Raw genomic sequence first — 57,671 nt, 5'->3', positions numbered from 1 at the left:
TAGCGGGTCACGCTTATGGCCTTTATCTCGCGCACTGCACCCAAAGCAATTTTTAGCATTATTAAACGAAAATACCTTATTACAAGAAACTATTAACCGTCTTGATAATAGGCAATGCTTAAACCCCTTGATTATCTGTAATAACGAACACCGTTTTATTGTTGCAGAGCAGTTACGAGCTAACAATACCGCTGCAGGTGACATTATCCTTGAGCCGATGGGTAAGAACACCGCCCCTGCGATTACACTGGCTGCATTGGCAGCTGTCGCTAAAGATGATGACCCATTATTACTGGTATTAGCCGCTGACCACGTGATTAAAGATGTTGCCGCATTCCAACAAGCGGTGCTTGATGCCAAAGTCTTTGCTGCGCAAGATAAACTTGTGACTTTTGGTATCGTGCCAACACATGCTGAAACGGGTTATGGCTATATTAAACAAGGTGCTAAACATACAGACAATGAAGCGACTGGCTTTGACGTAGACAGCTTTGTAGAAAAACCAAATCTAGCAACAGCAGAAACCTACCTCGATTCAGGTGAATATCTGTGGAATAGCGGTATGTTCATGTTTAAAGCCTCACGCTATCTTGAAGAGCTGGCTAAATTCTCACCTGATATGTTAGCTATATGCACAAAAGCCTACGAGTATAAAACACAAGACTTAGACTTTACCCGTATTAGTGCTGATATCTTTGCCCAATGCCCTGAAGACTCGATTGATTACGCGGTGATGGAACCTCTTTGTAAAGCTGAAGGCTCTGATGCTATCGTCGTGCCAATGAATGCTGGTTGGAGTGATGTCGGTTCATTCTCATCATTATGGGAAGTGAGCGAAAAAGACGAGAATGGTAACGTTAATCACGGTGATATCATCTCGCACAATACCACTAACTCATACATTAATGCCGGTCACAAGTTAGTAACAACGGTTGGTGTTGATAACTTAGTGATTGTTGAAACTAAAGACGCGTTATTAGTGGCCTGCAAAGACCAAGTTCAAGATGTGAAAACCATCGTTGAAAAGTTAAAAGCAGATGACCGTTACGAATATAAACATCAACGTGAAGTGTTCCGTCCTTGGGGTAAATATGACTCCCTTGATTTTGGTGAGCGAGATCAAGTAAAACGTATTACGGTTAATCCGGGTGCTAAATTATCGATTCAAATGCATCACCACAGAGCAGAACATTGGATTGTAGTATCGGGCACTGCAAGCGTCACCAATGGTGAGCGAACTTTCTTAGTGACAGAGAATGAATCGACGTATATTCCATTAGGGCAAATTCACGCATTAGAAAACCCTGGTGTATTACCGCTGGAATTGATTGAAGTGCAAACGGGTTCATACCTTGGTGAAGATGATATTGTCCGTTTTGATGATAAATATGGTCGTGTTTAAGTTAAGGTAAACTTAGCTCTAGGAAATAGTAAATGAAAGTTTCGATTATCACAGCAACTTATAATAGTGTTGCAACAATTAAAGATACCTTACAGTCATTAAATAATCAAAGTTATGAGAATATTGAATACATTATTATTGATGGTGCTTCAAGCGATAATACGCTGGAAGTTATTAAGCAACAATGCCCGCGCGTAACAACAATTATTAGTGAGCCAGATAAGGGTATTTATGATGCGTTGAATAAAGGCATTAAAGCGGCTACGGGTGATATTATCGGGTATCTTCATTCTGACGATCTATTTGCTTATCCTGACGCAGTTAAAGATATTGTTGCTAAGTTTGAAAATTCAAATTGTGATGCCGTTTATGGCGATCTTCAATATGTATCGAAAGACAATATTGATAATGTTATTCGTTTATGGAAATCAGGAACTTACGCTAAAGAAAAATTAAAAAATGGTTGGATGCCGCCTCATCCAACATTTTACATGAAGCGTGAATTCTATAATAAATTTGGCGTATTTGATTTGAAGTTCAAGATCGCTGCTGATTATGATTCACTACTACGTTATCTTTGGGCTAATGATGTAACACTTTCATATTTACCTAAGGTGGTAATGAAAATGCGTGTTGGCGGTGCAAGTAATCGAAGTCTCAAAAATATAATCCAAAAAACCAAAGAAGATATTCATGCATTAAAAAATAGCGGACTTTTTTGGCCTCAAGCTGTGCTATTTAAAAACTTATCAAAAATACCGCAATTCTTCATTAAAAAATAAGATCTTATTATGACAAAATTAACAGCATTTAAAGCCTATGACATTCGTGGTCAATTAGGTACAGAACTAAATGTTGACATTGCATACCGTATTGGTCGTGCTTTTGGTCAACACTTGTTTTCAAAAAAAGAGTCTGCAGCAACTCCAACTGAACGAAAAACCGCCGTTGTTGGTGGTGATGTACGCCTCACATCAGAAGAGCTAAAACTCGCATTAGCTAGTGGTTTAATGGACGCGGGTGTCGATGTTATCGATATAGGTATGACTGGCACTGAAGAAATATATTTTGCGACAAAATCCCTTGGTATTGATGGCGGTGTTGAAGTTACAGCAAGTCATAATCCAATGGATTACAACGGTATGAAATTGGTACGTGAGGACTCAAAACCAATCAGTGGTGATACCGGCCTGCGTGAAATTCAAGCGTTAGCTGAAGCAAACAATTTTGCCGATGTTGTTGCAAGCAAGCGTGGCACGTTAACGCAGCAATCAACATTAACAGCTTATGTTGATCACCTAATGACATACATCACGCCTGCTAACATTAAGCCTATTAAATTAGTGGTTAACTCAGGTAATGGTGCCGCGGGCCATGTTATAGATGAACTAGAACAGCGTTTTCAGGTGCTAAATGTACCTGTTGAATTTATCAAAGTTCATCACGAAGCGGATGGTAATTTCCCTAATGGTATCCCAAACCCATTGTTACATGATTGCCGTGCGGATACCGCGAATGCGGTTATGGAGCATAAAGCGGATATGGGTATCGCATGGGATGGTGACTTTGACCGCTGTTTCTTGTTTGATGAAAATGGCGAATTTATCGAAGGTTACTACATAGTCGGCTTATTAGCTGAGGCGTTTTTACAAAAAGACGCTTCACAAGGAAAAAGTGGCGCTAAAATCATTCACGATCCTCGTTTAAGCTGGAATACCATTAATATCGTTGAAGCGAACGGCGGAGTACCAATTATGTCTAAGACGGGTCATGCTTTCATTAAAGAACGTATGCGCAAAGAAGATGCGGTATACGGTGGTGAAATGAGTGCCCATCACTATTTCCGTGACTTTGCTTATTGCGATTCAGGCATGATCCCTTGGTTACTTGTTACAGAATTACTGTCAGTAAAAAACATGAAACTGTCAGACACCGTGAAAGCGCGTATTGAAGCCTACCCATCATCGGGTGAAATCAATTCGAAGCTTACTAATCCCGTTGAAGCGATTGCCAGAGTGCGTATGCAATACGAAGTTGAAGCATTAGTTGTGGATGAAACGGATGGTATAAGCCTAGAGTTTGCTGACTGGCGTTTTAACTTACGTTCATCAAATACTGAACCTGTGGTTCGTTTGAATGTTGAATCTCGTCAAAATATTCCATTGATGGAAGAAAAAACTGCTGAAATCTTAGTGTTATTACGTCAATAAATTATCAGACAGCGTTATATTGAATAAGTGTATTCATTTTTATGAGTGCATTTTTATTGGAATTATAAAATGAAAATTGCTATTGTTGGAACTGGCTATGTCGGTCTGTCAAACGCAATGCTTCTTGCGCAACACAATGAAGTAATTGCGATTGATATCATCGAAGAAAAAATAAATCAATTAAACAAAGGTATCTCATCAATTGCAGATACTGAAATTGAAGATTTTTTACAAAATAAAGAATTAAACTTTATTGCTACATTAAATAAAGTATTAGCTTATAAAAATGCTGATTTTGTCATTATCGCAACACCAACAGATTATGACAGTGTTAATAACTACTTTAATACCTCGTCTGTTGAAGCTGTTATAAAAGATGTAATGGAAATCAATCCTACAGCTGTCATGGTAATTAAATCAACAGTACCTGTGGGTTATACTAAGCGTATAAAGCAGAAGTTATGCTGTAGCAATATTATCTTTTCTCCAGAATTCTTACGTGAAGGTAAAGCGTTATACGATAACTTACATCCTTCACGTATTATTGTGGGTGAAAAATCGGAACGTGCGCAAGTATTCGCTAATTTATTAGCACAAGGTGCGGTTAAAGAAAACATCGATATTTTATTTACAGATTCAACAGAAGCTGAAGCGGTAAAGCTATTTTCAAATACTTATCTTGCCATGCGTGTATCTTATTTTAATGAACTCGATACGTATGCCGAAACGCATGGCTTGAATGCTCGTCAAATTATTGAAGGTGTTGGGTTAGACCCTCGTATTGGCAGTCATTACAATAACCCATCATTTGGTTATGGTGGCTATTGCTTACCAAAAGACACCAAACAATTACGAGCCAACTTCGAAGATGTACCTAACTCGTTAATTAGCTCTATTGTTGATTCGAATACTGTGCGTAAAGACCATATCGCATTTTCTATTATCAATAGACAGCCAAAAGTAGTGGGTATCTATCGTCTGATCATGAAAACGGGTTCTGATAATTTCCGTGCATCGTCTATTCAAGGCATCATGAAGCGTATTAAAGCTAAAGGTATTGAAGTTGTTATTTATGAGCCAGTGTTAGTAGAAGAGACCTTCTTCAACTCTCGTGTAATAACTGACTTCGAAGAATTTAAGCATATGTCTGATGTGATAGTGTCGAACCGTATGGAAGATGCGTTAATATCAGTTGTAGGTAAGGTTTATACTCGCGATTTATTTGGTTCTGATTAATTATCTTTAGTGCTCTTTTTAAGTAAGTTTATTTTTATGTTTCGACAAAGCATTAAAGAACCACTTTAGTGCTTTATTATTTTTGTCATTCTACCATCTTGCATCTTTTTTTAATTTTTTAAGGTTATCACCATGAAATATTTAGTTACTGGCGTTGCTGGTTTTATTGGTTCGCAAGTGGTTGCTCGTTTGTGTGCTTTAGGTCATCAAGTCATCGGTATTGATAACCTGAATGATTATTACGATGTTAATTTGAAACTAGCGCGTTTAGACGAAATCAATCCACTAACAACATTTCAATTTATCGAAATGGAGGTATTGCTACATTATTTAAAGAGCAACAATTTGATAAAGTTATACACTTAGCCGCACAAGCAGGTGTTCGTTATTCTATCGATAACCCGATGGCATACGCAGATTCTAATCTTATTGGTCATCTAACTATTTTAGAAGGCTGTCGTCATAATAAAGTCAAACACCTTGTCTACGCATCATCTAGCTCTGTTTACGGCTTAAACAGCAAAACACCGTTTGAAACCAGTGATAGTGTCGATCACCCAGTGTCCTTATATGCAGCAACGAAAAAATCAAATGAGTTGATGGCACACTCTTACTCTCATTTATATAATATGCCAACAACAGGTTTACGTTTCTTCACTGTATATGGTCCAGCTGGCCGTCCAGATATGGCCCCCTTCATCTTTACTAAAAAGATATTAGATGGCGAAACTATTGATATTAATAACAATGGTGATATGTGGCGTGATTTCACGTATATCGACGATATTGTTGAAGGTATTATTCGTATTCAAGATGTTATTCCAACAGTCGATGCCGATTGGAAAGTTGAAACTGGTTCACCAGCAACAAGCTCAGCACCATACAGTGTCTATAACATCGGTCACGGTAGCCCAATTAGTCTAATGGATTTTATTGAAGCGATTGAAGAAGCATTAGGTGTTGAAGCAAAGAAAAACTTCCGTGAAATGCAACTTGGTGATGTATATAAAACGTATGCTGATACAAGTGACTTGTTTGCTGCGATAGGCTATAAAGCAAAAGTGGGCGTTAAAGAAGGCGTAAAAGCATTTGTTGACTGGTATAAAGATTTTTATGGCAAATAGGCCAAGAATAATACATTATGTATTTAGTCAACTTACCTAAGTAATAAATAACAATTTATATTTTTAAGTTGATATTTATTCTCTGCTATATTCGTGAATCAAGTATGCCCAATAAATTTAAAATTCATTAAGGTTATAATAAACATGTTCATAGAACTCGGTTTTGTTTTCTTTTTTTCTTTAGTTACGTTATTTACGATGCGTAAAATAGCAAAAGAAATAGGTTTAGTTGATAAGCCAAATGAGCGTAAACACCATAATGGTGCTATTCCACTCGTAGGTGGCATTACCATTTGTATTTCCTTCATCTATTTCTTGTTTAATAATCCAGAGTTGTTACCTAATCACAATTTATTTATGTTCTCTATTTTTATCCTTACCCTTGTGGGTGCGTTGGATGATAAATATGATCTTAGCTTCAAGGTACGTTTTTTTGTTCAAGGTGGATTATCGATAGCAATGATGTTTGTTGCTGATATACAGTTGCATACATTAGGTAATATGTTTGGTTTTGGTAATATTAGCCTGGGAGTTGTAGGCTATTTTGTCACCGTTATAGCTGTTGTTGGTGCGATTAATGCCTTTAATATGGTTGATGGTATTGACGGACTGCTTGGGGGATTATCTATAGTGACACTGGGTGGCTTAGGATTTATTCTTAGTACTGACGGACAAAGTAATCTAGCTTACTTATGTCTTGTTCTCATCGTTATTATCTTACCTTATGTCCTGTTTAATCTGGGTTTATTAGGGCGTGAGCGTAAAGTATTCATGGGTGATGCTGGTAGTATGTTGATTGGCTTTACAGTAATTTGGTTCTTATTATTATCAACACAAAAAGTTGGCGGGGCACCGTTACGTCCTGTTACTGCTCTGTGGTTAATTGCTGTACCGCTGATGGACATGGCTGCGATCATGATCCGTCGAATTCGCCGTGGTGACTCTCCGTTTAAACCTGATCGTGAACATTTACACCATATCTTCCAACGCTTAGGTTTAAACAATACCCAAATATTATGTGCTATCTGCTCGATCGCGATTGCATACGCTGCTTTTGGTATCTACGCGGAAATTGCTAATATTCCAGAATGGATAATGCTGGCGTTGTTCTTAGTGTGTTTCTTTATCTATCAATTATTATTATCAAAAGTATGGATTATTACGGCAAAGATTCGTGCTTGGCGTGATTGTTAACATTGGACAAGATGACACATAACACATATTAGATATGATCATATCGTTTGATAAGCACCTAGTAAATTGTTGCTTATTCTAACCATAAACAACTAATCAGTACTTAAATCAGTACATCGACCTATTACTTTCCTTGGGATGTGGCTTTAAACTCATAGTTTAAATTGCTTTCCAAGGATGGAAAAAAATGCGTATTTTACATCACGGTGCGGTTAATGGTGTGACCGGATCTTGTCATCAGCTGTATATGAATGAGTATAATTCAGTGCTGATCGACTGCGGTTTATTTCAAGGTTCAGAAGCCGCAGGTAACAACAATAAAGACCAACACTCCATCGATTTTAATGTGCGCACCGTTAAAGCGCTTATTATCACGCATTGCCATATTGATCATGTTGGCCGCATTCCTTACTTATTAGCCGCTGGCTTCACTGGCCCCATTTACGCTACCGAAGCTACAGCAGCTCTCCTTCCCCTCGTTATCGAAGACGCCCTTAAAGTCGGCGTGACCCACGATAAAAAACTGATCCAAGCTTGCCTCTCTCTATTAGAAAAACAGCTTATTCCTGTACCTTATCAAAAATGGTGCACCATTGACGTGCTTAAAATACCCAAAGAGGATATAAGTGTAGATGAAGTCTGCTATCAACGTCAAAAGATCCGCTTTTGTCCAGCAGGGCACATTTTAGGTTCTGCCTATGTCGAAATTGAACTCGCCACTGATAAACCTATTCGCCGTCACCGTGTTGTATTTTCTGGTGATCTAGGCGCTTCTTATAGTCCGTTATTATCATCCCCCCGATCGCCATACCGCGCCGATACATTAATTATTGAAAGTACCTATGGTGACAAAAGGCACGAACACCGTAATGAACGTAGCCAAAAGTTACAAGCCGTCATTGAACATGCAGTGAGTGATAATGGTGTGGTTTTGATCCCCGCATTCAGTATTGGCCGCACCCAAGAATTACTCTACGAAATAGAGCAATTTATTCACAGCGCTCCAGAGATGAGTGTATGGAAAAGCATTGAAATAATCGTCGATTCGCCAATGGCAGCAAACTTCACCAGTAAATACCGTGACTTTAAATCCTTGTGGGATAAAGAGGCGTTAGGCAAGTTAAAACAAGGTCGCCATCCACTTAATTTTGATCAGCTTTATACCATCGACAGTCATCAAGATCACCTGACTGTTGTCAAGTACCTGGCTAGGCGAAATAAACCTGTCATTGTCATTGCCGCCAGTGGTATGTGCAGCAGTGGACGTATCGTTAATTACCTTACGCAATTTTTACCTGATGCCAAAGCCGATGTTATTTTTGTTGGTTATCAAGCCCAAGGTACCGCGGGTCGGGATATCCAACAATATGGACCAAGGGGAGGATATGTTGATCTTAATGGTAAGCGAATAACCATTAATGCCAGTATCCATACCATTAGTGGTTATTCAGCCCATGCCGATCAGCAAGATCTACTTAATTTTGTTAAACACATAAAACATAAGCCGCAAGAGATACGTATTGTGCACGGTGATGAAGTTGCTAAAGCGGTGTTCGGGGATAAGCTAGGAAAATTGGTGCCGGATTCTCTTATATTACTGCCTAATCAATAATATAGGGGTTAAATGTTGGATAAAATGTTTATGGTATCGTTTCATATATAAGCCAACTGATTTTGCCGTAATCTTGCCGTAAACGTCTATTTAATGCATAATTCACTTCCTGACTTTGCTAATTTAAATAAAAGTAAAGGTTATTATATTTTTTGCATGAATAAATATGCGAGTGGGTATCTTGAATAAAGCAAGAGAATTAAAAATGAAAAAAATCCTTTTCATCGTTCATAATTTAAAGTTTGGTGGTATTCAAAAAATAACACTAGAATTAGCCCGTAACCATATCAAAATGGGTAATGAAGTTCATATATTGTGTCTTGAAAAGGGACAATCCCTGCCTATTGATTTTGAGTGTGATATTCATACGTTAGATTTGTCTAAGTTGATGATTAGAAATCCAGTTATAGCTGCTTATTATGTACTGTATAAATCGATTCTTAGGCACTTATTACCTCGAAGCGAGTTTTATTTTTCAACTATAATCTACAAAAAACTGGTCAGTGATAAAATCCATCAGATTGAGTCTGATGGACGAAAATTAGATGCTATTTTTATACGAGGAGCCCGATCCGTGCAACGTATGTGGTGGTATAAAAAGGACAATGCGGTATTTAGCTTACATTTGCCTTTTTCTTTATCTACAACAACAACAGGACTGATTGGAAAATATAACAACTGGCTTACGTCTAAACTATTTCACGACAAAATATTTTTTTCTGTTTCTGAATATATAAGACATAGTGTAGAGCAATCGCTTAAGATTCAAAATGTGACCCCTAAAAAGCATTTATCTATACATAATCCTTGTGATATAGGAAGAGTAAGACACTTAAGCTCTCAAGATATTAATATCTATGATGGAGATTTTATATTAGGTGTAGGTCGATTAACAAATCAAAAAAGATTTGATTTGTTAATCAAAGCCTTTCATCGAATAAACCCTGCTGATTGTAAATTGATCATTTTAGGCGAAGGTAATCAAAGGCGGGAACTTGAAAAGTTAATTAATGAACTTGATTTAGCTGAAAAAGTGATAATGCCTGGTTTTGTAGATAACCCATATGTTTGGTATAAAAAGGCAAAATTATTTGTTTTAAGCTCTGATTGTGAAGGTTTTGGTAATGCTATTGTTGAGGCGTTAGCCTGTGGAACCCCCGTTGTGAGTACAAACTGTGGCCCTGTAAATGAGATATTAACAGGTGAATTGAAAAAAGGCCTTGTTTCAAAAGGTGATTTTATAGCATTAGCGAATGTAATGGCTGAATATTTAAAAAATCCCATTGTACCGAGTGATAAAAATGTCGAGCGATTTTCTTTTGGCACTATCATCAAGCAACAACTGGATTTACTGAATGATAGTGATATCTAGGTTAGGTGGTAGTAATAGCTAAGTGTTACTTATATTAATGCATTATTTAATCGAAATGTATTTATGACGTTTGGAATAAAATAAGAGAAATAAAAATGAAAAAAATCCTTTTCATCGTTCACAATTTAAAGTTTGGTGGTATTCAAAAAATCACATTAGAATTAGCCCGTAATCATATAAAAATGGGCAATGAAGTTCATATTTTATGTCTTGAGAAAGGACGGTCATTACCGATTGATTTTGAGTGTAATATCCATACACTAAATATATCTAAACCTTTAATTTTTTAATCCTTTTCTTGCCATATATTATGCTTTATATAAAGTGATTTTTAGAAATTTACTACCTCGTAGTGAATTTTATTTTTCGACTTTAATCTACAAAAAACTCGTCAATAAAAAAATTGATCAAATTGAGTCTGATGGACGAACATTAGATGCTGTTTTTGTACGTGGTGCTCGTTCAGTTCAACGCATGTGGTGGTATAAAAAGGATAATGCAGCATTTAGTTTACATCTTCCTTTTTCTTTATCCAGTAATGCGAAAGGAATAATAGGTAAGTATAACCATTGGCTCACGTCTAAGTTATTTAAAGATAAAGTTTTTTTCTCTGTTTCTGAATACATAAGGCAGGGTGTTCAGGCGTCTTTAGCAATACAGGGTGTAGCTCCTAAGAAGTTTTTAGTTATAAATAACCCATGTGATATAAAAAGGGTGAAAGGCTTAAGTACTCAAGATGTTGATCTTTATGATGGGCATTTTATATTAAGTGTCGGGCGATTAACAACTCAGAAACGGTTTGATTTATTAATTAAATCTTTTCATCGAGTCAATCCGGATGATTGTAAATTGATTATTTTGGGTGAAGGAAACCAGAGACAAGAACTTGAAAAACTAATTGATGAATTAGGTTTAACAGATAGAGTGTTACTTCCTGGGTTTGTAGATAACCCATACCCTTGGTATAAAAAAGCAAAGCTTTTTGTGCTCAGCTCTGATTTTGAAGGTTTTGTTAATGTTGTTACAGAGGCCTTAGCTTGTGGAACACCTGTCGTTAGTACGGATTGTGGTCCTGTCGACGAGATACTAATAGGCGAACTTTCCAAGGGAATTGTGCCAAAAGGCGATTTTGTGGCTTTAGCAAATGTGATATCTGAATATTTGAATAATCCCGTTTTACCTTCAGAAGAAAATATAGCGAGATTATCCTTTGAGAATATTATTAAGCAACAACTTGAGTTGTTGAACATAAATTAATTACAGTAGGCATGATGTTATGAAAATCATCGATCGTATTATACCTGATTCACTGAGTAAGCATGTTAGACGTTGGAGGTATGATTTACGGTATAAGCGTAAGTTTAAAGAACTCCACGGTTATGAATTAAACGAAGATAATCCCAACACATTTGCAGAAAAAATATTTTATAGAAAAAAGTTTGGTAACTTTGAGGAAATGGCAAAGTTTGCAGATAAGTATACTGTTAGAAAATATGTTGAAAAACAAATTGGAGCAGAATATTTGATTCCTATTTTAGGTATATATGAACAACTTAAAATAGCCGATTTTGATGATCTACCAAATAAATTTGTAGTAAAAACGACTCATGGCAGTGGCAAAAATCATATTGAGATAGTGCGAGATAAAGCATCTCATGATCTTGATAAGTTAATCGAAAAAATGAATTATGCGCTAACATTAGACTTTGGATTCGTAAGAAGGGAGTTGGCGTATACAAAAATAGAAAAGCGAATCATGATTGAATCATTTTTACCCTCTGAATCGGATACCCCCGATGATTATAAATGCCATTGCTTTACGAATGATGAAATATTTATTGGTGTAGATCAGGGACGTTTTACTGAGCATAAAAGAAGTATATATGATGAAAATTGGAATATGACTGATATTGCCTTAAATACATTTCCTCCTGTTGAAGACTGCAAAAAGCCTGTAAATTTTGAGTTGATGAAACAACTGGTTCGAAAGTTAGCTGAAAATTTTGATTATGTTCGAGTCGATTTTTACAATATAAATGGAAAAATGTTTTTTGGTGAGCTAACCCTGACTCCTGCAAATGGAATGGAATCGTTACAAGCAATAAAGCAAGGAGATAATTGGGGTGAAAAGTGGGGTAAGTTATGGGTTTTAGACAAAGAGAATAAACTATTATATAGAAATTAAATTACTGCGTAAGATGGTTAGAATACTATCTTACGCGTAAAAATATTATATTAATCTATAGTTTTTTGCTCTGAAATTGATACTTGTGATACACATAGCACCATTAACATAACGTAGGTTATTGATGGTAGGGTACTGGTTAATACAGTATCACTTAAACCTGCTATAGCGTAATTCGTCACGATGAGACTACCAGCAAGTGCCACTTGCGGATTATTAGTCCAGTGTTTGATAAAAATATATAGCGGAAGTAATAATACCAATAAGATCGAAATTAGCCCTATTAGTCCTTGACAGCCTAAAGCCTCAAAGTAAATCGAATGGAAGTGTTTTTCTGCGTATTTTTTTGCATAAGGGGCTATTTTCCCTTCTTTGATTAACTCTAACATTCTATCGCGAGCGGCTAATTTTCCATAACCAAAGAAAGGTTTTTCTGCAGCGAGTAACAAAGAACCCTTCCATAGTTCTAGTCTAATTGTCGATGATGAGTGTGGCGCCCATGATTTTTTTTGTGTTGGTGTGATCTTTTTCTCTGTTGATTTGTTTACTATCGAAGTTGTACTTTTGGTCGTTCTCACCGTGTCCTGTTCAATGGTTTTGTTAACAGCAAGCGTTACATTTTTTGATGCTATGTTAATTCTTTTTATCAATGCATCGTTATTGAATAACGATGTTACTCCTATAGCACTGATTAATAATACCCATAATATGAAAATATTACTTTTAGACTGTCGAAATGTGAGAACTGAAAAAACTAACATGGTAGCCAAAGCCGATAGTGCTACCCCTTTTGATTGTGATAGTACTATTGCTGAAATAGTTAAGGGAAAGGTAGCATATACCATATATTTCAACAATTTATTGTCACTATTACTTTGTGGCAATAAGAATGCTAAGAGAGCAGTCGCTGATACCATCAATGGTATAACATTATTGCCTAGTACGTCTCTTCTATCTAAGCCTGTAATTTGAGCGTTAAGCATGCCGATAAAGCAAATGATGAGTCCGAATATGAAGGCCCAATGGATAATTTTCTTATCTGGGTTATTTTTAACGAGAAAAGCGGCAACAAGTAATAGAGGTAAGCCGCGTAATATTTTTTTTACATGGCGCATATCTGTTGTTTCTTGAACCAAGTTAACCAGATGCGGAAAACTAAAGGCTATAAATGCAAGGCTCAATAATGTGAGACTTCTGTTCCAGCTTAATTGTTTGTAATAACCTGCAACCACCGCCATTAAAGTTAAAATTGTGGTGCTAACTATGTAACCTTTTGGAAATAAAAATAATAATACGGGATAAAGGCAGACTCCAATAGTGGATGCTAGGAGCCATTTAGATTGGGTGTCGTTGGGTAATGACAAATTCATGGTAGACAAGCCTGTTGCTGTGAATTATAGATATGTCGTGATAATACGGGATAAATTGATTTTAGGCTACGTTATCATTTTTGATTATGATGAAACTCATATCGTTAATGTAAGTTTATTGTCTGGCAACATTAGTATAATATCGGTTTATATTAATGCATGCCTATTTTTAACATATATTCCCTGTATGTATTGTGCTTAATTTATAACGCGTTTATCAAAGGATAACCATGTTCAACAACAAATCCATTCTCATCACCGGCGGCACTGGTTCTTTTGGTAAAAAATACACCAAAACCATTCTTGCTAATTATAAACCAAAACGTTTAATTATCTTATCGCGTGATGAGCTTAAGCAGTTTGAAATGCAGCAAGAGTTTAATGATCCATGTATGCGTTACTTTATCGGTGATGTGCGTGATGCTGAGCGTATGATGCAAGCGATGCAAGATGTGGATTTTGTGATCCATGCTGCCGCGTTAAAGCAAGTACCTGCGGCAGAATATAACCCGATGGAGTGCATTAAAACTAATATTCACGGTGCAGAAAATGTCATTAAAGCGGCGATTGCTAACAAAGTAGAAAAGGTAATCGCGTTATCAACAGATAAAGCGGCTAATCCGATTAATTTATACGGTGCAACCAAATTGGCCTCGGATAAGTTGTTTGTTGCTGCCAACAATATGGTGGGTAGTGGTCCAACCCGTTTTGCTTGCGTGCGTTATGGTAATGTTGTTGGCTCGCGTGGTTCCGTGGTGCCTTTCTTTAAAGGTTTGCTAGAAAAAGGGGCAGAATCATTACCTGTGACTCATCCAGATATGACGCGTTTTTGGATCACGTTACAAGACGGTGTTGATTTCGTACTGACTAACTTTAAACGTATGCAGGGCGGCGAAATATTTATTCCGAAGATTCCTTCTGTGCATATTATGGATTTGGTTGCGGCTTACGCGCCTGACATTAAAACCGAGATCATTGGTATTCGCCCAGGTGAAAAGTTACATGAGATTATGTGCCCAGCAGATGATTCGCATTTAACCTTAGAATTTGCTGATCATTATGTTATCTGCCCAACGATTATATTTTTTGGTCAGGATATTGATTATGGCTTAAACCGGTTAGGTGAAAAAGGTCAAGCCGTAACACAAGGTTATGAATACCATTCCGGTAATAACCCTGATTTTCTGAATATTCAGCAGATCCGTGATTTTGATCGTCAAGCTGAGCTGTAAGGAATAGTTTGTTATGATCCCTTATGGTAAGCAGGATATTAACCAGCAAGACATTGATGCGGTCATTGCTGTATTACAATCCGATTTTCTCACTCAAGGCCCGCAAGTCCCTTTGTTTGAACAAGCTCTGATCGCGCATACTGACACTGACTATGCCGTGGCTTGTAATAGTGCAACATCGGCCTTGCATCTTGCTTGTTTAGCATTAGATCTTGGAGAAGGGGATTGGTTATGGACCACCCCTATAACCTTCGTCGCCTCGGCTAATTGTGGACTATATTGTGGTGCAAAAGTTGATTTTGTGGATATTGATCCTGCGACTTATAACCTCTGCCCTGATACGCTTGAGAAAAAGCTCATTATAGCTAAAGCACAAAACAAATTACCCAAAGTTGTTATTCCTGTGCACTTGTGTGGTCAATCCTGTGATATGGCCGCTATTCATGCATTATCATTACAATATGGTTTTAAGATCATTGAAGACGCTGCCCATGCCATTGGTGGTTCGTATCAGGGGAAACCGATTGGTTGTGGTGAGTATGCAGATATTACCGTATTTAGCTTTCATCCGGTGAAAATTGTCACCACCGCAGAAGGTGGCGCGGCGTTGACGAATCAACGTGCATTAGCAGATAAAATGATTCTGTTACGCAGCCATGGCATTACTCGCGATCCGGCATTAATGCAAGGAGAGTCCGATGGCGCTTGGTATTATCAACAAGTCGAACTTGGCTTTAATTACCGTATGACAGAATTGCAGGCTGCACTGGGTGTGTCGCAAATGCAGCGACTTGATGCGTTCGTTACTGCGCGGCATTACCTTGCACTGCGTTATAACTCGTTACTCAGTAAGTTACCTGTTACAACGCCTGTTCAGCTAGATAATACCTATTCAGGTCTGCATTTATATGTTATTCGTCTACAGTTAGACCGAATTTCGTTAACACATCGAGATGTTTTTGATGTATTAAGAGCCAATGGCATCGGTGTTAATTTGCATTATATACCGGTTCACTTACAGCCTTATTATCAACAGATGGGATTTAAACAAGGTGACTTTCCTGCCGCAGAACATTATTACCAAGATGCTATTTCATTACCGATGTTTCATACTATGACGGAGCAGCAACAAGATGAAGTTGTGACTGTCCTAACGCGTATTTTATTACCTAGTGTGGCTGAAATATAATGAGAGTAGCAATGATCCCTGCCCGTGGTGGCAGTAAGCGAATTCCTCGTAAGAATATCAAGTTATTTCATGGTAAACCTATGATTGCTTATTCAATTGAAGCCGCGCAAAAATCCGGTTGTTTTGATAAAATAATCGTGTCGACCGATGATCTCGACATTGCTGATATAGCTAGGCATTATGGTGCCGAAGTCCCCTTTATCCGTCCAGCTAATATTGCTGATGATTACGCGACCACCATGGATGTCATTCAACATGCGATAGGATGGTGTGAATCACAAAATATAACCGTCGATTTACTTTGCTGTATTTATGCCACAGCGCCATTTATATCATCGAATGATTTATCTGCGGGGTTAGAAGCTGTATCAGAACGTAATATTGATTATGCATTCAGTGCTACTTCTTTTGCTTTTCCCATTCAACGTGCTATTTCATTGAGCGAGAATGGCTCTGTGAAAATGTTCCAGCCTGAGCATTTAAATACGCGTTCTCAAGACTTACAAGAAGCTTTCCACGATGCTGGTCAATTTTATTGGGGTAAGGTATCTGCATTTAAAGTAGGAAAGCCATTTTTCTCTTTATCTTCAAAAGCTGTCTTGATACCGCGAAAAAGGGTGCAAGATGTGGATACTTTGGAAGATTGGGAATTTGCTGAAGCGTTATATGCGGTCATGAAGGTTTAATGTGAATATCGTCATTCGTACCGATGCGTCGGTGCATATCGGTAGTGGTCATGTAATGCGCTGTTTAGTATTAGCACAAGGGCTAGTACGGCAGGGCCATCAGATGAGTTTTGTTTGTCGCCCGCAAGCGGGAGATTTGGTTGCTTTCATTGAAAGTAAAGGTTTCCCTGTTTATAAATTAGTGGAACCAAAAATTGAATTTCTCCCTGAGAGTAGCGCTGATTATGTGGCCTGGTTGCAAGTACCTTGGCAGCAAGATGCGCAAGATTTGTTAACACTGGTGACGAATGCTGATCTGGTTATCGTCGATCATTATGCGTTGAATGCAAACTGGCAACAGTGCATACAACAAACATTGAATTGTAAGATCATGGTCATCGATGACTTAGTACGTAATCACCATGCGGATCTAATTTTAGATCAAACATTATTACGCTGCAGTGACGAATATCAGCCCGCTCACGATGATACTAAGGTATTAACTGGTTGTGAGTTTGCATTATTAAATCCACTATTTAGCTATTATCGTGAGCAAGTATTAACAGATGATAAGCTCTCCCTCAGACCCAAATTATTATTAAGCATGGGCGGAATAGATCAACCTAATGCGACCTTGCAGGTTTTAACCGCGCTTGCTGCAATACCTGCGTTAGCCCGGCCTTTCGTTACTGTGTTATTAGGGCCTCGTGGACCCCATTATCAGCAAATACAGGCATTCTGTCAGCAGCATAGTGATTGGATCACACATTTAAACTTTGTTGATAACATGGCAGAATTAATGCTGCAACATCAAGTCGCTATTGGTGCGCCAGGCACTACCACTTGGGAAAGAGCCTGTTTGGGATTACCGAGTATTATTATTCCATTGGCTGAAAATCAGCGGACCATCAGTCGTAATCTAGTTGCTGTGGACGCGGCGTATAAGGTTGAACTCGAAGATATAGCTCAGCGGTTAATGATAACTTATCAGCGGTTATTACAGAATTGGTCCGTGTTGAGAGAGAATAACCTTAAGTTATGTGATGGGTTGGGATTGAACCGGGTATTACAGGTTATTGAAAATTTAGATAGTACTGTTCATTTAGATAGCTCTGCACATGTCAATGGGACGTCATGTCTACAGTTACGCCGTGCTGCTCTGACGGACATCAAACCGGTATTTGATTGGCAATGTCACCCGCACACGCGGCAATATGCGTTAAATAAACGAGTGCCGAGCTGGTCTGAACATCAAACTTGGATGATTAATAAGCTCAGTCAGCATCAAGATTATTTTTATATTATTACCATATCAGATACATCTTTTACATTTTCTGCATTAAGCCATAAGCAGGTTCGCCATGGTATCAGCGTCGGCGTAGTGCGTTTAGATAGAATAAATACAGCTGAATACCTGCTGTCTATTTTTATTGACCCTGCTTATTATGGTCAGGGTATTGCTAAGCGAGCACTAACATATTTGGATGAGCTACACCCAAATATCACTATCCATGCTAAAGTAATGATGGCTAACACGGCTTCACAGCAACTATTTAATCAGGCTAATTATCAACGCTTAACGGCGGAAACTTTTGTCCGTTATCCACTGTCTTAAACGGCTATTTCTCCTTTTATCGAAGAGTATTTTTTAACATCATGACTGAGCAGTATATTACTATCGATGGTCGCAAAATTGGCCCCCACTTTTCGCCCTATATTATAGCCGAACTATCGGCAAATCATAATGGTGATATCAATCGTGCTTTTGCAATCATGGAAGCTGCAAAAAAAGCGGGCGCTGACGCGATAAAATTACAAACTTATACTCAAGATACGATAACGATGGATTGCGACAGTGATGAGTTCCAAATCAAGGGGGGGTTGTGGCACGGACAAAGTTTATATCAGTTGTATACCAGTGCGCATATGCCGTGGGAATGGCACCAACCATTATTTGCGAAAGCGAAAGAACTCGATATTACTATTTTTAGTTCGCCTTTTGACTTTACTGCTGTGGATTTATTAGAAGAACTGGATGCGCCAGCGTATAAAATTGCCTCATTCGAGATTGTTGATTTACCTTTAATTAAACGGGTTGCGCAAACCGGTAAACCGATGATTATTTCAACCGGCATGGCAGATCAAAGCGAGATTGAACTCGCGATACAAACAGCTAAAGATAATGGCTGTGATGATTTGGTTGTATTGCATTGTGTGAGTGGTTACCCAGCGCCCGCAGCACAATATAATCTACGCACGATTGCCGATATGGGTCAACGTTTTGACGTGCTAGCAGGGTTATCTGATCATACCATTGATAATGCAACCGCGGTTGTTTCTGTTGCTTTCGGTGCTTGTGTGATTGAAAAACACGTGACTTTAGATCGGAATGCGGGCGGTGCGGATGATAGTTTTTCTCTTGAACCAGATGAATTAGCTCGGCTTTGTCGTGATACCTATACCGCTTGGCAAGCGATGGGGAATGTAAATTATGAGCGCACACCAGCAGAGCAAGGTAATGTTAAATTTCGTCGCTCGTTATATGCTGTTAAGGATATTGCCGCTGGTGAGTTATTTACAACGGATAATGTTCGCAGTATTCGTCCTGGTTTTGGTTTAGAACCAAAGTATTATGACCAAGTATTAGGAAAAAAAGCTAACGTTATAATACCTAAAGGTACGGCGCTGAGTTTTGGGCTAATAAGTTAGAGGAACGGTTAGTATTGTGAATCTTATATGCACTAACTGCGTTTACAGCTAGTGTATATATTTTATTATTAATCCAATAATGACTCAAAGTATTTAATATGCTCATCAACTGTGCGTTCAGCAGTGAATAGCTCGGCCAAACGTTGTTTACAAGCCACAGACATATCGCTGACAACTGCTTCGTTGCTATATAAATATTCAATTTTATCTGCGATGGCTAATGCATCTTTGACTGGTACAACACAGCCATTAACACCATCTATTACAACTTCTTTACTACCGCCAGTTACAGTCACAATTGAAGGAACGCCATAACTCATCGCTTCCATTACCGCTCTTGGTAATCCTTCACCACTGATTGAGGCTTGAACTAAAATATTACACGCAGCCATTAATTCTGGTGCATCAGTACGGTAGCCGGTAACGTGGATACGATTACCTAATGCAGAGTTTTTGATTGCACTAAGGTAAGGTTCTTTCTCCATGCCTGAGCCAACCAGTAATAGATGGAAATTGTTTAAATGGGCAACTTTATTTACTGCTTCAAGTAATACTGATAAACCTTTAGTTGGTCTAACATTAGCAACCGCAATAGCAACGAAAGCCCCCTCTGGAATACCAAATTCAGAGAGATCGCCAGGTTGGGACTGGTACCAAGCCGGATCATGACCTTTATAAATCGTGACTACTTTATCCTTGTTTTTCCATACTTGTGCTTGAATATCTTCGGTCACTGCATTAGATACACAAATGATACCGTCAACGCGAGGGTGTAAGTGGGTTAGGTAAGCACTTGGATCATGGCGATATAATCCGCCTGTAGTACCTCGATAATTAACCATTTTCACAGGGAAACCGATACACGCAAATGCGGCGTTTGGAATTGTTTTAGAGTTTAGTGCATAAACAATATCGTAATCGCCTGTACGTAATTCAGCTCTGATCATTTTAATCGTGTTTAAACAGATTTTTTTGGTCGGGTATTGTTCAATCACCTTGATCCCAAGGTTTTCAAAAATTGGCGTGTAAGCAGAGTTTGGTCGTGTAAATACCGTTAAGTCATGACCTTTATTCGCAAGACCTATGGTTATCATGACCTCTGGTCGAATTGCATTTGAAGTCTTGAGATAATCGCCCACAACCAAAATTTTCATATACAGCCTTATTTAATATAAATTACGGAATTAAGCAGGAGATAATAACATATTGTACATTCTCACAGATAGAGTCGACTACGAAATTCATACAGATTTAATAATTGTATCGTATTAAGGTGATGTTGTTTGGCTATAGTTATTATTTTACTGTTAGAATATAAGGATATATTATTTATTTCCACCCCTAATCAGGTCGACACCATGAACATTACCATTGCAGGTACGGGTTACGTTGGTTTATCAAATGCTGTGTTATTAGCACAACATAATCATGTGATAGCTCTAGATATTATTACCGAAAAAGTAAACCTTATTAACGATAAAAAATCACCTATCTCAGATAATGAAATCGAAGATTTCCTCGTTAATAAAGAACTTGATCTTACTGCAACAACTGATAAGCAACTTGCTTATAGCAATGCTGATTATGTGATTATCGCAACGCCAACTGATTATGATGTGGTAAATAACTATTTTAATACCAAATCAGTAGAGGCGGTAATTAAAGATGTAATGGCGATTAACCCAAATGCGGTTATGGTGATTAAATCGACGGTACCTGTTGGTTATACCAAAGAGGTCAAACTGCGCCTAGGTTGCGATAATATTTTGTTCTCACCTGAGTTTTTACGTGAAGGCAGTGCCTTATACGATAACCTACACCCTTCACGTATTATTGTTGGTGAACAGTCTGAACGTGCACAGGTTTTTGCTGAGCTGTTAATGCAAGGTGCGGTTAAAACTGACATCGATGTGTTGTTTACTGATTCGACTGAAGCGGAAGCGGTTAAGCTGTTCTCTAACACTTATTTGGCGATGCGGGTGGCTTATTTCAATGAACTGGATAGTTATGCCGAGACTCACAGTTTAAATACCCGTCAGATCATACAAGGTGTAGGTTTAGACCCGCGTATTGGTAGCCATTATAATAATCCGTCATTTGGCTATGGTGGCTACTGCTTGCCAAAAGATACCAAGCAATTACGTGCGAACTATGAAAATGTACCAAACAGTTTAATCAGTGCTATTGTTGATGCTAATTCGACACGTAAAGATCATATCGCTGATGCTATTATTGCTAAAAAACCGCAAGTGGTTGGTGTTTATCGTTTGATTATGAAATCAGGTTCGGATAATTTCCGTGCTTCATCGATTCAAGGCATCATGAAACGAATCAAAGCGAAAGGTATAAAGGTCGTGGTATATGAGCCTGTATTGACTGAGAATGAGTTCTTCAAATCACCGGTACTGACAGATCTGAATGAATTTAAAGCACTTTCTGATGTCATAGTATCGAACCGTTTAGCGGACGAACTGCTTGATGTTGCGGATAAAGTCTATACTCGAGACCTATTTGGTAATGATTAGATTGATAACGATTAAAATTGCACTTATTATCCGAATTCAGGAAATGAAAAACAAATGAAATATTTAATTACTGGCGCGGCTGGATTTATTGGTTCTCGCTGTGCAGAGCTATTATGTCAACAAGGTCATCAGGTTATAGGTGTTGATAATCTAAATGATTATTACGATGTGAATTTAAAGTTTGCTCGGTTAGCTAATACGAAGAAATCGGAGTCATTTACTTTTATTGAGTTGGGCCTTGCCGATCGTGACGGTGTCGCAGCGTTATTTTCTGAACATCAATTTGATCGCGTGATCCACCTTGCTGCCCAAGCCGGCGTACGTTATTCCATTGATAATCCAATGGCGTATGCCGACAGCAATTTAACCGGTTTTTTAACTGTATTAGAAGGCTGCCGTAATAATAAAGTGAAGCATTTGGTTTATGCATCATCAAGCTCGGTTTATGGGTTAAATAACAAAACCCCGTTTAGTACCAGTGACAGTGTTGACCATCCTATCTCACTTTACGCGGCATCAAAAAAATCGAATGAATTAATGGCACATACCTATTCACATTTATATAGCGTCCCGACAACTGGCTTACGCTTCTTTACTGTGTATGGTCCTTGGGGTCGCCCAGATATGGCGTTATTCAAGTTTACCAAGGCAATTATTGCTGGCGAAACTATTGATGTGTATAACAATGGCGATATGTTACGTGATTTTACTTACATTGATGATATCGTTGCTGGAGTATTACAAATTCAAGCTGTGATACCAACACCGGATGCGAACTGGAAAGTTGAAACAGGTAGCCCCGCAACCAGCAGTGCGCCTTATCGAGTGTATAATATTGGTCATGGTAGTCCGGTTAAACTAATGGATTATATTGAAGCGTTAGAAGACTCTTTAGGTATTAAAGCCAAGAAAAACTTTATGCCTATGCAGCCGGGTGATGTCTACGCGACGTATGCCGATACCCAGGATTTATTTGAAGTTACTGGTTACACATCGAAAGTAAAAGTACAAGAAGGCGTGAAAGCCTTTGTCGATTGGTATCGTGACTTTTATAACGTGTAAACGACACCGTATATAAAAAATACTGTATATAAGTACAAAAAGGATAAGACTTTGAAGCAAACCAAAATAACGAAAGCGGTCATTCCCGTTGCAGGCTTAGGTACGCGCATGCTACCTGCAACCAAAGCGATCCCAAAAGAGATGTTACCAGTAGCAGATAAACCACTTATTCAATACATAGTAAATGAATGCGCAGCTGCGGGTATTACCGAAATTGTGCTGGTTACGCACGCTTCTAAAAATGCCATCGAAAACCATTTTGATACTTCATTTGAATTAGAATCGACGTTAGAGCACCGAGTTAAACGTCAATTATTAGCAGAAGTACAAGCAATTGCACCAAAAGGTGTAACGATCATGCATATCCGTCAAGGCGTCGCGAAAGGGTTAGGGCATGCAGTATTGTGCGCCAAACCGATTATTGGTGATGAACCGTTTGCGGTAGTATTACCTGACGTTCTGATGGATGAAGTCAGTGCAGATTTAAAAACTGAAAACTTAGCTAGTATGATGCGCCGCTTTAATGAAACCGGTTTTAGTCAGATCATGGTAGAACCTGTACCAATGAGCTTAGTGTCTGGTTACGGTGTTGCTGATTGTGGTGGTGTTGAGCTTAGCGCGGGTGAATCAACTAAGATGACCGCGGTGATTGAAAAGCCAGCACAAGATAAAGCGCCGTCAAACCTTGCTGTTGCAGGACGTTATGTATTACCGGCTGCGATCTGGGATCTACTTGCTCGCACAGCGCCTGGTGCAGGTGATGAGATTCAGCTAACGGATGCGATTGATGACCTGATGAAATTACAAACGGTTGAAGCTTTCCACATTAGCGGTAAATTACATGATTGTGGTTCAAAATTAGGTTATATGAAAGCATTCATTGAGTATGGCTTACGTCACCCTGAAGTAGGCGATGATTTACAAGCATTTATTAGTGGCTTGAAATAACACGTGAGTTTGACATTATAATGTTATGAAACAAAGGGCAGTTTACTGCCCTTTGTTGTATCTAAATAGGGATTAATCTAATTCAGTTTCTAACCAATCTGAATCTAGCTGTGCGAATGCTAATAGCAATTCTACTACCGCCGCATAAAATCCAAATTTATCACAGTCTTTTACCTTCATTTCAAAATCACCTAACCAGTTAAGTAAGTGAGTTTGTAAGAAGTCATACTGCATTGCGAAGTTCGCGCGGATCTGCGCTTCTGATTCCGAATCTAAAGTTTTTAAGATCAAGTTACCCATGAAATCTAACTGAATCGCAATGTGATCGGCAGGCTCGCTGTATTTATCACTGATATTGATGTTGTGCTTATCGAGTAGCGTAATCATTTTTTGATACGCTTCTTGCATCAAGTGACCTTCTTCACTAGTGAACACCGACTCATACGGGGGCGCAGATGATTTACTGTTACCTAAAAATACTTGTGCATAGTCTGCACATAACTCTAAACGTGCGTCCTTACGTAGGTTTGCTGCCGCTAATGAACTGATTAGCTTTTCAACAGAAACCGTTAACGCGGGGGTTGCAGCTAAGCCTTGTAAGAAACCTTGGATTTCAGCTGACTGGTATTGACCGAGTTGCTCATCAGATAATTCAGTTGCAAGTGTGGTTGAAAGCCACCAGTAGATCTCTGAACGGGTTTGGCATAATTGGGTTAGTTCATCCATTGTGTTCTCCAAATGGGAATTAGTGCTGTAATTGTGCCGTATTATAGCGAATAAATTTAACCGAGGAGTCAGTTTTGATCAAAGTTAAATTAAAATGCAGTCTTTTCACGCAAAATTGAAATTTTCTCAAGTCTTTCTAGTAGGAACTTGGTATTACTCGCGTTACAATGTGGCCGAAATTTAGTTTACAAACCAACTTGTATTATCTCAATCAGGAGAAAACGGATGTTTACACGTGATATGAATATAGCTGACTATGATGCAGAATTATGGGCAGCAATGACACAGGAAGTAACTCGTCAGGAAGATCATATCGAGCTTATTGCTTCAGAGAACTATACAAGCCCACGCGTAATGGAAGCTCAAGGCTCTCAGCTTACAAATAAGTATGCAGAAGGCTACCCAGGCAAACGCTACTATGGCGGTTGTGAGTATGTTGATATTGCTGAGTCTTTAGCAATTGAACGTGCTAAGCAATTGTTTGGTGCTGATTACGCGAATGTACAACCACACTCTGGTTCACAAGCAAATGCTGCAGTTTATATGGCATTAGTTAAACCAGGTGATACTGTACTAGGCATGAGCCTTGCTCATGGTGGTCACTTAACACACGGTGCAAGCGTAAGCTTCTCGGGTAAAATTTACAACTCAGTTCAGTATGGTATTAACCCTGAAACGGGTGAGCTAGATTACGCTGAAGTTGAAGCGTTAGCAATTGAACATCAGCCAAAAATGATTGTTGCTGGTTTTTCTGCATACTCGGGTGTTGTTGATTGGGCTAAATTCCGTGAAATCGCTGATAAAGTTGGTGCTTTCTTATTCGTTGATATGGCACACGTTGCAGGTTTAGTTGCTGCTGGTCTATATCCAAACCCAATGAAACATGCGCATGTTGTGACAACAACGACGCATAAAACATTAGGTGGTCCACGTGGCGGCCTAATCCTTGCCCAAGCAGATGAAGTGATTGAGAAAAAATTAAACTCAGCTATTTTCCCTGGTGGTCAAGGTGGTCCTTTGATGCACGTTATCGCTGCTAAAGCGGTTGCATTTAAAGAAGCGATGGAACCAGAATTTGCAGTTTACCAACAAAATGTACTTGATTGTGCGAAAAGCATGGTTGCAGTATTACAAGAACGTGGTTTCAAGATCGTTTCTAACGGTACTGAAAATCACCTATTTTTAGTTGATCTGATTGGCAAAGAATACTCAGGTAAAGATGCAGATGCTGCACTGGGTAATGCACATATCACAGTAAACAAAAACTCGGTACCAAACGATCCACGTTCACCATTTGTTACATCTGGTCTACGTATCGGTACGCCTGCACTGGCTCGCCGTGGTATCCCTGCAGATAAAGCTGGCGCACTTGCTGGTTGGATGTGTGACGTATTAGATAACATCGGTAATGAAGATGTAGCTGCAACAGTACGTGCTAACGTACAAGCGCTATGTGCTGAATACCCTGTATATAAATAGTCTGTATACAAGTAATTAAATGTGTAGACCGTAAATGATACTAACTTTAATCAGAGTTTAAGTTTGTCATTTACGGTTTTTTTGTGCCTAAAAATTAATGTCTTTACCATATCTCATACCTGCTCATACTCCAAATCATGCTATTTCCATGCTTTATTATTACATCAGGATCATATGATCAGCTGTTAGTTTCATGAACAGTGATTAATGCGGTTTCATAGACCAAGGATGGGAAATATGATGAATAAATTTTTATTAAAAAATGCTGTAAATAAAATATTCCTGCAAATATGTAAAGGAATAAGCATTACAGTATTTGCCGTTGTAGTGACTGGTTGTAGTTCTGTTGATGTATTAACTAAAACTGAAAACGGTGCATCTTATGAATATCAACTCGGTCAATTTGACACGATAGAGGTGGTTGATATGGCGCAGGAACATTGTGGTAAGTATGGTAAGAATGCAGAGCTAACTAATCGTTACTCTGACGCTAACCGCATATTCAATACACTTATATTTAATTGTAGTTAGCATATTTAATTTCTTAGTTGTGAAGCCGACGAGATTAAATTTAATGAGAGAGTTTTAAATCACACTGGTGGGTGTTAACATGTTTTTAACATTTTATCCTGTTTGCGGTTAGGTAGTTATAGATGGATGACATAAATAGCTAAATAAATATTGAGATAGAATTCTCAAGTTTGGCGATAAATAGAGTGAGGTATAAAGGATGATGCTGAATTCAATAAGTAATTACAAGCGGTTAATATTAGCGTTAGTATGCGGCTCAATGAGCTATTCTACCTTTGCTAAAGTATATAGCTGGCGCGATACTGATGGTGCAATGCATTATAGTCAGTTTCCACGTCAGATTGTGGAAAAAAATGCGGCGCAGAGTCGTGCTAGTCGTAAGCCTGTCGTAATGAATGATATCGTAAACGATTTATCTGCAACCCCAAATAGTAACTTATTGGATGGGCTTGATGATATTATTGCTCATGCGAACGTGGAACGCCAAGTTGAAAAAGTACTGACGCGTAGTGATCCTCAGTTGGTTTTAATTGAACAACAACTCTTACGTAAGCAGGCGCAGCAACGTGCACTGGTTATTGCAAAACAAACAGCACTTGAAAAAGAGAAAGCCCTTGTTGCGGCAAATAATATCATTGAAGTAAATCATATAAAACCGAAGAAAAAATTACCTAGAAATAGTTTCATGGCAGGGATCCATAAGCGCGCTTATGGTAATGCAGTGACAAAAGCGGATGATATACAGATTATTACACAGACACCGCTTGCATCCACAACGGCAAAAGGTTCAACCGTTATTGAGAATGTTGCCGTAAAGCAACAACATAATAAATTCTTAGCTGAAATCCAGAATAAATTAAAACGTCAGTATGCACCGCAAGCAGTTCAAGTTTCTCCAAACATTGCACCTATAGTCGTTGTTAATGCTAAACCTTTGATTAAGCCTGTCGAGTTAATGCCTGCATCAACATATATCTTAGAGCCAGTTGACGCTACCATGGTGTCTTCAGCTATGGTAACTGTTGATGTGCCATTAGTTGAGCAAGTGGATGTATTAACTCCTGTTGTTGAATCTAGTTCGATAGTGAAGGTTAAGCGCAAGAAAAAATCAACAATGAATAACACATTTTTAGCGGGCATTAACAAAAAATTAAATCGTAAAGATAAAGCGCTGACAAGTGAGAAACCTGTGTTCGTCGTGAGTAAAAGTGAATCAAGTCGTAATAACAAGCTACAGGTCACACCTGAACAAGTTCAGAATCAATTCTTAGCTGAGATTAATAAAAAGTTATTCCGGGCGAAACTCGGTTCTGATATTACGCCAGCAGCAGAATTAGTTAAGTCTGAGTCGATTACTCGTACGAAGGCACAGGGTATTACAGCAGAGAAAAATAAAGAATTAATGCAGAGCGCAGATCAAATTAAGGCGATAGAAAGTGAGATTAGCAGCCGTAATCATAAATCGAATGATGTAACAGAACCTTCTGCAAAGCAGGTTAACTCAGCGTTAATGTTAAGTCGACTAAGCTATAATCACAACGCGCACTTGCCCTTATCTGGTGCTGGAACGAATCAACTTGATAGGCAAGGCATCGAGGCATCAAGTCAGTTTGTTAATGAAGTAAACCGTAGCGAAGAATAAACTATTCCAACATATCAGTCGGTTTTTTATCTTATAAAACGAGGTTAGAAACCGACTGATTATTCAGCAATGCGTTAACTTATTTATTAATTCCACGAAATAATCTTCACTTTTCTGTACCCGCCTGCTGTTTAACGATAGACTCAGAATAATATTATTCAATAGGATTGTTTATGTTCTGTCCATTTTGTTCTGCGACTGAAACTAAAGTTATCGACTCTCGTCTTGTGGCTGAAGGCCATCAGGTACGTCGCCGCCGTGAGTGCGCGAAATGTCATGAACGTTTTACTACCTTTGAAACTGCAGAACTCGTGATGCCGCGCATTATTAAAACCGATGATACACGCGAACCTTTTAACGAAGACAAACTCGTTAATGGTATTTATCGTGCGTTAGAAAAACGTCCGGTTGCCGCAGAGCAGATTGAACTTGGTATTAATCAAATAAAATCGAGCTTAAGAGCCACTGGCGAGCGTGAAATCACATCAAGCTTTCTAGGTGAACTTGTGATGGATGTATTGAAAAAGCTCGATAAAGTCGCTTATGTACGGTTCGCTTCTGTTTATCGTTCTTTTGAAGATGTAAAAGAGTTTAATGAAGAAATCGCTAAACTCGACAAATAATCCGCTATCTGAGTCCTCATTGATTATGCCAAACAAATCACGTGCCGAGCTAGATCTGCTATTGGAAAAAATTATTTCAATTAGTCAGTTCAATGATACTGACTATTCTCATATGCAACGTGCGATCGCACTTGCACAAAAAGGCCGTTTTACTACTGCGCCGAACCCAAATGTTGGCTGTGTGCTTGTTAAAGCAGGTAAAGTCATCGGAGAAGGTTTTCATTTACGTGCAGGTGAGGCTCATGCTGAAGTCCATGCTTTAAATGCCGCTGGTGATAATGCTCAAGGTGCCACTTGTTATGTGACTCTCGAGCCATGCAGTCATTATGGCCGTACACCCCCTTGCGCAGCAGCCTTAGTTAATGCAAACGTAAATGAAGTCGTTATTGCCATGGTTGATCCAAACCCTAAAGTGGCAGGTAATGGCATTGCGATACTAATCGCCGCGGGAATTAAAGTGCGTATCGGTTTATTATCAACGCAAGCGCATGCGTTGAATCCTGGCTTTATTTTACGGATGCAGGAACAACGTCCGTTTGTACGCTTAAAAATGGCGGCAAGCTTAGACGGGCGTACAGCATTGAAAAACGGTGAGAGCAAATGGATCACCGGTCCAGCAGCACGGTCTGATGTGCAAGTATATCGTGCTCAAGCCAGTGCCATTTTATCGACTGCCAGTACGGTCATTATGGATGATGCTTCACTTAATGTGCGTTATAGCGAATTAGGTGCAAGTCAAGCCGACTATCCACGAATTAAAGTAGACAAGTCTTTGCCTTACGATGAGTCATTAGAACCACTGTTACGTCAGCCAATACGAGTAGTACTGGATAATCATCGGCGACTAGATACACACCTTGCTAAAGTGAATAGTGAATTGAAGCTATTCTCACTGGCTGGTCAGATACTATTAGTTAATGGCGTTAAAGATATAGCGAATGGAACGACTGACAATCTTGTTATCGAGCAGTTATTATTGAATGAATCGGTATCGCGAATTGAAATTGAGCAAGATCGTCACCATAACATAGATCTAAAACAGTTAATGACCGTATTAGCCCAGCAGGATATTAATGACCTGTGGGTGGAAGCTGGCGCGACGTTGGCTGGCGCATTACTTGAAAATAAGCTGGTAGATGAGATAATTATTTATTTGGCACCTAAGCTCATGGGTGATAGTGCCAGAGGACTCGCAGTATTAAGCGAGCTAACTGAAATGGCGCAAGTGCCTACATTTAGCTTTACCGATATCACGCAGGTCGGTGACGATCTTCGAATTACAGCAAAACCGGAATACTAATGTTTACAGGAATTATTGAAACCGTGGGTACGCTCACTGGTTTAACCCCAAAAGGGGCTGATGTGAGCATCACTGTTGATAGTGGTGATCTTGATTTAAGTGACGTAAAACTGGGTGATAGTATCGCGACTAATGGTGTATGCCTTACTGTTGTTGAATTACTTGGCAATGGTTACCGCGCGGACGTGTCATTAGAAACGATTAAGCGCTCTGGATTTGCGCATTACCGTATTGGTGATAAGGTAAACTTAGAAAAAGCGCTAACCTTAAGTACGCGTCTCGGTGGTCACTTAGTTAGTGGACATGTGGATGGCGTTGCCGAGATTGTTAAGATCAGTAAACTTGGTCGTGCGACTGAGTATTGGTTACAAGCACCGAACGAATTAGCGCGTTATATTGCGGAAAAAGGCTCAATTACTATTGATGGTATCAGTTTAACTATTAATGAAATTGACGGTGCTAAATTCAAATTGACGATCGTACCGCATACTGCATTAGAAACAACGATAGAAAGTTATGTAGTCGGTCGTAAAGTTAACTTGGAAGTAGATGTGATTGCCCGTTATTTAGAACGGATTATGCTAGGTGATAAAGCCGCTGAATCAAGCCGCCCTGAACAAGGTATCACTATGGATTTTCTTGCGAGTAATGGGTTTTTAAAGTAAAACATCTATTCACGATCAGTTTTTAATTGTTATAAAAGGGCTATGAGCATGGCACTAAGTCGTATTGAAGATATTATTGAAGACATCCGCCAAGGTAAAATGGTTATCTTGATGGATGATGAAGATCGCGAAAATGAAGGTGATCTGATCATGGCGGCTGATAAAGTAACGCCAGAAGCGATTAACTTTATGGCGACATACGGTCGTGGTTTAATTTGTCTAACGTTAACCAAAGCACGTGTAGAAAAACTGCAACTGCCTTTGATGGTTCAAGACAATACGGCGCAATTCTCAACTAACTTCACTGTTTCGATTGAAGCGGCTGAGGGCGTGACAACCGGTATTTCTGCAACAGACCGTGCAGTGACAATATTATCTGCCGTTGCAGGTGATGCAAAACCTGCAGATATCGTGATGCCGGGACATATTTTTCCACTTGCAGCACAAGACGGCGGTGTATTAACACGTGCTGGTCATACAGAAGCGGGTTGTGATCTTGCACGTTTAGCGGGTTGTGAGCCTGCAGGTGTGATTGTTGAAATATTAAAAGATGACGGTGAAATGGCTCGTCGTCCGGATTTGGAAATATTCGCTGAAAAACACGGCATTAAATTGGGCACAGTTGCTGATTTAATTGAATACCGTAACAGTAATGAAACAACTATTGAGCGTGTAGCTGAATGTAAATTACCAACTGAATACGGTGATTTTGATTTAGTCACTTACCGTGACACCATTGATAATCAAGTTCACTACGCGTTACGCAAAGGTGATGTTGTTGCTGAGCAGCCAACATTAGTACGCGTGCATGTACAAAATACCATGACTGATATTTTGCATACCGACCGAGCAAGTAAGATCTCATGGTCATTGAGTGATGCGATGGCGCGTATCGGTCGAGATGGTGGTGTAATGGTTATCTTAGGCAATGAAGAAAACTCTAACGATATCATTGAAAAAGTGAAGCTGTTTGCTAAAGAAGATAAAGGCGAAACACAGCCAAAAGCAAAATGGCAGGGCACTTCACGCCGCGTTGGTGTCGGTTCTCAAATTTTAGCTGATATGGGCGTGTCGAAGATGAAGCTATTAAGCTCAGACAAACGTTACCATTCATTATCTGGCTTTGGTTTAGAAGTTGTCGAATATATCTCTAAATAAGTTTTAGAGATAGTCGTAGAATAAGTTTGCTTGCTGGCGAAAGCTTGGTACAATCCGAGCCCTTTCGTCAGCCGATTCACAATAGTCAATAATTGGCCGTAAATTTACGTGCCGTGATATAGGATTTGTACACATGAAATTTATCGAAGGGAATGTTCCTGCTCCAGAAGCAAAAATTGCAATTGTTATCTCTCGTTTTAACAGTTTCATTAATGAAAGTTTGTTAGAAGGTGCTATCGATTCACTAAAACGTTTTGGTCAAGTTAGCGATGACAATATCACTGTTGTTCGTGTACCTGGTGCAGTAGAATTACCGCTTATCACTAAGCGTGTAGCGGCAACAAAACAGTTTGATGCAATTATTGCTTTAGGTACGGTAATTCGTGGTGGTACACCACATTTTGAATTCGTAGCTGGCGAATGTAATAAAGGTCTTGCTCAAGTTGCAATGGACTATGATGTTCCTGTTGCATTTGGTGTGTTAACTACTGACACAATTGAGCAAGCAATTGAGCGTGCTGGTACCAAGGCTGGTAATAAAGGGTCGGAGGCTGCTCTAAGTGCACTTGAAATGGTGAATGTTTTGCATCAATTAGATGTATCATTGGAGAAAAAATGAAACCTTCGGAACGTAGTAAGGCACGTCAGTTTGCCACACAAGCAATTTATCAATGGCAAATGACACAAGAAACTGTTGCAAATATTGAACACCAATTTGTAACAGAACAAGATTTTAGCGACACAGATGCAGTTTATTTCCGTGAACTTGTATTAGGTGTAAGCTTAAACTCTGCTGAACTTGATGAGTTAATGACACCATTCCTATCTCGTCCTTTGGATGACTTAGACTTGGTTGAGAAAGCAATTCTACGTCTTTCTACATTTGAGCTTACTAAGCGTCAAGATGTACCTTATAAAGTTGTGATCAATGAATCTATCGAACTAGCGAAAGATTTTGGCGCTGAAGACAGCCATAAATTCGTTAACGGCGTATTAGATAAAATTGTAAGTAAATTGCAATTACGTTTGAAAAAATAATTTAATTATTTTCTTCAATGCAAAAAAGCTAGCACAGGTTGCTGGCTTTTTTTATGCCTAAAATTCACACTCTAGACATTAATTAAAAATACAATTAGGCCTTAATTAAAAGTACAATAGCAAGATTAATTACACCCTATACCCAAGTAGCTTGGGTATCATAATGGATACCGCAGTACTATGGCGACAGGCGAGTTTGATTTAATTGGACAATATTTTACGAATAAATCAGTTCCACGTGACGATGTCATAACAGGAATCGGTGATGACTGTGCCATTTTGTCTGTTCCTGCTGGTAAGCAACTCGTGGTAACCACTGATACCATGGTCAGTGGTATTCATTTTCTTAGCGATGCAGATCCTGCCGATATAGCCCATAAGTTAGTGGCCGTGAATATCAGTGATATTGCCGCAATGGGTGGGCAACCGGCTTGGGCATCATTAGCATTAACTTTACCAAGTTATGACAGTGATTGGTTAAGCGCATTCAGTGATAGCTTACACCTGCAATTACACCGTTATGGTGTCAGCCTTATCGGTGGTGATACCACTAAAGGTGATATGACATTGACGCTAACCTTGCAAGGCTTTGTCGAGCAAGGTCTAGCATTACAAAGACACGGTGCCAAAGCAGGGGATTTGATTTATTGCAGTGGTACCATTGGTGATGCCGCTGCTGGCTTAAAATTATTAATCGATGCGAATCATCAAGCGCTTGATAATAATACTGTGAATAACACCAACGAAGCATTATTAACGGATACCGAGCAAGGTTTTTTAATCGCTCGACATCAACGACCGACTGCAAGAGTTACAACAGGTCAAGCCTTGGTTGGTATTGCTAACAGTTGTATTGACCTCTCCGATGGCTTAGCGTCAGATCTACAGCATATACTTAACGCATCAAGTCGCAGTGGTGGTGTGACGCTGTCGGCAAATGTTGAGCTAATGGCGTTACCTTTATCAACAGCATTGCAAACTTATGTAAGTAACACGTTATGGCCGCAATATGCACTTGCTGGTGGTGATGATTATGAATTACTATTTACCGTATCGTCAGAAAATAAAGTACAACTGGAAAAAGTGCTGGCTGAGCATGATTTACCTTATACCCATATTGGTGAGATAGTCAGTGCAGAACAAACTGAACAAGCCGAACAACAAATTAACTATTTTAACGACAAGCAATTAACGTCGTTAGTTTTGCAAGGATGGGATCACTTCCAATGAAAAAAGATTTTTTATCGCCAGAATTACAAAAATTAAACTACGCGAATCCAGTGCATCTCGCTGCTGTTGGTTTTGGTAGTGGTTTATTTCCTAAAGCGCCAGGTACAATGGGTACGCTTGTTGCTATTCCGCTATATTTGCTAATGACTAGCGTCTTAGAGTTGGGTCTATGGCAATATATCGGCATTGTTGCGCTGGCGTCTGTGATTGGTGTATATATTTGTGCGAGTGCCAGTAAAGCGATGGGCGTACACGATCACGGCGCCATCGTTTGGGATGAAATTGCTGGTTATGGCATTACTATGATTGCGGCCCCACAAGGCTGGGTTTGGGTTATTCTCGGTTTTGCGCTATTTCGATTTTTTGACATTGTGAAACCTGGACCGATTGGTTGGCTAGATAGAAATACTGATGGTGGTTTTGGTATTATGGTTGATGATGTACTGGCTGGTGTGTTTGCCTTAGCGGGGGTTCAGCTTATTTATTACATTACGCTGTAAAATTCAAAAAAGGCGCTACTTGATATTAATCGAGTAGCGCCTTTTTTAATGGCGAGCAATTTATAATCATTAAAATTATAAGGCGATAAAGGCCTTAATGCTCGCTTCAATACCAAGATCGTCTAGGCCTAATTCAGCGTAGATCTCATCTTGAGTACCTTGGTGAATAAACTTATCTGGCAGACCTAGGTTTAATGTTGGTGTCATTAACTTGTTCGCCATTAGGTATTCATTCACACCAGAACCTGCGCCCCCCATAATCGCGCCATCTTCAAGTGTGACTAAAATATCATGGCTATTCGCCATCTCAGCTAACAGTGCTTCATCCAATGGTTTCGCAAAGCGCATATCAACAACGGTCGCATTTAAACGTTCGGCCGCTGGCATAGCGTTATGCATTAAGGTCCCGAAACATAAGATGGCTACTTTCTCACCCTGACGACGAACGATACCTTTACCGATTTCAAATTTAGTAAATGCTTGCTCAACATCAATGCCAGTACCGCTGCCACGCGGGTAACGTACAGCAGCTGGACCATTATACTGGTAACCTGTATGCAGCATCTGACGACATTCATTTTCGTCACTTGGCGTCATGATCACCATTTTCGGAATACAACGCATAAAGCTAATATCAAACGCACCTTGGTGAGTTTGACCATCAGCGCCCACTAGACCTGCACGGTCAATGGCAAATAATACAGAAATATCCTGAATGGCCACATCGTGGATCAGCTGATCGTAGCCACGTTGTAAAAACGTAGAATAGATAGCAACCACAGGTTTATGACCACCAATAGCGAGACCTGCAGCGAAAGTTACACAGTGCTGTTCTGCAATTGCTACATCAAAATATTGTTGAGGATAGGTTTCAGAGAACTTGATCATACCTGAACCTGCCCCCATCGCTGGTGTTACAGCCGCTAACTTTTTATCCGTTGCCGCTACGTCGCATAACCAATTACCAAATATTTTTGAGAACGTTGGTTTTGATACGGCAGCAACAGGTAATGTATCTTCTTCGGGATTGAACTTAGGAACGGCGTGATAACCAAGCTGATCTTGCTCGGCTGGCGCGTAACCTTTACCTTTTTTGGTGATTACGTGTAAGAATTGTGGGCCTTTAAGACTACGCATATTACGTAGTGTTTCAACCAAGCCATTCACATCATGACCATCAATTGGACCAATATAGTTAAATCCGAATTCTTCGAATAATGTGCTCGGTACCACCATGCCTTTTAGATGTTCTTCGGCGCGACGGGCAAGCTCTTTAATTGGTGGAATACCTGACAGTACTTTCTTACCGTTTTCACGGAAACTTGAGTAAGCAACACCGGACAATAATTTTGCTAAGTGTTTGTTTACCGCACCGACGTTTTCTGAAATAGACATATCGTTATCATTTAAAATAACCAGTACGTCTTTGTCGATATGGCCAGCATGGTTTAACGCTTCAAATGCCATACCGCCAGTAATAGCTCCATCACCAATAATAGCGACCGTTTTACGGTTTTTATCTTCTTGATCAGCAGCAACGGCAAGACCGAGAGCCGCGCTGATTGATGTTGATGAATGACCGACATTAAGGTGATCATACTCACTTTCATCACGCCAAGGGAATGGATGTAAACCACCTTTCTGGCGGATTGTTGACATACGGTCACGACGACCTGTTAAAATTTTGTGCGGGTAGGCTTGATGACCTACATCCCATAATAATTTGTCGTATGGTGTGTTATAAACATAATGCAGGGCAACCGTTAATTCTACGACACCTAAGCCTGAAGCAAAGTGACCGCCACTTTTACCGACGGTGTGTAATAAATAGCTACGCAGTTCATCACATAAGTCATCCAGACGATCCGCTGGTAATTGGCGCAACTCTTCAGGGATGTCTGCTAATGCCAATGTAGGGTAATTCGAAATATCTAAGCTCATAATTTTATAATTTTATACTTTGTTAGAATCTGTTACTTATTTCGCTCGATGATGTACTGCGTAAATAAAGCGAGAACGGTCGTATCATGTGGGATTGTTTCTAAGGCGAACATCGCTTGTTGATACAGCGCTTGGGCTTTTTCTTGAGCTCCAGCTAAACCGAGTAATGCCGGGTATGTTGACTTATTTAATTCAACGTCTGAACCTTGAGGTTTTCCGAGCGTTTCAGTATCACTGATAATATCGAGAATGTCATCTTGTACTTGAAATGCTAAACCGATGGCGTTAGACCATTTATCCAGCGCTGCTAATAATTCAATCGAGCAATGTGGCGATGCGAGGCAACCCAATTTAGCTGCGCAATTGATTATCGCACCAGTTTTATTATTGTGGATCGCTTCAAGTTGTGCCAGTGAGATCTGTTTATCTGTCGCAGCTAGGTCCATTGCTTGACCACCGCACATACCGCTATAGCCACTTGCTTGGGTTAGCGATTTCAACATGGCTAAACGATTTTTTTCGGCTTCAGGTGCTAGTGTGCAATCAAGTAACAATTCAAACGCAAAAGGTTGCAAGGCATCACCGGCTAAGATCGCGGTCGCATGGTCAAATTTAATGTGGCAAGTCGGTTGACCGCGGCGTAGGTCATCATCGTCCATCGCAGGTAAATCATCATGAATTAATGAATACGCATGAATTGATTCGATTGCGGCGGCTGGACCATCAAGATCGCGAAGATTTACGCCTAGCATTTCGCCTACTGCATATACGATCACTGGGCGAATACGTTTACCGCCTTGTAATAGGCCATATTCCATCGCGGCTGCAAGTTGGGTGTCATGTGTTGGTAGCAAGTTTATTTGCTGTTGCAAATAGCCATTGATACGACCCTGATATTGGGTAATAGAATTTGAAAGCTGCACTATTTAATTACTACTGTCAGAGTTGAAGGGAGAAAGCGTTTGCTGGTCACCGTCGGCGAGTAATATGGCTACTTGCTGTTCAGCATGCTGAAGTTTCTGCGAGCTCGCGCGTGTTAAACTAATGCCACGTTCAAATTGCTTTAACGCATTATCAAGCTCACAATCACCTTGCTCTAGACTGTTCACAATTGTCTCTAGCTCTGTGATAGACGCCTCGAACGTCATATTTTCTGGTTTTTTTACCGCCATCGGGTGTCCCTCTGATAATATACTCAGGTATTATACCCAAGTTAATAAGGTATAGACAGCTTAACTGTGCGATGCCAGTAATAAGCAGGATAAGATTACTTAAGAATTTTATTTGCTTGCCGATATAGATCAAGAATACACTCGCTATAAATATGATGATAATTTGCTTGGGATGGGGAATGTTGTGGATTTAGCAACTTTAATAGGATTAGTCGGCTCGTTTGCGTTTGTAGTAATGGCTATGGTGCTGGGCGGCGATATAAGCACGTTTGTTGATACGCAATCGGTATTGATTGTATTTGTTGGTTCACTGTTTGTGGTATTAATGCATTTTAATTTTGGGCAGTTCTTAGCCGCAGCAAAAATCGCTGTAAAAGCATTCATGTTTAAAATAGACAAGCCTGAAGAGTTAATCGAACAAGCGGTTGAAATGGCGGATGCAGCACGTAAAGGCGGGTTCTTAGCGCTTGAAGAAGCTGAAGTGAAAAATGAATTTATGCAAAAAGGCATCGACTTATTAGTGGATGGTCATGATGCAACTGTCGTCAGTCAGACATTGCAAAAAGACATTAAACTGACCACTGCTCGCCATAAAGCAGGTATTCATGTATTTAATATGATTGGTGAGGTTGCTCCTGCGATGGGCATGATTGGTACCCTGATTGGTCTGGTGGCTATGTTATCAAATATGGATGATCCTAAATCGATTGGTCCGGCAATGGCGGTTGCTTTGTTAACAACGCTATACGGCGCGGTTTTTGCGAATATGATTGCGATCCCGATTGCGGGTAAATTGAAATTACGTTCTGAAGAAGAAATGCTGAATAATACGCTGATTATGGATGCAATTTTAGGTATTCAAGAAGGACGTAATCCTCGGGTTATCGAAAGCTTATTAAAAAATTACCTTCATTCATCAAAACGAGGATTAGCGGATACAGACGTTTAGTTTACACCATGATGATCGCTGAGTAAGTAGAGAGATAACGTATGTCTGATGAATGTGATTGCCCACCCCCTGGCCTCCCCGCGTGGATGGGTACCTTTGCCGATTTAATGAGCCTGTTAATGTGCTTTTTTGTATTGCTGCTGTCATTCTCAGAAATGGATGTGGTTAAATTTAAGCAGATTGCGGGGTCTATGCAATTTGCTTTTGGTGTACAAAATCAAATTGATGTAAAGAATATTCCCAAGGGTACTACGGTTATTGCACAAGAATTTCGTCCTGGCCGGCCGGATCCGACGCCGATTGAAACCATCATGCAGCACACCATTGATAATAGTGAAGCAGAGTTAGATTTCAAAGATGGTGAAGATCAAAATGCGGGTGGTAAGAATAAACTAGAAGAAGACAGTAATGGTGGCAAATCCACTGAAACGTCGACCCGTAATAATACGCCAACAGAAAATATCGAGGTCACGGAAGATACTAGTGAGCTAGTCAAGGCTCTCGCAGAAGCTTTAAAAGAAGAAGTAGACAGTGGTGGTGTTGAGGTTGAAAATCTGGGACAGCAAATCATCATTCGTATTAATGAAAAGGGTTCATTTCCAGCCGGTTCAGCCTTTTTACAACCACGCTTTCGTCCCGTGATACAAAAGGTAGCACAGCTATTAGCAACAATACCGGGGATGATTACGGTTGCCGGACACACAGGTAAAGAAACATTACATTCTGAGCTTTATCGTTCTAAATGGGATTTGTCGAGTCAACGTGCTGTTTCTGTGGCACATGAGATGTTAAAGGTTAAAGAATTCAATGAGAATCGCTTAATCGTGCAGGGCATGGCTGATACCCAACCATTGACGGATAAAGAAAGTGAATTACGCCGTAACCGCCGTGTAGAAATTAGTATTATGCAAGGTAAAGCGAAACTCTCAGAGCCACTCAGTGTGATTACTAACAAGTAGTCTTCGTGCTTTCTTTGTTGGCTGTCAGGTAACCACTAAATAGCAAAAAGGTTCATCAACATAGATAACATTATGTGATGAGCCTTTTTATTTGAGCTATGGGTTAGCTGTTTGACTCCGTGCGTGCAAGTCTTTTACGGGCTAAGTTGCATAAGGCGATCACTTGCTGTTGGGTGAAGTCTTGATTGTTTCCTTGGCATTCACCACGATCGTCAATACGAAAGTTAGGCGGCGTATTTTGCAGTATAAAGGTTTGTTTACGTGCCTCTTGTTGTGCATCCGTTAAATATTGTTGAGCGGTTTGTTCGATTTGCTGCTGACGTTCTGCTGGGGATAAATCAGTATCGAGCTTTGCGACGGTTAGCATGTATTGATCATAATTAATTTCCTGACCAAACATTGCATCTTTTTCTGCAATGGAGAATATTTTATCTCGCATATTCTGGCGATCTTGCATTAAGGTTTCAACGGTTTGTAAGGTATCGCTCCTATCTGTATTACTTACATGATAGTTCAGAGTATCGAGTTCGGGTAAATTTTGCAGTGCTGAGTTCTGCGCATGAAAATCTTGCATCTGTTGCTTGTAATCTACGTACTTATTTAATAATACTAATGCTTGCTGTGCGGCTGGTTGTGGATAAAATTGCAAGATATATTGTTGCATACTGGTCAGTAGTTCGGGAGAGGTTAAGTCACCTTCTGAACTGAAAAAATAATCAAATAATACTTTAATATCATGATTTAAAATCAGCTGATTATCATTATCTATATGAAGTAAACTGCTTGAGTCGGTATTACTCAATGATTTCGGCATATTAATCTTAGCCAAAGAAACCGTACTTGTGGTGCTTATGTTATCGTTTTTTTGATTGTGAATCATTTTATGAGGTAAGATAATCGACGATGTGAACCTTGTTTTTATTTCGGCAGCGATGCTCTCTTTCTGTGTATTAGCATACGGCGGCATAGTTGTTGTGTTATTCGTGTTATCACCAGATAAATAAATACCCGTACCACTGATAATAAATAAGCTGATAATGGCTGCTGATTTTTTGATATTATGCATTTTATCATCCTGATAAAAGACCAAAACAGCGCTCTCTTAAGCTTTGGTCTGTGAACATTCATGTCGCGCTATCCGACTTTTTGTTTCAATATCTATTGCAATTCAATCACTTAATACGCAAATGCTATAAACCTTGTTGCGCAAGCATATTGGCATGTTTCGTGTAGATTGCTGGGATATTTAATTTCCAGCTTCCTAGGCCCATTAATTGATTAATTGCATCAAAGTGATTGGCGTTATAATCGAGCTTGATGACTTGACCAATCGCTTGACCACACACAGGCACTAGTCCATCCCATAGAAAGCCACCTTCGTCTTTGTATTTAGGTACGAACAGCCCGAATATTGGTACTAACATTGAGTCGAGCGGATCAAGTAAATTGGTACTGTATTGATTACCGCCCCAAGAGAAATACTTAATACCGTTAGATTCTGTTTGACCGTAAAAGTTTGGGTCAACTTCACCTTGTTCACCGTTATTAATTGTCATGCAGTCTTGAGTTGGCATCACTGACATGTCAGTGAACTCTGCGGCATACTGTGCTACTTGCTCTCTATCTGTCGCCCGCGCAAGGCGTAATAGGTCTTGACCGCCACGTTCAGGGCTATCGTAATCACCATCACTGGCATCTTTTTTGGCTGAGAGTAATTCGAGAGTATTAAAAACAAAATTGATCACTGTGACACCGATAGTTTCAATCGTACTGCCTTCTTCAATCGCGTTTCTAAAACCTTCAGAAAAGTGAGTGCCTTTGTTCATACCGTGCGATGTGGATACTGACGCAATACGATCTGTAAGGCGCTCGTCATTAGCGGCAAAGCGTGAGGCGAGGGCGCCTTGGCTGTGGGCGATAAGATTGACTTTGTCAGCGCCAGTTAATGCTAAAATTTGCTCGATATCGTAAACCAATTCTTCACCACGTACTTCGTTAAGCTCGGCACTCGACAGGTTTGTTACATATACCTCGGCACCTTGTTCACGCAGTGCGTCGGTAATGCCATACCAATAATCAATGCCCATGGCACTATCAAATGCAAACGCGCCACCTACCATCACAATCGGGTATTGGGTTTTAGCAAATGTTGGTTCGGGTTTATCAAACCAACCTGCATTGGCTTGAGTTGTGATTAACATTGTGCTGGAAATAGCGGTTGCAAGGGCTATATTTTTGAAGTTCCGTTTCATTTTGTGATCCTTATAAAAACCTAACGAGACAGGTTGTCTTGATTGGTTTTGTGAGCATATAAGTTCATCTGAAAATGTGTCAACACTTGTTCGTGCTCGATTTCGAAACAAAGCGAAAGCGTGAATCCTCTCACACTAACGTTTATTTTAGCTATTGATTCAGCTAGTTATTCGTCAGTCATAAGTATTAATACCGACGGATTGTGGAGTATATGTTCAAATGAGGGGGAATTAAGTATATTAATGTCACATTTAGATACTTAATCTTAATAATTATCGAATTGTAGGTATTAACGGTTGTAGCTTGATGATAGTTTAGAATTAATAGTAATTAACTGAATTAATTGTTATTGTGAAGAATACTCCTTTAGAGATGTTTGATATTTTAATTAAATAAAAATTGAAATATAAAACGGATTGTAAAGGTCATGGATGTAATTTTCGTACTGGAGTTTGTACATGTTAAAAAATAAAATAACCCGCACCTTATTGGTTGCCACTAGTTTATCTCTTACCTTAGCTGCTTGTAGCGATAAGCCTGAAGAAAAAACCGTTGTGAAAAAATCACCGGATGCATCAGCTAGCACTGAAATTAAATTAGCGAAAGTTCAGGAACTGGTACGTAATAACGGTGCTGAAGTGGCTTCTTTGGACCCGCATAAAGCTGAAGGCGTTCCGGAAACGAATGTTATTCTTGATTTATTAGAAGGTTTGGTGAATCAAGATCGTGATGGTAATACCATTCCCGGAGTTGCTGAAAGTTGGGAAACCAAAGATAACAAAATATATATCTTCCACCTGCGTCAAGATGCAAAATGGTCTAACGGTGATCCAGTAACGGCGGATGATTTTGTATATAGCTTCCAGCGCGCTGTTGATCCAAATACAGCATCGCCTTATTCATGGTATTTTGAAATGACAACCATGAAAAATGCGGCAGATATTATAGCGGGTAAAAAAGACAAATCGACTCTGGGCGTAAAAGCGCTGGATGCACGCACTTTAGAAGTGAATCTTGACAGTTCAATCCCATATTTTGTGATGATGATGGGTCATACCACAGCTAGACCTGTGCATAAGGCAACCATTGAGAAATACGGTGATAAATGGACTAAACCAGATAATTTTGTTGGTAATGGTGCATTTGTGCTAAGCAATTGGGTCGTTAACGAGCGTCTTGAACTGGTTCGTAATGAACAATATTGGGATAATGCAAATACCAAGTTATCAAAAGTAACTTACCTACCGATTGAGAGCCCTGTTGCAGCAATGAATCGCTTCCTTGCGGGCGAAATTGACATGACTTATGAAATGCCGAACGAGCATTTTCGTAATCTGCAAAAAAAGCATCCTGAATCTGTTGCCGTTAAGGGTGATCTTTGCTCTTATTATTATAATTTCAATACCCATAAGCCGCCATTCGATGATGTTCGCGTACGTAAAGCGATCTCATACAGTATTGACCGCGATATCATTACTAGGGCTGTTACAGGTAAAGGCGAAAAACCAGCTTATTTCTTGACGCCTGAGATTGTGGCTAACTTTAGCCCTGAACTACCAGCATACGGCAAGATGACTCAAGATGAACGTAATGCCAAGGCTAAATTGTTGCTGGAAGAAGCGGGTTATAATGACACCCATCCACTGAAATTCAGTTTGCTTTATAACACAAATGAAAACCACAAAAAGATTGCCGTAGCAATTGCTTCAATGTGGAAGAAAAACTTAGGTGTTGAAGTTACGCTTGAAAACCAAGAGTGGAAAACTTACCTCGAATCGAAAAAGCAAGGTGATTTCCAAGCCGCTCGTGCCGGTTGGTGTGGTGATTACAATGAAGCATCGACCTTTACATCGCTGATGGAAGGGAAAAACACCACAGGTGGTATCCACTATAAAAGTGCTGATTACGATAAGCTTACGGCCGATGCCCTTCGCGCCACATCTGAAGAGCAACGTCAGGCACTTTACTACGCACAAGAAACCCTTCTAGCAAAAGATATGCCAATCGCTCCAATCTATCAGTATGTTAAAGCGCGCCTACTTAATCCACATGTTGGTGGCTACGCGAATAACAACGCTGAAGACAAACTTTATTCTAAAGATATGTACATCATCGCAGAATAAATACCTCTTGCAATATCGTACTGCATACTGACAACTGTATGCAGTATTCTGTTGCATTGAAATAATCATAGATTGAGTGAAATTATGCTTAAATTCATTTTAAAACGTATTTTGGAAGCAATACCGACGATGTTAGTATTGATCACCATTTCTTTTTTCCTGATGCGTTTTGCACCAGGTAGTCCTTTTTCAAGCGAGCGAACACTTCCGCCACAAGTGATGGCCAATATTAATGCCAAGTATGGTTTAGATAAACCGGTTCTTGAGCAATACACCACGTATTTAACGAATGTCATCCAGGGGGATTTAGGGCCTTCGTTTAAATACAAGGATTTTACCGTCAATGAACTGGTAAGTGCCGCTTTACCGGTATCAACCAAGATCGGTATTGCCGCATTTATATTTACGGTATTACTTGGCGTCGCCATCGGCACACTTGCCGCGCTGCGGCAAAATACGTGGTTTGATTATAGCATTATGTCAACCGCTATGATTGGGGTGGTCATGCCCTCCTTTGTATTAGCGCCTGCACTTATTTACTTGTTTTCTATTCAGTTAGGCTGGTTACCTGCGGGTGGCTGGAATGACGGTTCCTGGACATACATGATCTTGCCTGTTGCTGCTATGTCAATGTTATATATTGCAACATTTGCCCGTATTACCCGGGGCAGTATGATTGAAGTGATGAACAGTAACTTTATTCGTACAGCGCGTTCTAAAGGTCTGAGTTATCCGCATATCGTTATGAAGCATGCCTTAAAGCCCGCTATGTTACCGGTTGTGTCATACATGGGTCCTGCATTTGTGGGCATTATTACTGGCTCGGTGGTGATTGAAACTATCTTTGGTTTACCGGGTATTGGTAAGTTATTTGTTAACGCGGCGTTTAACCGTGATTATTCCTTAGTGATGGGCGTGACCATTTTGATTGGTTTCTTATTCATCTTATTTAATGCAATCGTTGATATTTTACTTGCTTATATCGATCCGAAAATTCGCTACTAAGGGACTAGGTATGTTATCTAAAACAGACAAAGTAGAAGCGTTAAACAACTTCTCAACAAATTTAGAAATTGAAGGTCGCAGTTTGTGGCAAGACGCCCGCATTCGTTTTATGCGTAACAAAGCGGCCATGGTGAGTTTATGTATTTTATTCTTAATCACCTTGTCGGTTATTCTTGTACCTATGCTTAGCCAGCATGCTTTTGATGATACAGACTGGTATGCATTGCATCAGCCACCTTCTTGGGATCACCTCTTTGGTACAGACAGTCTTGGTCGTGACCTGTTTGTACGTACCTTTATCGGTGGTCGAATTTCGATGATGGTAGGTGTGATGGGCGCATTAGTAGCTGTTGTCATCGGTACTCTATATGGTGCTGCATCGGGTTTTATCGGTGGGAAAACAGACCGCGTGATGATGCGTTTCCTTGAGATTCTGTATGCTATTCCATTTATGTTTCTTGTGATCGTATTAGTGACATTTTTTGGTCGTGACATTGTCTTAATTTTTGTGGCTATTGGTGCCATTGCTTGGTTAGACATGGCGCGTATTGTACGAGGTCAAACCTTAAGTTTACGCAATAAAGAGTTTATCGAAGCGGCGCGCGTGTGTGGTGTGAGCCAATGGGGCATTATTACCCGTCATATTGTACCGAATGTATTGGGTATTGTGGCCGTGTACTCAACGCTGTTGATCCCAAGCATGATCTTAACGGAATCATTTTTAAGTTTCCTTGGTCTTGGCGTGCAAGAGCCAATGACAAGCTGGGGGGCCCTATTACAAGACGGTGCACAAACCATGGAAATTGCGATTTGGCAATTAGCTTTTCCTGCTGCATTTATGGTGTTAACACTGTTTTGCTTTAACTATATTGGCGACGGTCTACGTGATGCGCTGGACCCAAAAGATAGATAAATCAAAAATAGATAGCCCACAAGAAGGCTGATAAATAAAGATTAAGGAAGTCGTATGAGCTTATTAAATGTTACAGATCTACGCGTTGAGTTTAGTACCCCGGATGGTACTGTCACCGCGGTTAATGATTTGAATTTTTCCCTCAATCCCGGTGAAACACTGGGTATTGTTGGTGAGTCTGGTTCAGGTAAATCACAAACCGTATTTGCGATCATGGGATTGTTAGCGAAAAACGGTATTATTTCTGGTAGTGCTAAGTTCGAAGGTAAAGAGATCTTAAATTTACCAGAAAAAGAACTTAACCATGTTCGAGCAGAACAAATCGCGATGATCTTTCAAGACCCGATGACTTCACTCAACCCTTATATGAAGGTGAGTCAGCAAATGATGGAAGTGCTGATCTTACATAAAGGCATGAGTAAAAAAGAAGCCTTTGAAGAATCGGTATTTATGTTAGAGGCGGTGAAAATACCTGATGCTCGCGTTCGTATTAATATGTATCCACATGAATTCTCGGGTGGTATGCGTCAGCGTGTTATGATCGCAATGGCATTGTTATGTCGTCCTAAATTGCTTATTGCAGATGAACCAACAACCGCATTGGATGTAACCATTCAAGCACAGATCATGCAGTTGTTGAATGAACTAAAAGATAAATTTAATACTGCGATTATTATGATCACTCATGATTTAGGGGTTGTTGCTGGTAGTTGTGACAAGGTACTAGTGATGTATGCTGGTCGCACGATGGAGTATGGCAAGGTGAACGATATCTTCTATACGCCAAGTCATCCTTACACTGAAGGGCTACTTAAGTCGATCCCGCGTTTAGATACCGAAGGTGATATTTTACCGACTATTCCGGGTAATCCACCTAACTTGTTATCATTGCCAAAAGGCTGCGCATACCAAGAGCGTTGCCATCGTGCACAAGAAAGCTGTCAACAAGAACAACCACAATTAATCCCGTTTGCTGGCGACCGTTTACGTGCCTGCTTCTCAGACCAGGGGAAATGGTAATGACTGATGTAGCCAAGAAAGATTTAGTAGCCGTAGAGAAAAAGTTATTATTAGAAGTGAATGACCTGAAGGTGCAATTTGATATTCCATCAAAGTCGTTCTGGCCTTGGGCTCCGCCGAGCAAGCTTAAAGCCGTTGACGGTGTTAGTATCAAGTTATACGAAGGTGAAACCCTGGGTGTCGTCGGTGAGTCAGGTTGTGGTAAATCGACCTTTGCCCGCGCCTTAATTGGACTTGTGCCAGCCGCTGCTGGCAACGTAGTTTGGTTAGGTCAGGATCTAACCCGATTACCACACGAAGAAATGCGTGAAAAGCGTAAAGAAATTCAAATGATCTTCCAAGACCCATTAGCCTCACTAAACCCGCGAATGACGGTGGGCGATATTATTGCTGAGCCGCTGCGTACTTTCTTTCCACGACTCTCTAATGTGGAAGTGAAAGAACAAGTGAAGGATATGATGACCAAAGTAGGTTTACTGCCAAATGTCATCAATCGTTATCCACATGAGTTCTCGGGTGGTCAGTGTCAGCGTATTGGTATTGCCCGTGCGCTTATCTTAAAACCTAAGATGATTATTTGTGATGAACCGGTATCAGCATTGGATGTATCAATTCAAGCGCAGGTAGTGAATTTATTACAATCACTGCAGAAAGATCTGGGTTTAAGCTTGATCTTCATTGCCCACGATTTATCAATTGTTAAGCATATCTCTGACCGCGTTTTGGTGATGTATCTTGGTAATGCAGTAGAACTGGGTGAGTCAAAAGCCTTGTTTGCTGAGCCGAAGCATCCGTACACCAGAGCCCTGATGTCGGCAGTGCCGATCCCGGATCCGGTACTTGAGCGTAATAAAAAAATTGAAATGCTGGAAGGTGATTTACCTTCACCGTTGAGCCCGCCATCAGGCTGTGTATTCCGTACTCGTTGCCCAGTGGCGAAAACACGTTGTGCCGAGGCTAAACCTCAGTTAAGCGGTGATGAAGAACACTCTGTATCTTGCTTGATGGTTGCTTAATTTCTTTGTTATTATCTAAAATAAAGCCTCTTATTTTAATAGAGGCTTTATTTCCCTAACATTCCTGACTAATCGGACAATCCTATGAAACTTAAAAATATAGCGCTCTCTGCTTTAACAATGGCTATTGCAGCGGGTTGCGCTACAACAGACCAACAGCCTAAGCATGAATGGAAGCAAGATAAAGAATACAATATCACCATCTTACACACCAATGATAACCATGGTAATTTCTGGCAGAATAAATACGGTGAACGCGGTATGGCTGCACGTGCTACGCTGATTAATAACATCCGTGCAGAGGTTAAAGCCGAAGGCGGTTCTATACTATTGTTATCTGGTGGTGATATTAATACCGGCGTACCAGAATCAGATCTGCAAGATGCTGAACCAGATTTTATTGGTATGAACATGATTGGTTACGATGCGATGACATTAGGTAATCATGAATTTGATAACCCGCTTGACGTACTCGCGAAGCAAGAAGGTTGGGCAAACTTCCCATTCATCTCTGCTAACATCTATAAAGATGGCAAGCGTATGTTTGATGCTTACAAGATCTTTAATAAAGATGGTATCAAAATTGCCGTTATTGGCCTAACGACCGAAGATACAGCAAAGATTGGTAATCCTGAATTTATCAGCGAACTGGAATTCCGAGATCCAAAAGTGGAAGCCAAAGCCATTATTGCTGAATTGAAAGAAACTGAAAACCCAGATGTGATCATAGCAGCAACGCACATGGGTCATTACCTTAACGGTGATAACGGTTCCAATGCTCCGGGTGATGTGCAGTTAGCACGCTACCTGAACGAAGGTGATTTAGATATGATCGTGGGCGGTCACTCACAAGAACCTGTGTGTATGGAAGGCGCAGAATACGCGAAATTTAAACCAGGTCAAGACTGTACACCTGACGTGCAAAATGGAACTGATATCGTACAGGCACATGAATGGGGTAAATATGTAGGTCGTGCGGACTATACCTTTAAAAATGGTGAGTTTACATTACAGTCATACAATCTTATTCCAGTTAACTTAAAGAAAAAAATCAAAGTTGATGGTAAGAAAAAACGTGTATTAATCCAGGATGAGATCGCCCAAGATCCAGTTGTTTTCGCAACACTCCAACCGTTCCAAGAAAAAGGCCAAGCAGCATTGGGTATCAAAATTGGTCAGTCTGATGGTTTATTACAAGGTGAGCGTAATGTCGTTCGTAACAACCAAACAAACCTTGGTCGTTTGATTGCAACAGCGCATATGCAACGTGCAAAAGCAGATTTCGGTGTTATGAATTCAGGTGGCGTACGTGCGTCAATTGAGGCCGGTGTCATCACATATAAAGACGTATTAACCGTACAGCCATTTGGCAACATCGTGACTTATGTAGATATGTCTGGTGCTGAAGTGATGGATTACTTAAATGTAGTTGCTACTAAGACGAAAGATTCAGGTGCGTTCGCACAGTTCGCTGGTATTTCGATGACAGTTGCAAACAAGCAGGTCTCTAACGTTGTGATTGCGGGTGATGCTATTGATTTGAAGAAAACCTATCGTTTCACTATTCCATCGTTTAATGCGGCGGGTGGTGACGGTTATCCAAAAATCACTACGCACTCAGCATTTGTCAATACTGGCTATGTTGATGCAGAAGTGTTGAAAGAGTATATTGAAGCTAATTCACCGATTAACGTCGCTGATTTTGAACCAAAAAATGAAATGCTTTATAAATAATACCGCTATGTAGTTCTACTAGAGGTGGGTTTATAAAATCATCGTATTAAAAAGGCGAATAAGCTAATGTTTATTCGCCTTTTTTTGACTTGTTTTTAATTATTCGTTAGTAATGAATCAAGTAACAATACTATTTAGCTTTCCGACGTAGCATGCCTAGACCAAGTAGAGATAGGGTTCCGAAGATTGCAAATGAACCACCGCTGCTATTACTAGATTTGCTGTTTGTTGGATCAACATTGAAATTGACCGTTTTAATTGCCGTTTTTCCATTACTATCATTCGTAGCTTCAACTTGGAAAGTTAGCTTTGATGCTTTATCTACTGAAGGTGCAGTGAATTTAACTGTTGATTTATAAGGATTTATAATTGAAACCTCAGGACCTGATAATTGTTTCCAGTAATATCTAACATTATCTTCTTGGCTACTTACCGTTAAAGAAATAAGCTGGCCTTCAATCTTATCTTCAGCATCAGCAACCGAAATATCAAAAGTTGAAGTATAATTTATATCTTTGATAATAAGTTTAACAGTGTCTCTAGCCGTATCTTTATCTGCATTAGTGACTGTAACTTCAAACTCGAATTCAGCAGATTGTGTATCTGGAATATCTGGAGCAGTGAAACTTGCAGACCCAGTAATGCTTGTATCAAGCGTTACTTTTGGTGAGCCTGGTTTTTGAGTCCAGCTATAGGTTAAGGTGCCGGGGGTATTTGCGTTAGCTTTTAATGTTACTTTTGTTTTTTCAGTAACTTCACCAATCGCATCAATTGTAATCGTGAAAGGAACCGTCATACCCGGACAGACATCTTTATAAATAATATCAACCCACTCATTATGATCAATAAATGGATTACGGTTACCTTGGTACTCGTAAATTGTGTTATTACGCTCTCTTTCAAATGAGTCTACTGGATCATCATAATTCCATTTAATAAGTGTGCATAATTTACCAAATTTAGCTGGACCATCTTCAAGCTTACTTGCTACTGTTCCCGTATTATTTACAAGAACAAGATCAGGCATTTCTGTTGCAGTGCCGACGTCATAACGTACATCCATGTATAGCATCATTCGAGCTACATCGCCCTTCACTGCATCTCTTGGTTCCCAAGTTGTAGATGTTGATAAATTGATATTTGTTTCAGCGTTTGGTGTACCGCCTGCATCAAAATCTTTATTACTACGTGCAGAGTTTACAGTTTGATCTGAAGGACGTAAGTGATGTATATCTGTATAACCACGCTGATCTGAATTTGGAAAACCATGGCTTTTGGCCCAAACGTGCTCTCTATTCCAGTAATCGTTAAACTCTGACTGAGAAACATCTTTGGGTTTGGTTGATGCGTTATGATTTTTTGGTATTGAATCGCCACGATATAGTAATATTATATCATTAGAGTTAGTTGGGTCTTCATCTGTGTGAGTTAGCGCTGTCCATACTTCGCTATAGCTCAGTTGTTTTTGACCGGCTGAAATGTCGTCAATTAAAGCGGCTCGAAATGTTGCTAGGTTAGAGTTTATGGCATTGAATGATTTAGTATAGTAGTCACCATCTACAAATTTACTTGCGTCTTTAATCGGTGAAAGATCTGGACAGTTTGTGCAAATGTCTCCTTTTGCAGCTATTGCAATATTAAGAGAAGAGGTAGCTAAAATAGCTAAGGCTATGAGTATTTTTTTCATGGGAAACCTTATTACAACTAAATCTAATAATTGAAAATATATTTAAATTAAAAAATTAAAAAATTAAAAAATTAAAAAATTAAAAAATTAAAAATATTCAGAGTATTAAATTATTAAGAGTTATTAGAAAAAATAGATGGCTAAAAGCCATCTATTTTTATTAATGATATTAATCAAGCTTTCTTACGTAAGAAGCCTAAGCAAAGTAGAGATAGGATACCAAAGATACTAAATGAACCGCCTGATTCATCAGATTTTGGCACTGTAATCTTAGGCTCCAAAGAGTCTTTTTTAGCAATGCTAATTTCAAGTTCGACTTTCGAATTATTAGCCGTTGATGAACTTGATTTAACGCTCTGTTTTTGAAGTTCCATCGTTGCTTTATATAGACCTGAAGGTGCACCATAAATCTCAAATTCAACTAATGATTGACCATCATCTAAAGCTATGTTTGGTAAAGTTACTCGTTCCATATCTGGAGAGTGTTCAAGAGGAGTCAAAGTAATTGTTGCAATATCACCTTCTTTAGCATCGGCTGAAACAGGAATATTGTAAGGTACTTTCACTGAGCCTGATAGGTTATTTACTAAATGCACGGGCTTACCATTTTCAGTTTCTGCGTGTTTATAGCTTAATACAATAATTGCAGAATCATGATCTGAAGAACGGTATGCATCATCAACATAGAATTCATCAGCTTTATTATCTTTACGATCTTCGTTGTAGTCATAAATAGGTGACTCAGCAGCATTAATATGCCAATCAGTTGCATCAACTAAACGATCTTTTAGAGACTGTGTGATTAATGCGTGATCTAAAGAGCCAATGTGATCATTATATGAATAGCTCCAACCATGAGCATCTTTGATGCTTACAGCGTTTAGATAACCAAATGAGTCAGTGATAATAGCTCCATCTTGACCATACTGAGGTTTTTTGCCGATGAAAGTATTTCGCGCAGCTTTAACTTCTGTTCCAGCTGGAATGTTAGTCAATACAAGCATCGGGTGTTCTTGAGCGTATGAGTTCATATCGCCTACAAGTACTTTATCACCTTCTATTTTTGCCATTTCAGTGCCGAGTTGAACAGCTGCAGCAACGCGGAAGTTTTCACATGAGCCTTGGAAATCATCATCTTTAACTAAAGATTTATCTTCGTTAAATTTTAGTGATGTTTTAGTTCCAAGATCAACGCCATCCCATTCTTCAGCACATGTTGAACCTTTTGACTTAAGGTGGTTAACTGCAACTGTTAAATCTTTACCCGTTTGGTTAATTGTAAAGGTAACGGCTAGTGAATCACGTTGGTAGTTTTTACCACTTTCGAGTACTTCACCTTTGTAGTTTTTAACAACTTCACCATAATCATTCACAACAGGCTTATCCTGTTGATTTGGCATAGAGATCACTTTTACATCTTTAAGTGAAACTGATTTAGGGCGATAAAGCATACCGCTTGTGATAGCATCTGAACCGATAGAATCTTCTTTATCAAGAACTAAGTCGCCATTAGAATCAAACCCAACAAACGCGTAGCGTTTTGAGATAGAGTCACTATAATGTTCTTTGCTTGGGCGATCTTGAGTATAATATTCATTGACAGAGTCTACTAAATCTTTAATCGCACTAAAGTCATTAAAGCTATTATTTTCGATTTCCATTAGACCGATAATGTCAGCGTCTAACCCTCTAACAGCGGCCACAATTTTAGCTTTTTGTTTCGTGTATTCGCTTTGACTATCAGCACCACGGTTTTCACCGTGCTTATTCTCTTCACCACCAAATGGTGAGTTGAAGAAGTTTAATACGTTTTGTGTTGCAATTTTTATCTCAATTTCGCCATCTGGTACTTTATTCAAACTAGCTGCAAGTTCTTTCGCAGTCGTTCGGTCTGTATTATGCTTAAATGACAAGTCTGTGATATTAGAATTAGGTGCAACAAGATAAAAATCAGCATATTTTTTATATGCAGAATTATAAGTAAGTATACCCTCTAAACCAATAACACTATCGTCAATGCGAACGTAGTTATTTGCAGGATTGGCAGCAAAATCCGTATAATAAAGCATATTACTTGCTTTACCCTTTTGGTCTGTATCAACGATAACACGACGTTGGAAGTTAGCTGTGTTCTGATCTTTTGACTCTTGGCTGCCAGCCGCAAACCTTTGATTTGGATGCGTATTTGGACGTTCGTACGATATCATTAAATTTGTACGGAAATCACTATAATCAAAGCTATATGGCTTCGCTACACGCATATCTTGATCGCCAGTTTTAGCGTCATCCATATCTTCAGTAAACGTCACTTTCATACTTTCATAACGTTCAAGTGTCGCATCAAAGTTAAAGCCATTTTCAGGGGTTGTATCAGCTGCAATGATTTTAACTGGTGTTGCTGGTACATCTTGAACTGTTGCGTTTACAACTTCCCAATTGTCAGATCTTAATTCGGTACGGCCGTAGTTTTCATAAACCTTACTTGTCACACAAACTGTTTGGCCAATTAGCGCTGATGCATCAGTGTCTGTTTTAACAAAAAGACCATCTGATGTTCTCTCATCGCCATCACTTTTATATAGATAAAAGCCTTTTACTGGGAAATATTTCGTAACACCTGATATTACACCTGTCACGTTATATTCCTCGGTTGTTTCATAACTACTTTTAATTAGTGGTGATTTGAAGCCTTCACCTTGAATCGCACCAATTTCAGTTTGAGTCTCTGTTGAGCATTGAACACCTGGAGTTGGTGGTACACTTGAATCAGGATCGTTGCTTGGTATTGTACCTAGTCCAGTAGTGATTACATTATTTTTTGGATTTGGTAGTGAATTCCATTCTCCAATATCATACGTAATATTTTGCTCTGTGATTGCGACTTTACGGCGGAGTGTTACATTTTTGCCCCAGTTGTCCGCGTTATCGGCTACACCAACAATATCAAGAATCTCTTTCTTGGTACCATCAATATTACCGTATTTATCCATAGAACTGCTATCTGTAACTTTTACAAGAGCTAAAGCATCATTACCATTATGGCCCATGACCCCCGTGCGTATAACTTTAGTACCGCCTGTCGTTAAACTTGTATTAAGAGCATCACTATCAGCATGTGTAGTGAGGAAAATAATCGTTTTACCTTCAGCAAGTACTTTTCCTTCAAGAGTTGATTTCTTTTCACTATTAATACTCAAAGCCCACTTTGCTGCGTCACCATTCTGTTGTTTTGAAATGTAAACGTCATCTGGGAATCTAAAATCACCTGTTCCTAGATTGCTTATTTCTAAAGCTTTTAAGTTACCACCATCAGGTTCTACATATTCTGTAATTAAAATATTATCGATTGTAGCAGCTTGAGCGCCTGCTGATAATACGCCGCCAATAGCGAGGGCTAAAATTTTCTTATTCATAATTTGCCTTTAAATTTGGTTAACTATATTCGTTACGTAACTGGACTTAGAAATAAACACGGGCGTATGCGTATGCACTTTGTGCTGATTCGCCGAAGTTCTTCTCAAACGAGAAAACGACAGATCGAAAAGGCTTATAATTCACGCCAACAGTTTGCCATACGCGTTCAGTTCCCCATTCTGGGGTCTTAGTGCCTGTATGGTTAGTGCTGTGAATATCCCAGCTTTCGTACTCTTCATAGTTATAAGAACCTGTCAGTTCCCATTTGTCAGCTAGCTTATAGCGAACAGAAATGAGACCACCTTTGTTCTCCAATTTTGTGTATTCACTGTAAACATACGTATTGTTTTCTGAGTTACTAGGATCTTTATGACTAGCTGCTTTAACTTTTGCGATATCTTCTTGCTCAAAGAATGCATTAACACCTAGTGCCAGTTTTTCGTTTACGTTGTAACGCATACCGAAACCATACAGAATTTGTTCTCCATATTTTGATTCACTATCCGAGCCTGCACGCATTTCCATGCCAACAACAGCAGATAGCTGTTTACCAAAGTAGCCAACGTAACCGTTTACGATGTCACCTAATGCAGAGCCTGAAGAAGATTCAGATTCATATGAATAAGACACTCCTAAACGAATTGTGTCGAAACGACCTTCGTATTTCAGTGTGCTGCCTTGGTCACCGGCTTCGCCAGTTTCAACCGTTGTATCGAATGTGAAGTCACCATATTTGTCGTAATCATCAAATGCAGTATCGGTTAAACCCACTTCAATTGAGTTGTGTTTATCAAGTTTGTAACCCAGGAATAGCTTATCGATAGCTAATACCATGTCTCCTGAGCCGTACTTCCAGTTTTCACGCTGGTAATCAAGTTCTAGACGGTAGTAAACGTCTTCTTTTGTGCCTTTCACACCAAACGTTGCAAAGCTATCATCGATAAAGTTTTTATCGCGGTAAAACTCACCTGATTCGTAATTTGCACCGAAATGGCCGCCAACGCCCACTTCACCGTAAACTTCTACTTTGTCGCCGTTATCAGCTTGATATACAGTCACCGCTTGAGCCGCTGTACCTACGAATAAAGAAGAGAGAGCTATTGCAAGAGCAGTTTTCTTTAACATGTGTTTTATCTCTGTAAGTGTTAACCGCACAAAATTGTGCGATTTTAGTTTTGTTTTTATTTTGAGCTGTTTTACTTTATTATTAATTCATTAAATTTGTATTACAGGTGCTTAATTTCACCTTTAGGTACAGAATCATTGACGTTAATCGGAGAGTTTGCCTGGATGTAGTCTTTTAGTACTTCAGCATCCACATAACCCGTATTTACAAATGCAGGGTGAGCAGTGATGTTTGGATAACCGTCACCGCCAGCTGCATTAAATGATGGGATAGTGAAGCGATAAGTTGCTGCTGTATCAAGTGGTTTACCCGCGATAACTACGTTTGTAACCTTGTCGTTCGTAACCGTCATCGAAATACCAACAAATTGTGCATAAGCACCTGAATCACGGGTCTTAGTGCCCACTACATTGAGGTAATCCATGACTTCTTTGCCGGTCATATCAACATAAGTGATGATATTGCCAAACGGTTGTACTGTTAATACGTCTTTATAAGTGATATTACCAGCTTCAATAGACGCACGAACGCCACCTGAATTCATGATAGAAAAATCTGCTTTTGCGCGTTGCATATGTGATGTTGCAATTAAGCGACCGAGATTTGTTTGGTTGTTACGAACGATGTTACGTTCACCTTGAAGTAGACCGTTGCTTTGACCGATTTGGATATTTAGCGCTACTTGGCCTTTATCTTGGAAAGGTTTTAATGTGTTGTATACTACTTGATCTTGCGCTATCTCATCTTGAATAAGTACGCGCACTTTTTTACCATCCGCGTTTTTAATTTTTTTCTTCAAGTTAACAGGGATAAGGTTATAAGATTGCAGCATGAACTCACCGTTTTTAAAGGTGTAATCAGCACGGCCAACATATTTACCCCATTCGTGTGCTTGAACAATATAGGTACCATTTTGTTGATCGGGTTTGCATACTTGACCGGGTTTGAAATCAGCGTATTGGTGTTCACCTTCCATGCAAACAGGTTCTTGTGAATGGCCACCGACGATCATGTCTAGGTCGCCTTCATCGAGATAACGCGCAAGTTGCACATCACCTGGCGCATTTGAACCATTATCACCATTTAGATAATGGCCCATATGTGTTGCAGCAATAATGATATCTGGATTGTATTTTTCTTTTAGCTCAGCGATGACGTTTTTAGCTTCAACTTTTGGATCTCTAAATTCAATCTCGCCGATAAATTCAGGGTTACCTATGTTAGCGGTGTCCTCTGTGGTGAGTCCTATAACGGCTATTTTGATACCAGATTTATTGAAAATTTTATAGGCGTCAAACATGCGTTCGCCATCTTTATAGATGTTTGCTGCAAGGAAGGGGAATTCAGCCCAACCTTCTTGTTTTGCTAAAACGTCAAGCGGATTGTCGAATTCATGATTACCGATAGCCATAGCATCGTAACCAATCATGTT

48 protein-coding genes and 1 pseudogene (1 of these 49 running past the window's edge) are annotated in these 57,671 nt (G+C 39.6%); 37 read left to right on the top strand and 12 right to left on the bottom strand.

Annotation, left to right across the window (positions count from 1 at the left end; translation table 11 throughout):
• The 10 genes and pseudogenes from BT797_RS10470 to BT797_RS10420 form a co-directional block, all read left to right on the top strand.
• A protein-coding gene (locus BT797_RS10470) for a mannose-1-phosphate guanylyltransferase/mannose-6-phosphate isomerase (RefSeq protein WP_139291661.1) crosses the window boundary here: on the top strand, nt 1–1,402 show its 3' portion. The gene continues 29 nt to the left of window position 1, outside the view; only the last 1,402 of its 1,431 coding nucleotides appear in the window; its start codon lies beyond the left edge, outside the window; it ends in the stop codon at nt 1,400–1,402.
• A gap of 32 nt (nt 1,403–1,434) precedes the next feature.
• A complete protein-coding gene (locus BT797_RS10465) occupies nt 1,435–2,184 on the top strand; it encodes a glycosyltransferase family 2 protein (protein ID WP_045111745.1) in 750 nt (249 codons plus the stop codon).
• 9 nt (nt 2,185–2,193) lie between these two features.
• Entirely contained in the window at nt 2,194–3,612 is a 1,419-nt protein-coding gene (locus tag BT797_RS10460) for a phosphohexomutase domain-containing protein (protein ID WP_045111744.1), read from the top strand.
• A gap of 69 nt (nt 3,613–3,681) precedes the next feature.
• The gene (locus BT797_RS10455) at nt 3,682–4,848 is read left to right on the top strand and encodes a nucleotide sugar dehydrogenase (RefSeq protein ID WP_045111743.1); all 1,167 of its coding nucleotides are present in this window, start codon (nt 3,682–3,684) and stop codon (nt 4,846–4,848) included.
• A gap of 132 nt (nt 4,849–4,980) precedes the next feature.
• Nucleotides 4,981–5,972 (top strand): annotated as a pseudogene (locus BT797_RS10450) (NAD-dependent epimerase).
• A 144-nt stretch (nt 5,973–6,116) separates the two neighbouring features.
• Complete coding sequence (gene wecA / locus BT797_RS10445; RefSeq protein ID WP_082276048.1) at nt 6,117–7,166, top strand: UDP-N-acetylglucosamine--undecaprenyl-phosphate N-acetylglucosaminephosphotransferase; 1,050 nt, start codon at nt 6,117–6,119, stop codon at nt 7,164–7,166.
• Nucleotides 7,167–7,353: 187 nt separating this feature from the next.
• The gene (locus BT797_RS10440; protein ID WP_045111742.1) at nt 7,354–8,778 is read left to right on the top strand and encodes an MBL fold metallo-hydrolase RNA specificity domain-containing protein; all 1,425 of its coding nucleotides are present in this window, start codon (nt 7,354–7,356) and stop codon (nt 8,776–8,778) included.
• A gap of 181 nt (nt 8,779–8,959) precedes the next feature.
• On the top strand, nt 8,960–10,150 hold the full coding sequence (locus tag BT797_RS10435; protein WP_170860740.1) for a glycosyltransferase: 1,191 nt from the start codon (nt 8,960–8,962) through the stop codon (nt 10,148–10,150).
• A 324-nt stretch (nt 10,151–10,474) separates the two neighbouring features.
• The gene (locus BT797_RS10425; RefSeq protein WP_075472002.1) at nt 10,475–11,407 is read left to right on the top strand and encodes a glycosyltransferase; all 933 of its coding nucleotides are present in this window, start codon (nt 10,475–10,477) and stop codon (nt 11,405–11,407) included.
• Between the two features lie 19 nt (nt 11,408–11,426).
• The gene (locus BT797_RS10420; protein ID WP_075472001.1) at nt 11,427–12,335 is read left to right on the top strand and encodes an ATP-grasp fold amidoligase family protein; all 909 of its coding nucleotides are present in this window, start codon (nt 11,427–11,429) and stop codon (nt 12,333–12,335) included.
• Between the two features lie 50 nt (nt 12,336–12,385).
• Here BT797_RS10420 and BT797_RS10415 read toward each other — a convergent pair whose 3' ends face one another.
• Nucleotides 12,386–13,705: an O-antigen ligase family protein gene (locus tag BT797_RS10415; protein WP_082293693.1), complete on the bottom strand. Its 1,320-nt coding sequence runs from the start codon at nt 13,703–13,705 to the stop codon at nt 12,386–12,388.
• A 230-nt stretch (nt 13,706–13,935) separates the two neighbouring features.
• On the opposite strand from BT797_RS10415, the gene pseB reads away from it, so the two are divergent.
• The 5 genes from pseB to pseI are packed head-to-tail and all read left to right on the top strand — an operon-like array spanning nt 13,936 to nt 19,500.
• Complete coding sequence (gene pseB / locus BT797_RS10410) at nt 13,936–14,937, top strand: UDP-N-acetylglucosamine 4,6-dehydratase (inverting) (RefSeq protein WP_075471999.1); 1,002 nt, start codon at nt 13,936–13,938, stop codon at nt 14,935–14,937.
• A gap of 13 nt (nt 14,938–14,950) precedes the next feature.
• Complete coding sequence (gene pseC / locus BT797_RS10405) at nt 14,951–16,126, top strand: UDP-4-amino-4,6-dideoxy-N-acetyl-beta-L-altrosamine transaminase (RefSeq protein ID WP_075471998.1); 1,176 nt, start codon at nt 14,951–14,953, stop codon at nt 16,124–16,126.
• Nucleotides 16,126–16,812 (top strand): pseudaminic acid cytidylyltransferase, encoded by a 687-nt coding sequence (gene pseF / locus BT797_RS10400; protein WP_045111737.1) that lies wholly within the window; start codon nt 16,126–16,128, stop codon nt 16,810–16,812. The genes pseC and pseF overlap by 1 nt, the downstream gene beginning before the upstream one ends.
• A gap of 1 nt (nt 16,813) precedes the next feature.
• Nucleotides 16,814–18,406, top strand: a complete 1,593-nt coding sequence (pseG, locus tag BT797_RS10395) for a UDP-2,4-diacetamido-2,4,6-trideoxy-beta-L-altropyranose hydrolase (RefSeq protein WP_075471997.1) — start codon at nt 16,814–16,816, stop codon at nt 18,404–18,406.
• 41 nt (nt 18,407–18,447) lie between these two features.
• Complete coding sequence (pseI, locus tag BT797_RS10390) at nt 18,448–19,500, top strand: pseudaminic acid synthase (RefSeq protein ID WP_075471996.1); 1,053 nt, start codon at nt 18,448–18,450, stop codon at nt 19,498–19,500.
• A gap of 68 nt (nt 19,501–19,568) precedes the next feature.
• Here the strand turns inward: pseI and BT797_RS10385 are convergent, their stop codons facing one another.
• Nucleotides 19,569–20,654 carry a glycosyltransferase family 4 protein gene (locus tag BT797_RS10385; RefSeq protein WP_075471994.1) on the bottom strand — a complete coding sequence of 362 codons (1,086 nt, stop codon included), beginning with the start codon at nt 20,652–20,654 and terminating at the stop codon, nt 19,569–19,571.
• A 204-nt stretch (nt 20,655–20,858) separates the two neighbouring features.
• Between BT797_RS10385 and BT797_RS10380 the strand changes: the two genes are divergently transcribed.
• Genes BT797_RS10380 through galU form a run of 3 tightly spaced genes read left to right on the top strand, consistent with a single transcriptional unit; the run spans nt 20,859 to nt 24,035 of the window.
• The gene (locus BT797_RS10380; protein WP_075471992.1) at nt 20,859–22,025 is read left to right on the top strand and encodes a nucleotide sugar dehydrogenase; all 1,167 of its coding nucleotides are present in this window, start codon (nt 20,859–20,861) and stop codon (nt 22,023–22,025) included.
• Between the two features lie 54 nt (nt 22,026–22,079).
• Complete coding sequence (locus BT797_RS10375; protein ID WP_075471990.1) at nt 22,080–23,087, top strand: NAD-dependent epimerase; 1,008 nt, start codon at nt 22,080–22,082, stop codon at nt 23,085–23,087.
• Nucleotides 23,088–23,138: 51 nt separating this feature from the next.
• A complete protein-coding gene (galU, locus tag BT797_RS10370) occupies nt 23,139–24,035 on the top strand; it encodes a UTP--glucose-1-phosphate uridylyltransferase GalU (RefSeq protein ID WP_075471988.1) in 897 nt (298 codons plus the stop codon).
• Nucleotides 24,036–24,107: 72 nt separating this feature from the next.
• Here galU and torD read toward each other — a convergent pair whose 3' ends face one another.
• Nucleotides 24,108–24,761 carry a molecular chaperone TorD gene (gene torD / locus BT797_RS10365; protein ID WP_045111732.1) on the bottom strand — a complete coding sequence of 218 codons (654 nt, stop codon included), beginning with the start codon at nt 24,759–24,761 and terminating at the stop codon, nt 24,108–24,110.
• A 225-nt stretch (nt 24,762–24,986) separates the two neighbouring features.
• Here torD and glyA point away from each other — a divergent pair, with 225 nt between their 5' ends.
• From glyA to BT797_RS10310, 11 genes are all read left to right on the top strand, one after another.
• Nucleotides 24,987–26,240 carry a serine hydroxymethyltransferase gene (glyA, locus tag BT797_RS10360; protein WP_075471986.1) on the top strand — a complete coding sequence of 418 codons (1,254 nt, stop codon included), beginning with the start codon at nt 24,987–24,989 and terminating at the stop codon, nt 26,238–26,240.
• 237 nt (nt 26,241–26,477) lie between these two features.
• On the top strand, nt 26,478–26,771 hold the full coding sequence (locus BT797_RS10355; RefSeq protein ID WP_244534167.1) for a hypothetical protein: 294 nt from the start codon (nt 26,478–26,480) through the stop codon (nt 26,769–26,771).
• Nucleotides 26,772–26,970: 199 nt separating this feature from the next.
• The gene (locus BT797_RS10350) at nt 26,971–28,413 is read left to right on the top strand and encodes a DUF4124 domain-containing protein (protein WP_075471984.1); all 1,443 of its coding nucleotides are present in this window, start codon (nt 26,971–26,973) and stop codon (nt 28,411–28,413) included.
• Between the two features lie 173 nt (nt 28,414–28,586).
• Nucleotides 28,587–29,036, top strand: a complete 450-nt coding sequence (nrdR, locus tag BT797_RS10345; RefSeq protein WP_045111729.1) for a transcriptional regulator NrdR — start codon at nt 28,587–28,589, stop codon at nt 29,034–29,036.
• 25 nt (nt 29,037–29,061) lie between these two features.
• Nucleotides 29,062–30,336 (top strand): bifunctional diaminohydroxyphosphoribosylaminopyrimidine deaminase/5-amino-6-(5-phosphoribosylamino)uracil reductase RibD, encoded by a 1,275-nt coding sequence (gene ribD / locus BT797_RS10340; RefSeq protein WP_075472013.1) that lies wholly within the window; start codon nt 29,062–29,064, stop codon nt 30,334–30,336.
• On the top strand, nt 30,336–31,001 hold the full coding sequence (locus BT797_RS10335; RefSeq protein WP_075471982.1) for a riboflavin synthase: 666 nt from the start codon (nt 30,336–30,338) through the stop codon (nt 30,999–31,001). The genes ribD and BT797_RS10335 overlap by 1 nt, the downstream gene beginning before the upstream one ends.
• A gap of 48 nt (nt 31,002–31,049) precedes the next feature.
• Nucleotides 31,050–32,159 (top strand): bifunctional 3,4-dihydroxy-2-butanone-4-phosphate synthase/GTP cyclohydrolase II, encoded by a 1,110-nt coding sequence (gene ribBA / locus BT797_RS10330; protein ID WP_075471980.1) that lies wholly within the window; start codon nt 31,050–31,052, stop codon nt 32,157–32,159.
• Between the two features lie 133 nt (nt 32,160–32,292).
• Complete coding sequence (ribH, locus tag BT797_RS10325; protein WP_045111726.1) at nt 32,293–32,778, top strand: 6,7-dimethyl-8-ribityllumazine synthase; 486 nt, start codon at nt 32,293–32,295, stop codon at nt 32,776–32,778.
• Nucleotides 32,775–33,197 (top strand): transcription antitermination factor NusB, encoded by a 423-nt coding sequence (gene nusB, locus BT797_RS10320; protein WP_045111725.1) that lies wholly within the window; start codon nt 32,775–32,777, stop codon nt 33,195–33,197. Before ribH ends, nusB begins: the two co-directional genes overlap by 4 nt.
• A 180-nt stretch (nt 33,198–33,377) precedes the next feature.
• Nucleotides 33,378–34,427, top strand: a complete 1,050-nt coding sequence (gene thiL, locus BT797_RS10315) for a thiamine-phosphate kinase (protein ID WP_075471979.1) — start codon at nt 33,378–33,380, stop codon at nt 34,425–34,427.
• Nucleotides 34,424–34,927: a phosphatidylglycerophosphatase A family protein gene (locus tag BT797_RS10310; protein WP_045111723.1), complete on the top strand. Its 504-nt coding sequence runs from the start codon at nt 34,424–34,426 to the stop codon at nt 34,925–34,927. The genes thiL and BT797_RS10310 overlap by 4 nt, the downstream gene beginning before the upstream one ends.
• 75 nt (nt 34,928–35,002) lie before the next feature.
• Here BT797_RS10310 and dxs read toward each other — a convergent pair whose 3' ends face one another.
• From dxs to xseB, 3 genes are read right to left on the bottom strand one after another with little or no spacing between them, the layout of a single operon-like run.
• A complete protein-coding gene (dxs, locus tag BT797_RS10305; protein WP_075471978.1) occupies nt 35,003–36,868 on the bottom strand; it encodes a 1-deoxy-D-xylulose-5-phosphate synthase in 1,866 nt (621 codons plus the stop codon).
• Nucleotides 36,869–36,900: 32 nt separating this feature from the next.
• Nucleotides 36,901–37,791: a (2E,6E)-farnesyl diphosphate synthase gene (gene ispA / locus BT797_RS10300; protein WP_045111721.1), complete on the bottom strand. Its 891-nt coding sequence runs from the start codon at nt 37,789–37,791 to the stop codon at nt 36,901–36,903.
• Between the two features lie 3 nt (nt 37,792–37,794).
• Nucleotides 37,795–38,040: an exodeoxyribonuclease VII small subunit gene (gene xseB, locus BT797_RS10295; protein WP_067041278.1), complete on the bottom strand. Its 246-nt coding sequence runs from the start codon at nt 38,038–38,040 to the stop codon at nt 37,795–37,797.
• A gap of 184 nt (nt 38,041–38,224) precedes the next feature.
• Here xseB and pomA point away from each other — a divergent pair, with 184 nt between their 5' ends.
• Together pomA and BT797_RS10285 are read left to right on the top strand one after the other, a co-directional pair.
• Nucleotides 38,225–38,989, top strand: coding sequence for a flagellar motor protein PomA (gene pomA, locus BT797_RS10290; protein ID WP_045112665.1), 765 nt, complete (start codon nt 38,225–38,227; stop codon nt 38,987–38,989).
• A 41-nt stretch (nt 38,990–39,030) separates the two neighbouring features.
• Nucleotides 39,031–39,948: a flagellar motor protein MotB gene (locus tag BT797_RS10285; RefSeq protein ID WP_045111719.1), complete on the top strand. Its 918-nt coding sequence runs from the start codon at nt 39,031–39,033 to the stop codon at nt 39,946–39,948.
• A gap of 103 nt (nt 39,949–40,051) precedes the next feature.
• On the opposite strand, the gene BT797_RS10280 is transcribed toward BT797_RS10285, so the two are convergent.
• Together BT797_RS10280 and BT797_RS10275 are read right to left on the bottom strand one after the other, a co-directional pair.
• Nucleotides 40,052–41,014: a lipase secretion chaperone gene (locus tag BT797_RS10280; RefSeq protein ID WP_075471976.1), complete on the bottom strand. Its 963-nt coding sequence runs from the start codon at nt 41,012–41,014 to the stop codon at nt 40,052–40,054.
• 124 nt (nt 41,015–41,138) lie between these two features.
• Nucleotides 41,139–42,200 carry an esterase/lipase family protein gene (locus BT797_RS10275; protein WP_075471974.1) on the bottom strand — a complete coding sequence of 354 codons (1,062 nt, stop codon included), beginning with the start codon at nt 42,198–42,200 and terminating at the stop codon, nt 41,139–41,141.
• Nucleotides 42,201–42,659: 459 nt separating this feature from the next.
• Here BT797_RS10275 and BT797_RS10270 point away from each other — a divergent pair, with 459 nt between their 5' ends.
• The 6 genes from BT797_RS10270 to ushA (BT797_RS10245) all read left to right on the top strand — a co-directional run bounded on the left by BT797_RS10270 (nt 42,660) and on the right by ushA (BT797_RS10245) (nt 50,012).
• Nucleotides 42,660–44,324, top strand: a complete 1,665-nt coding sequence (locus tag BT797_RS10270) for an ABC transporter substrate-binding protein (RefSeq protein ID WP_075471972.1) — start codon at nt 42,660–42,662, stop codon at nt 44,322–44,324.
• Nucleotides 44,325–44,408: 84 nt separating this feature from the next.
• On the top strand, nt 44,409–45,329 hold the full coding sequence (oppB, locus tag BT797_RS10265; protein ID WP_075471969.1) for an oligopeptide ABC transporter permease OppB: 921 nt from the start codon (nt 44,409–44,411) through the stop codon (nt 45,327–45,329).
• A 10-nt stretch (nt 45,330–45,339) separates the two neighbouring features.
• Nucleotides 45,340–46,242 (top strand): oligopeptide ABC transporter permease OppC, encoded by a 903-nt coding sequence (gene oppC / locus BT797_RS10260; protein ID WP_075471968.1) that lies wholly within the window; start codon nt 45,340–45,342, stop codon nt 46,240–46,242.
• Nucleotides 46,243–46,296: 54 nt separating this feature from the next.
• Nucleotides 46,297–47,262: an ABC transporter ATP-binding protein gene (gene oppD / locus BT797_RS10255; RefSeq protein WP_045111712.1), complete on the top strand. Its 966-nt coding sequence runs from the start codon at nt 46,297–46,299 to the stop codon at nt 47,260–47,262.
• Nucleotides 47,256–48,278: a murein tripeptide/oligopeptide ABC transporter ATP binding protein OppF gene (gene oppF, locus BT797_RS10250; RefSeq protein WP_045111711.1), complete on the top strand. Its 1,023-nt coding sequence runs from the start codon at nt 47,256–47,258 to the stop codon at nt 48,276–48,278. The genes oppD and oppF overlap by 7 nt, the downstream gene beginning before the upstream one ends.
• A gap of 84 nt (nt 48,279–48,362) precedes the next feature.
• Complete coding sequence (ushA, locus tag BT797_RS10245; protein ID WP_075471966.1) at nt 48,363–50,012, top strand: bifunctional UDP-sugar hydrolase/5'-nucleotidase UshA; 1,650 nt, start codon at nt 48,363–48,365, stop codon at nt 50,010–50,012.
• A 130-nt stretch (nt 50,013–50,142) separates the two neighbouring features.
• Here ushA (BT797_RS10245) and BT797_RS10240 read toward each other — a convergent pair whose 3' ends face one another.
• From BT797_RS10240 to ushA (BT797_RS10225), 4 genes are all read right to left on the bottom strand, one after another.
• Complete coding sequence (locus BT797_RS10240) at nt 50,143–51,699, bottom strand: endonuclease I family protein (protein WP_075471964.1); 1,557 nt, start codon at nt 51,697–51,699, stop codon at nt 50,143–50,145.
• A 173-nt stretch (nt 51,700–51,872) separates the two neighbouring features.
• Complete coding sequence (locus BT797_RS10235) at nt 51,873–55,112, bottom strand: ExeM/NucH family extracellular endonuclease (RefSeq protein WP_075471963.1); 3,240 nt, start codon at nt 55,110–55,112, stop codon at nt 51,873–51,875.
• Nucleotides 55,113–55,158: 46 nt separating this feature from the next.
• Nucleotides 55,159–56,238, bottom strand: a complete 1,080-nt coding sequence (locus BT797_RS10230) for a porin (RefSeq protein ID WP_075471961.1) — start codon at nt 56,236–56,238, stop codon at nt 55,159–55,161.
• A 101-nt stretch (nt 56,239–56,339) separates the two neighbouring features.
• Nucleotides 56,340–57,671: bifunctional UDP-sugar hydrolase/5'-nucleotidase UshA (gene ushA, locus BT797_RS10225; protein WP_075471960.1), on the bottom strand; the 1,332-nt coding region annotated here is incomplete at its 5' end.

The sequence above is a fragment of the Moritella viscosa genome (assembly GCF_900120065.1).
Taxonomy (GTDB): Bacteria; Pseudomonadota; Gammaproteobacteria; order Enterobacterales; family Moritellaceae; genus Moritella; species Moritella viscosa.
The sequence above is the reverse complement of the archived record's forward strand: the minus strand, read 5'-3'. Positions and strand labels throughout refer to the sequence as shown.

Bases quoted from the DNA above. Each gene is read 5' to 3' on its own strand.
- BT797_RS10355 (WP_244534167.1), top strand. From the start codon at position 26,478: ATGATGAATAAATTTTTATTAAAAAATGCTGTAAATAAAATATTCCTG.
- BT797_RS10280 (WP_075471976.1), bottom strand. From the start codon at position 41,014: ATGCATAATATCAAAAAATCAGCAGCCATTATCAGCTTATTTATTATC.
- BT797_RS10285 (WP_045111719.1), top strand. From the start codon at position 39,031: ATGTCTGATGAATGTGATTGCCCACCCCCTGGCCTCCCCGCGTGGATG.
- BT797_RS10350 (WP_075471984.1), top strand. From the start codon at position 26,971: ATGATGCTGAATTCAATAAGTAATTACAAGCGGTTAATATTAGCGTTA.
- thiL (WP_075471979.1), top strand. From the start codon at position 33,378: ATGGCGACAGGCGAGTTTGATTTAATTGGACAATATTTTACGAATAAA.
- oppC (WP_075471968.1), top strand. From the start codon at position 45,340: ATGTTATCTAAAACAGACAAAGTAGAAGCGTTAAACAACTTCTCAACA.
- wecA (WP_082276048.1), top strand. From the start codon at position 6,117: ATGTTCATAGAACTCGGTTTTGTTTTCTTTTTTTCTTTAGTTACGTTA.
- ribBA (WP_075471980.1), top strand. From the start codon at position 31,050: ATGGCACTAAGTCGTATTGAAGATATTATTGAAGACATCCGCCAAGGT.
- xseB (WP_067041278.1), bottom strand. From the start codon at position 38,040: ATGGCGGTAAAAAAACCAGAAAATATGACGTTCGAGGCGTCTATCACA.
- glyA (WP_075471986.1), top strand. From the start codon at position 24,987: ATGTTTACACGTGATATGAATATAGCTGACTATGATGCAGAATTATGG.
- oppF (WP_045111711.1), top strand. From the start codon at position 47,256: ATGGTAATGACTGATGTAGCCAAGAAAGATTTAGTAGCCGTAGAGAAA.
- pseI (WP_075471996.1), top strand. From the start codon at position 18,448: ATGACTGAGCAGTATATTACTATCGATGGTCGCAAAATTGGCCCCCAC.
- ushA (WP_075471966.1), top strand. From the start codon at position 48,363: ATGAAACTTAAAAATATAGCGCTCTCTGCTTTAACAATGGCTATTGCA.
- ribH (WP_045111726.1), top strand. From the start codon at position 32,293: ATGAAATTTATCGAAGGGAATGTTCCTGCTCCAGAAGCAAAAATTGCA.
- oppB (WP_075471969.1), top strand. From the start codon at position 44,409: ATGCTTAAATTCATTTTAAAACGTATTTTGGAAGCAATACCGACGATG.
- ribD (WP_075472013.1), top strand. From the start codon at position 29,062: ATGCCAAACAAATCACGTGCCGAGCTAGATCTGCTATTGGAAAAAATT.
- BT797_RS10310 (WP_045111723.1), top strand. From the start codon at position 34,424: ATGAAAAAAGATTTTTTATCGCCAGAATTACAAAAATTAAACTACGCG.
- pseB (WP_075471999.1), top strand. From the start codon at position 13,936: ATGTTCAACAACAAATCCATTCTCATCACCGGCGGCACTGGTTCTTTT.
- BT797_RS10440 (WP_045111742.1), top strand. From the start codon at position 7,354: ATGCGTATTTTACATCACGGTGCGGTTAATGGTGTGACCGGATCTTGT.
- BT797_RS10270 (WP_075471972.1), top strand. From the start codon at position 42,660: ATGTTAAAAAATAAAATAACCCGCACCTTATTGGTTGCCACTAGTTTA.
- BT797_RS10465 (WP_045111745.1), top strand. From the start codon at position 1,435: ATGAAAGTTTCGATTATCACAGCAACTTATAATAGTGTTGCAACAATT.
- oppD (WP_045111712.1), top strand. From the start codon at position 46,297: ATGAGCTTATTAAATGTTACAGATCTACGCGTTGAGTTTAGTACCCCG.
- pseC (WP_075471998.1), top strand. From the start codon at position 14,951: ATGATCCCTTATGGTAAGCAGGATATTAACCAGCAAGACATTGATGCG.
- pseF (WP_045111737.1), top strand. From the start codon at position 16,126: ATGAGAGTAGCAATGATCCCTGCCCGTGGTGGCAGTAAGCGAATTCCT.
- BT797_RS10375 (WP_075471990.1), top strand. From the start codon at position 22,080: ATGAAATATTTAATTACTGGCGCGGCTGGATTTATTGGTTCTCGCTGT.
- BT797_RS10240 (WP_075471964.1), bottom strand. From the start codon at position 51,699: ATGAAAAAAATACTCATAGCCTTAGCTATTTTAGCTACCTCTTCTCTT.
- BT797_RS10335 (WP_075471982.1), top strand. From the start codon at position 30,336: ATGTTTACAGGAATTATTGAAACCGTGGGTACGCTCACTGGTTTAACC.
- BT797_RS10380 (WP_075471992.1), top strand. From the start codon at position 20,859: ATGAACATTACCATTGCAGGTACGGGTTACGTTGGTTTATCAAATGCT.
- dxs (WP_075471978.1), bottom strand. From the start codon at position 36,868: ATGAGCTTAGATATTTCGAATTACCCTACATTGGCATTAGCAGACATC.
- BT797_RS10460 (WP_045111744.1), top strand. From the start codon at position 2,194: ATGACAAAATTAACAGCATTTAAAGCCTATGACATTCGTGGTCAATTA.
- BT797_RS10385 (WP_075471994.1), bottom strand. From the start codon at position 20,654: ATGAAAATTTTGGTTGTGGGCGATTATCTCAAGACTTCAAATGCAATT.
- BT797_RS10415 (WP_082293693.1), bottom strand. From the start codon at position 13,705: ATGAATTTGTCATTACCCAACGACACCCAATCTAAATGGCTCCTAGCA.
- BT797_RS10275 (WP_075471974.1), bottom strand. From the start codon at position 42,200: ATGAAACGGAACTTCAAAAATATAGCCCTTGCAACCGCTATTTCCAGC.
- BT797_RS10455 (WP_045111743.1), top strand. From the start codon at position 3,682: ATGAAAATTGCTATTGTTGGAACTGGCTATGTCGGTCTGTCAAACGCA.
- BT797_RS10235 (WP_075471963.1), bottom strand. From the start codon at position 55,112: ATGAATAAGAAAATTTTAGCCCTCGCTATTGGCGGCGTATTATCAGCA.
- nusB (WP_045111725.1), top strand. From the start codon at position 32,775: ATGAAACCTTCGGAACGTAGTAAGGCACGTCAGTTTGCCACACAAGCA.
- nrdR (WP_045111729.1), top strand. From the start codon at position 28,587: ATGTTCTGTCCATTTTGTTCTGCGACTGAAACTAAAGTTATCGACTCT.
- BT797_RS10230 (WP_075471961.1), bottom strand. From the start codon at position 56,238: ATGTTAAAGAAAACTGCTCTTGCAATAGCTCTCTCTTCTTTATTCGTA.
- BT797_RS10420 (WP_075472001.1), top strand. From the start codon at position 11,427: ATGAAAATCATCGATCGTATTATACCTGATTCACTGAGTAAGCATGTT.
- torD (WP_045111732.1), bottom strand. From the start codon at position 24,761: ATGGATGAACTAACCCAATTATGCCAAACCCGTTCAGAGATCTACTGG.